This window comes from Nostoc sp. (assembly GCF_036917135.1).
Lineage (GTDB): Bacteria > Cyanobacteriota > Cyanobacteriia > Cyanobacteriales > Nostocaceae > Nostoc.
Map to the genome: position 1 here is coordinate 1 of NZ_JBALEA010000067.1, position 57,671 is coordinate 57,671.

47 protein-coding genes and 1 pseudogene (1 of these 48 running past the window's edge) are annotated in these 57,671 nt (G+C 43.0%); 22 read left to right on the forward strand and 26 right to left on the reverse strand.

The window, feature by feature from the left end:
- Positions 1-142 precede the first annotated feature (142 nt).
- From V7K50_RS19890 to V7K50_RS19900, 3 genes are all read right to left on the reverse strand, one after another.
- Positions 143-1,048, reverse strand: a complete 906-nt coding sequence (locus V7K50_RS19890; protein ID WP_334962979.1) for a peptidoglycan-binding domain-containing protein — start codon at positions 1,046-1,048, stop codon at positions 143-145.
- A 356-nt stretch (positions 1,049-1,404) separates the two neighbouring features.
- Complete coding sequence (gene speB, locus V7K50_RS19895; RefSeq protein ID WP_334962981.1) at positions 1,405-2,439, reverse strand: agmatinase SpeB; 1,035 nt, start codon at positions 2,437-2,439, stop codon at positions 1,405-1,407.
- A 128-nt stretch (positions 2,440-2,567) separates the two neighbouring features.
- Positions 2,568-2,750 carry a hypothetical protein gene (locus V7K50_RS19900; protein WP_334962983.1) on the reverse strand — a complete coding sequence of 61 codons (183 nt, stop codon included), beginning with the start codon at positions 2,748-2,750 and terminating at the stop codon, positions 2,568-2,570.
- A gap of 275 nt (positions 2,751-3,025) precedes the next feature.
- On the opposite strand from V7K50_RS19900, the gene fni reads away from it, so the two are divergent.
- The gene (fni, locus tag V7K50_RS19905) at positions 3,026-4,081 is read left to right on the forward strand and encodes a type 2 isopentenyl-diphosphate Delta-isomerase (RefSeq protein ID WP_334962985.1); all 1,056 of its coding nucleotides are present in this window, start codon (positions 3,026-3,028) and stop codon (positions 4,079-4,081) included.
- Positions 4,082-4,155: 74 nt separating this feature from the next.
- On the forward strand, positions 4,156-5,388 hold the full coding sequence (locus V7K50_RS19910) for a family 10 glycosylhydrolase (protein WP_334963109.1): 1,233 nt from the start codon (positions 4,156-4,158) through the stop codon (positions 5,386-5,388).
- 267 nt (positions 5,389-5,655) lie between these two features.
- On the opposite strand, the gene V7K50_RS19915 is transcribed toward V7K50_RS19910, so the two are convergent.
- The gene (locus V7K50_RS19915; protein WP_334962987.1) at positions 5,656-5,958 is read right to left on the reverse strand and encodes an acylphosphatase; all 303 of its coding nucleotides are present in this window, start codon (positions 5,956-5,958) and stop codon (positions 5,656-5,658) included.
- 268 nt (positions 5,959-6,226) lie between these two features.
- Between V7K50_RS19915 and V7K50_RS19920 the strand changes: the two genes are divergently transcribed.
- The gene (locus V7K50_RS19920; RefSeq protein ID WP_334962989.1) at positions 6,227-11,137 is read left to right on the forward strand and encodes a beta strand repeat-containing protein; all 4,911 of its coding nucleotides are present in this window, start codon (positions 6,227-6,229) and stop codon (positions 11,135-11,137) included.
- Positions 11,138-11,167: 30 nt separating this feature from the next.
- On the opposite strand, the gene V7K50_RS19925 is transcribed toward V7K50_RS19920, so the two are convergent.
- The 3 genes from V7K50_RS19925 to hemW all read right to left on the reverse strand — a co-directional run bounded on the left by V7K50_RS19925 (position 11,168) and on the right by hemW (position 14,670).
- The gene (locus tag V7K50_RS19925; protein WP_334962991.1) at positions 11,168-12,289 is read right to left on the reverse strand and encodes a THUMP domain-containing class I SAM-dependent RNA methyltransferase; all 1,122 of its coding nucleotides are present in this window, start codon (positions 12,287-12,289) and stop codon (positions 11,168-11,170) included.
- A gap of 301 nt (positions 12,290-12,590) precedes the next feature.
- A complete protein-coding gene (locus tag V7K50_RS19930; protein ID WP_334962993.1) occupies positions 12,591-13,478 on the reverse strand; it encodes a UTP--glucose-1-phosphate uridylyltransferase in 888 nt (295 codons plus the stop codon).
- 10 nt (positions 13,479-13,488) lie between these two features.
- A complete protein-coding gene (gene hemW, locus V7K50_RS19935; protein WP_334962995.1) occupies positions 13,489-14,670 on the reverse strand; it encodes a radical SAM family heme chaperone HemW in 1,182 nt (393 codons plus the stop codon).
- A 250-nt stretch (positions 14,671-14,920) separates the two neighbouring features.
- Here hemW and V7K50_RS19940 point away from each other — a divergent pair, with 250 nt between their 5' ends.
- A complete protein-coding gene (locus V7K50_RS19940; protein ID WP_334962997.1) occupies positions 14,921-15,997 on the forward strand; it encodes a PIN/TRAM domain-containing protein in 1,077 nt (358 codons plus the stop codon).
- 106 nt (positions 15,998-16,103) lie between these two features.
- On the opposite strand, the gene V7K50_RS19945 is transcribed toward V7K50_RS19940, so the two are convergent.
- Positions 16,104-16,727, reverse strand: a complete 624-nt coding sequence (locus V7K50_RS19945) for a 4Fe-4S single cluster domain-containing protein (RefSeq protein ID WP_334962999.1) — start codon at positions 16,725-16,727, stop codon at positions 16,104-16,106.
- A 159-nt stretch (positions 16,728-16,886) separates the two neighbouring features.
- Between V7K50_RS19945 and V7K50_RS19950 the strand changes: the two genes are divergently transcribed.
- The 4 genes from V7K50_RS19950 (at position 16,887) to V7K50_RS19965 (ending at position 19,479) form a co-directional block, all read left to right on the forward strand.
- Positions 16,887-18,080 (forward strand): NAD(P)/FAD-dependent oxidoreductase, encoded by a 1,194-nt coding sequence (locus V7K50_RS19950; protein WP_334963001.1) that lies wholly within the window; start codon positions 16,887-16,889, stop codon positions 18,078-18,080.
- A gap of 153 nt (positions 18,081-18,233) precedes the next feature.
- Positions 18,234-18,881, forward strand: a complete 648-nt coding sequence (locus V7K50_RS19955) for an HAD-IA family hydrolase (RefSeq protein ID WP_334963003.1) — start codon at positions 18,234-18,236, stop codon at positions 18,879-18,881.
- A gap of 28 nt (positions 18,882-18,909) precedes the next feature.
- Positions 18,910-19,182 carry a hypothetical protein gene (locus V7K50_RS19960; RefSeq protein ID WP_334963005.1) on the forward strand — a complete coding sequence of 91 codons (273 nt, stop codon included), beginning with the start codon at positions 18,910-18,912 and terminating at the stop codon, positions 19,180-19,182.
- A 129-nt stretch (positions 19,183-19,311) separates the two neighbouring features.
- Positions 19,312-19,479, forward strand: a complete 168-nt coding sequence (locus V7K50_RS19965) for a hypothetical protein (RefSeq protein WP_334963007.1) — start codon at positions 19,312-19,314, stop codon at positions 19,477-19,479.
- On the opposite strand, the gene V7K50_RS19970 is transcribed toward V7K50_RS19965, so the two are convergent.
- On the reverse strand, positions 19,461-19,610 hold the full coding sequence (locus V7K50_RS19970; protein WP_334963009.1) for a hypothetical protein: 150 nt from the start codon (positions 19,608-19,610) through the stop codon (positions 19,461-19,463). The two genes, V7K50_RS19965 and V7K50_RS19970, sit on opposite strands and share 19 nt — an antisense overlap.
- 38 nt (positions 19,611-19,648) lie before the next feature.
- Between V7K50_RS19970 and V7K50_RS19975 the strand changes: the two genes are divergently transcribed.
- Both V7K50_RS19975 and V7K50_RS19980 read left to right on the forward strand, forming a co-directional pair.
- A complete protein-coding gene (locus V7K50_RS19975) occupies positions 19,649-20,509 on the forward strand; it encodes a Tab2/Atab2 family RNA-binding protein (protein ID WP_334963011.1) in 861 nt (286 codons plus the stop codon).
- 266 nt (positions 20,510-20,775) lie between these two features.
- Complete coding sequence (locus V7K50_RS19980; RefSeq protein ID WP_334963013.1) at positions 20,776-22,089, forward strand: TldD/PmbA family protein; 1,314 nt, start codon at positions 20,776-20,778, stop codon at positions 22,087-22,089.
- 251 nt (positions 22,090-22,340) lie between these two features.
- Here V7K50_RS19980 and V7K50_RS19985 read toward each other — a convergent pair whose 3' ends face one another.
- The 7 genes from V7K50_RS19985 to V7K50_RS20015 form a co-directional block, all read right to left on the reverse strand.
- Positions 22,341-22,919 (reverse strand): Uma2 family endonuclease, encoded by a 579-nt coding sequence (locus V7K50_RS19985; RefSeq protein ID WP_334963014.1) that lies wholly within the window; start codon positions 22,917-22,919, stop codon positions 22,341-22,343.
- 28 nt (positions 22,920-22,947) lie between these two features.
- Positions 22,948-25,005: a serine/threonine-protein kinase gene (locus V7K50_RS19990; RefSeq protein WP_334963016.1), complete on the reverse strand. Its 2,058-nt coding sequence runs from the start codon at positions 25,003-25,005 to the stop codon at positions 22,948-22,950.
- 438 nt (positions 25,006-25,443) lie between these two features.
- Positions 25,444-26,535 carry a serine/threonine-protein kinase gene (locus tag V7K50_RS19995; RefSeq protein WP_334963018.1) on the reverse strand — a complete coding sequence of 364 codons (1,092 nt, stop codon included), beginning with the start codon at positions 26,533-26,535 and terminating at the stop codon, positions 25,444-25,446.
- Positions 26,536-26,845: 310 nt separating this feature from the next.
- Positions 26,846-27,406 carry a hypothetical protein gene (locus V7K50_RS20000; RefSeq protein ID WP_334963111.1) on the reverse strand — a complete coding sequence of 187 codons (561 nt, stop codon included), beginning with the start codon at positions 27,404-27,406 and terminating at the stop codon, positions 26,846-26,848.
- Between the two features lie 344 nt (positions 27,407-27,750).
- Positions 27,751-28,974 carry a type II secretion system F family protein gene (locus tag V7K50_RS20005; protein ID WP_334963020.1) on the reverse strand — a complete coding sequence of 408 codons (1,224 nt, stop codon included), beginning with the start codon at positions 28,972-28,974 and terminating at the stop codon, positions 27,751-27,753.
- Between the two features lie 125 nt (positions 28,975-29,099).
- Positions 29,100-30,227, reverse strand: a complete 1,128-nt coding sequence (locus V7K50_RS20010; RefSeq protein WP_265273875.1) for a type IV pilus twitching motility protein PilT — start codon at positions 30,225-30,227, stop codon at positions 29,100-29,102.
- 174 nt (positions 30,228-30,401) lie between these two features.
- On the reverse strand, positions 30,402-32,405 hold the full coding sequence (locus V7K50_RS20015) for a GspE/PulE family protein (protein WP_334963022.1): 2,004 nt from the start codon (positions 32,403-32,405) through the stop codon (positions 30,402-30,404).
- A gap of 577 nt (positions 32,406-32,982) precedes the next feature.
- Here V7K50_RS20015 and grpE point away from each other — a divergent pair.
- From grpE to V7K50_RS20050, 7 genes are all read left to right on the forward strand, one after another.
- The gene (gene grpE, locus V7K50_RS20020; RefSeq protein WP_334963024.1) at positions 32,983-33,732 is read left to right on the forward strand and encodes a nucleotide exchange factor GrpE; all 750 of its coding nucleotides are present in this window, start codon (positions 32,983-32,985) and stop codon (positions 33,730-33,732) included.
- Between the two features lie 221 nt (positions 33,733-33,953).
- On the forward strand, positions 33,954-35,912 hold the full coding sequence (gene dnaK, locus V7K50_RS20025; RefSeq protein ID WP_334963026.1) for a molecular chaperone DnaK: 1,959 nt from the start codon (positions 33,954-33,956) through the stop codon (positions 35,910-35,912).
- A gap of 629 nt (positions 35,913-36,541) precedes the next feature.
- On the forward strand, positions 36,542-37,672 hold the full coding sequence (dnaJ, locus tag V7K50_RS20030) for a molecular chaperone DnaJ (protein WP_334963028.1): 1,131 nt from the start codon (positions 36,542-36,544) through the stop codon (positions 37,670-37,672).
- Positions 37,672-37,929, forward strand: a complete 258-nt coding sequence (locus V7K50_RS20035) for a sulfurtransferase TusA family protein (protein ID WP_334963113.1) — start codon at positions 37,672-37,674, stop codon at positions 37,927-37,929. The genes dnaJ and V7K50_RS20035 overlap by 1 nt, the downstream gene beginning before the upstream one ends.
- The gene (gene rsgA / locus V7K50_RS20040) at positions 37,926-39,017 is read left to right on the forward strand and encodes a small ribosomal subunit biogenesis GTPase RsgA (protein WP_334963030.1); all 1,092 of its coding nucleotides are present in this window, start codon (positions 37,926-37,928) and stop codon (positions 39,015-39,017) included. The genes V7K50_RS20035 and rsgA overlap by 4 nt, the downstream gene beginning before the upstream one ends.
- A 92-nt stretch (positions 39,018-39,109) precedes the next feature.
- On the forward strand, positions 39,110-39,850 hold the full coding sequence (locus tag V7K50_RS20045; RefSeq protein ID WP_334963032.1) for a Uma2 family endonuclease: 741 nt from the start codon (positions 39,110-39,112) through the stop codon (positions 39,848-39,850).
- Between the two features lie 43 nt (positions 39,851-39,893).
- Complete coding sequence (locus V7K50_RS20050) at positions 39,894-40,463, forward strand: Uma2 family endonuclease (protein WP_334963034.1); 570 nt, start codon at positions 39,894-39,896, stop codon at positions 40,461-40,463.
- 175 nt (positions 40,464-40,638) lie between these two features.
- Here V7K50_RS20050 and arsS read toward each other — a convergent pair whose 3' ends face one another.
- The 4 genes and pseudogenes from arsS to V7K50_RS20070 form a co-directional block, all read right to left on the reverse strand.
- Positions 40,639-41,646 carry an arsenosugar biosynthesis radical SAM (seleno)protein ArsS gene (gene arsS, locus V7K50_RS20055; RefSeq protein ID WP_334963036.1) on the reverse strand — a complete coding sequence of 336 codons (1,008 nt, stop codon included), beginning with the start codon at positions 41,644-41,646 and terminating at the stop codon, positions 40,639-40,641.
- Positions 41,647-41,694: 48 nt separating this feature from the next.
- A complete protein-coding gene (locus tag V7K50_RS20060; RefSeq protein WP_334963038.1) occupies positions 41,695-42,723 on the reverse strand; it encodes an inorganic phosphate transporter in 1,029 nt (342 codons plus the stop codon).
- A 42-nt stretch (positions 42,724-42,765) separates the two neighbouring features.
- On the reverse strand, positions 42,766-43,734 hold the full coding sequence (gene arsM, locus V7K50_RS20065; protein WP_334963040.1) for an arsenosugar biosynthesis arsenite methyltransferase ArsM: 969 nt from the start codon (positions 43,732-43,734) through the stop codon (positions 42,766-42,768).
- A gap of 155 nt (positions 43,735-43,889) precedes the next feature.
- A pseudogene (locus V7K50_RS20070) lies at positions 43,890-44,318 on the reverse strand (response regulator transcription factor); the annotation flags it as partial.
- A 395-nt stretch (positions 44,319-44,713) separates the two neighbouring features.
- On the opposite strand from V7K50_RS20070, the gene V7K50_RS20075 reads away from it, so the two are divergent.
- Positions 44,714-45,331, forward strand: coding sequence for a class I SAM-dependent methyltransferase (locus V7K50_RS20075; RefSeq protein WP_334963042.1), 618 nt, complete (start codon positions 44,714-44,716; stop codon positions 45,329-45,331).
- Positions 45,332-45,399: 68 nt separating this feature from the next.
- Here the strand turns inward: V7K50_RS20075 and V7K50_RS20080 are convergent, their stop codons facing one another.
- The gene (locus tag V7K50_RS20080; protein WP_334963044.1) at positions 45,400-45,897 is read right to left on the reverse strand and encodes a GNAT family N-acetyltransferase; all 498 of its coding nucleotides are present in this window, start codon (positions 45,895-45,897) and stop codon (positions 45,400-45,402) included.
- Positions 45,898-46,317: 420 nt separating this feature from the next.
- Here V7K50_RS20080 and V7K50_RS20085 point away from each other — a divergent pair, with 420 nt between their 5' ends.
- The 4 genes from V7K50_RS20085 (at position 46,318) to V7K50_RS20100 (ending at position 51,192) form a co-directional block, all read left to right on the forward strand.
- On the forward strand, positions 46,318-46,518 hold the full coding sequence (locus V7K50_RS20085) for a hypothetical protein (RefSeq protein ID WP_334963046.1): 201 nt from the start codon (positions 46,318-46,320) through the stop codon (positions 46,516-46,518).
- 470 nt (positions 46,519-46,988) lie between these two features.
- On the forward strand, positions 46,989-49,295 hold the full coding sequence (locus V7K50_RS20090; protein WP_334963048.1) for a sensor histidine kinase: 2,307 nt from the start codon (positions 46,989-46,991) through the stop codon (positions 49,293-49,295).
- Between the two features lie 53 nt (positions 49,296-49,348).
- The gene (locus V7K50_RS20095; RefSeq protein ID WP_334963049.1) at positions 49,349-49,795 is read left to right on the forward strand and encodes a response regulator; all 447 of its coding nucleotides are present in this window, start codon (positions 49,349-49,351) and stop codon (positions 49,793-49,795) included.
- A 218-nt stretch (positions 49,796-50,013) separates the two neighbouring features.
- Entirely contained in the window at positions 50,014-51,192 is a 1,179-nt protein-coding gene (locus tag V7K50_RS20100; RefSeq protein ID WP_334963051.1) for a hybrid sensor histidine kinase/response regulator, read from the forward strand.
- Between the two features lie 143 nt (positions 51,193-51,335).
- On the opposite strand, the gene V7K50_RS20105 is transcribed toward V7K50_RS20100, so the two are convergent.
- From V7K50_RS20105 to V7K50_RS20125, 5 genes are all read right to left on the reverse strand, one after another.
- Complete coding sequence (locus V7K50_RS20105) at positions 51,336-52,055, reverse strand: DUF4079 domain-containing protein (protein WP_334963053.1); 720 nt, start codon at positions 52,053-52,055, stop codon at positions 51,336-51,338.
- 183 nt (positions 52,056-52,238) lie between these two features.
- Entirely contained in the window at positions 52,239-53,873 is a 1,635-nt protein-coding gene (locus V7K50_RS20110) for a glycosyltransferase family 39 protein (protein ID WP_334963055.1), read from the reverse strand.
- Positions 53,874-54,152: 279 nt separating this feature from the next.
- Positions 54,153-55,808: a glycosyltransferase family 39 protein gene (locus tag V7K50_RS20115; RefSeq protein WP_334963057.1), complete on the reverse strand. Its 1,656-nt coding sequence runs from the start codon at positions 55,806-55,808 to the stop codon at positions 54,153-54,155.
- 102 nt (positions 55,809-55,910) lie between these two features.
- Entirely contained in the window at positions 55,911-56,705 is a 795-nt protein-coding gene (locus tag V7K50_RS20120) for a GNAT family N-acetyltransferase (RefSeq protein WP_334963059.1), read from the reverse strand.
- 721 nt (positions 56,706-57,426) lie between these two features.
- Positions 57,427-57,671, reverse strand: partial view of an NAD(+) kinase gene (locus V7K50_RS20125; RefSeq protein WP_334765203.1) — the 3' portion only. The gene runs 676 nt beyond the window's last position; the window shows 245 of its 921 coding nt (coding positions 677-921); its start codon lies beyond the right edge, outside the window; its stop codon occupies positions 57,427-57,429.

Below are 57,671 nucleotides of genomic sequence, written 5' to 3' on the forward strand. Positions count from 1 at the left end.
ACTCATTACTCATTACTCATTACTCATTACTCATTACTCATTACTCATTACTCATTACTCATTACTCATTACTCATTACTCATTACTCATTACTATCTCACAGTAGGTTAGCACAGTTAGCTGTGCTAACCTATTCATTACCTTAAGCTGGAAACGTCTTCACTAAATCATCTCCAGGAATGACTGTGGTATAAAAAACATAGTCATTATTAGCTACATAGCGACGGTCTTGTTTAATTATCGCCATGAACTCTCGATGTCCCTCGCGCCTACGTCCTACTAAACAACCTGCACTAGCATTCTTGATATCATTTGCAGGAGCATCATAACCCCAGTGTTGATTTACTAAGAAAAGACCTGTATCAAGTTTGTCACCAGTCCGTTGAAAATTTTTGTCGAAATCTCGGTAAACAGTGATGGGTGCAACTTGTACCAATGCTTCGTGACGTTCTGCATTACCGTGCATACCAACAGCCCAAGCTTTGTATTGCCCAAACTTAATTCTAGCCGCCCCTAGAGGATTCATGGGATTATAAGTATAATGACTACCTGGTTCTGTAGTAGCTTGCCAGTGATTCACAATTTTAGGAACACCCTCTACTACTTCAATGACAATGCGGCGATCGTTAAATTCATTGGGTGTATCACTGTTTAAACTCCAGTCTTCATTTATGCCTTCTACATAAACAATGTTGTATTCTTTAGTGCCACTGAATACCTGGTAATCTTTGGATAGCAAGTATTTTACAATTCTACTGGCAATGCTATTGCTTAGTTTTAAGGGGGATTTAGGTAGATCCTCTAGTTTGGTTTCAATCAGTTCTTTAGCTGTAACTGCTCCTAAAAAGTTACTCTCTCCAGTCTTCCTTAATTCTTGAAATTTTTTGATAGCTGCCACAGAAATAGGCCCTAACTTCCCATCGGCTGGGGATTCCAGCAAATCTAAACCGATTAGCAATACCTGAATCTGACGAGTCAAGTCTGTGTCATTAGCGATCGCCTCAAATCCCCATTTCTCATCTTTTCCCAGAAAATCTTGTAGTTTCATATTGCACCTGCTTTATTTACTTGTACGTAAGTATAAACATCATGACGACGACTGATGATGTTCCAAACTATACTCTCATCCCAAAATTTCTGCCAAAATTTTTATATTCCTTTATGATTTAACCCATCTTTCACACTTCACAATGTAGTATGTTAATACTACATTTTTTGGGCTAATGGTAGTTGAATAGCGATGTCTACGATGAGCTACGCTAAAAGCCTAGCAAGCATCAGTGTTAATACTTAATTAGATAAGTGGTTTTTTGTAGAATTTATTGAAGTGCGGAATGTGAGATATAACTCTTGTGGGGTGGGCAACATGAGCGCCCTCATTATGCAAGTTAAATGTGGAGCAACTTATTGAGATAAATCCATCAAATTTGCCAGCTTGTAAACTATCCGCGCTCCCACATTACCATCCCACTCAGCATCACCAACTTCGCAGATATCAAAGCCAATAATTTTTCTTCCACTATTGACTAATTCCCGGAACAGACAAAAAGTTTGCTCTAATTCCAATCCACCTGGAACAGGAGTACCTGTACTCGGACAGAGTTTTGGATCTAGACCATCAACATCAAAGCTAATGTAAACATCCTCAGGTAAATGACTGATAATTTCTCGACATAAATCGATCCAAGTGATTCCAGAGTAAAGCTTTTGTTTAATAGCTGGGTCGTAATAAGCAATAATGCGACTATCAGATTCGTCAATCATTTGCACTTCATCATGACTAATATCACGTAAACCCACTTGCACCAGCTTAGAAATTTGTGGTATTTTCATCGCATTAAACATAATCGATGCATGGGAAAACTCAAATCCCTCATAGCGATCGCGTAAATCTGCGTGGGCATCAATGTGCAAAATGCCATAGTCTGGGTAGTTAGCCGCTAATGCTTGAAAATAACCTAAAGGCGAACTGTGATCTCCACCAATGACTGCAACTCGCTTACCATTATTAATTGCTTGTTGACAATTTTCAAACAGCCATTGATTAACCTGTTCACCAGCCTGATTAATTTCTGTCAGGATAGGTGTTAAATCTGGTGTATCTGATAGTTCTTTACCTTCGGCTAATCGCTGAATAATTTTTGCTGCCAAGGTGCGATAATATGTATTCTTCTCTAAAATATCCTGGGAAATTTCCACCATAAAAATTCCCTGCTTCCAGCCATCAGGGTTATCGAAATCGAACAAATCCAGTTGAGTGGAAGCATCTAGAATTCGCTGTGGGCCCTTAGCAGTACCAGCACCATAGGAAACAGTGACTTCCCAGGGCACACCAAAGACAATCAGGTTTGCAGACTCGTAATCGCAGGGTAAACCTAAGAGGTTGCCATTTATTTCACCTACGCCGCTCGGATTGTAGTCTTGTAGTTTATTACTCATCAAGTCTCTTCAGGATTTAGGTAGATAGACAGCACGCCGCCTAGTGGACATCTGCATTTTGACACTCCCCGCGATAAATCGACGGGGATTCTTGGTTCAACGAAACCACTTAACCTAGAGTCCTTGCGTCATCTAGACCAGAGGTGGGATTCTCCCCAAGCGTTAACTTTCCGAGTGCCCCTCGGTAGTTGCATTGCTGAGGCAGTGCGTTGGGCGGCTATGCCGACTTGAAGCAACTGCCGTGCAAGTCCTGTTTTACTTGAAACAATTTGTTCCAAAATTCTGAGTCGTGTTTCGACTTCGCTCAACACAAGTCTAGCCCCTATGAATCTTTTACCTACTGCTAGGAGGAAACTAGAAAAATGCAGTAGAACCGCATAGATGAGGCAGTGCGGTCTTGGGGTTTCCCCAAGTAGAGCAACTGCCGTTCAATTATCAAGGTTCAGTGCTTTGTCTTTCGACAGCTAGGTTTTTTAAGTGGTTGATTACCTTTCCACTATCATTACTATAGTATAAATTTAGTGTCGCTCAACGAGTTGGTGTTCCTTGCTAAACTGCCAATAATCACTCGCCAAAGGAAGCAATTGTGACTACTACTGTACCATCAGTCAATGCTGTAACTGAAATTGAGACTCGAAAAGCCGATCACCTCCGCGTCTGTTTAGAGGAGGATGTGCAGTTTCAGCAAGTAACTAGTGGATTTGAGCGCTATCGCTTTACTCATAATTGTCTTCCTGAAATCAACCGCAGTAACATTAATTTGCAAACAACCTTTTTGGGCAAAAAACTTGGCGCTCCCCTGCTAATTTCTTCTATGACAGGAGGAACAGAATTGGCGCAGCTAGTTAATACTCGTTTAGCTACTGTTGCTCAACGCTACGGATTAGCAATGGGAGTTGGTTCCCAACGAATTGTGATTGAACAGCCTGATTTAGCCTCTACTTTTGCTGTGCGCTCCTTTGCTCCTGACATTCTGTTGTTAGCGAACTTGGGGGCTGTGCAACTAAATTATGGATGTGGGCTTGATGATTGCTTGCATCTGGTAAATTCCTTGTCAGCAGATGCGTTGATTTTGCATCTTAACCCCCTACAAGAGTGTGTACAATCACGGGGAGATACAAATTTTCGGGGGCTGTTGAGTAAAATTGCCCAACTTTGTCAGCAACTACCCATTCCTGTTGTTGTTAAAGAAGTCGGAAATGGCATTTCTGCACCAATGGCACAAAAGTTAATTGATGCAGGAGTGACAGCCATTGATATTGCTGGAGCCGGTGGAACTTCATGGGCAAAGGTGGAAAGCCAACGCGCTCAAGACGACAAGCAGCGACGTTTGGGACAAACTTTTGCTGATTGGGGTTTACCAACCGCAGAGTGTCTGAACTCCATCAGAGCGATCGCGCCGACAATTCCCTTGATTGCTTCTGGCGGGCTAATTAACGGATTGGATGTGGCGAAAGCGATCGCTTTAGGAGCCGATTTAGCAGGTTTAGCTCGACCTTTTTTAGAAGCCGCCGTCAAATCGTCAGCCGCCGTTGATGAGTTGGTGGAAGTTCTGATTGCTGAACTCGAAACAGCTTTATTTTGTACAGGCAATGCAACCTTAGCAGAACTGAGGAGTTCTGGGGCGTTGCAACGGATTTAAGGTGCTGAATTCTTACGGGATGGCATATTTTGATGAATATGTATAATAAATTACTATGCGATCATCATATTATTATGCCGTCCCAAAAGAAAAAGCCAATTGGATGTGGATGCTCAAATATTCCGATCTCTGTAATCATACTTGTCTTTGGCGGTGGTTATTGGTGGTTCAGCCAGAAAGGAAATCTAGATATCAGCAAGCTTTTACCTCAGAATCAACAAATAAATATTCCGATTTTGAATTCCACCCCAACTGCTTCTTCAATTCCCACTCCCCCTCTCATTCTAACTCCAACTGCTTCATCAATTCCCACTCCCTCTTTATCAATTACTCCAAATTCCCCTGACACTAATAGCCAAGCTTCGCTGAAAACAATACCAGATCAAAAAACACCATTATCTCAAACTCCTTGGGAAAAGAAAGTAATTAGAGGAATTTATTTAACTCGCTACCAAATTACTAATAATGCTGATGAGCAAACAATTCGTGAAAGAGTTCGTTATTATCGCTCTCAAGGAATTAATACAATTATTCATGGTGTTTGGGGTAATGGTTGTACGATGTACAATAGCGACGTTATGCAGCAAACTCTAGGGTATAAAAGTTGTCCAAACCAGTTTCAAGAACAATGGTTAAATTGGTTGATTGATGAAGCCCATAAACAAGGAATGCAAGTTCACGCTTACTTTGAGAAGGGGATTAAAATAGATCAGAATAGTCCCATTTTTGATTTAGCGATCGCTAGAAAATGGATTGTCCCAGGAATCGATAAAACCTACCCTGGAATCGATCATTATGTACTTGATGTCGAGATTCCTGAAGTGACTAACTTCTTTACCAATATCTTAGTAGAGTTTGTCAAAAAATATCCAAATATTGATGCAGTTCAATGGGATGATTATCTAGGTTATTATGCCGAATTACCTGGGAAAGTTGACCACACTGCAAAATTAACCAGTTTTGTGCAACAAATGATCACCTCGATGAAAAAGGCTAATCCCTCGGTAAGCTTTGATATTTGCCATCATAACCCCTATTGGGCTAAAAAATATTTTGCGGCTGACTGGGAAAAATGGGGTGTGGATCGGGTATTTATTCAAGCTTATAACGATAGTAATTTTCTTGAGGAATTAAATTATGCTCAAAAATATGCTGGAATTGCAATTACAGATCGGCAACTAGGTCATTTGAAAGAATTAGTTGATAACCAAAAAATCAAGAGTGTCTTAGTTTTTCCGTTTTCGGGAAACCCAGAAAAAACAGCTTCTGACATAAAAAACTCAATGTCAGTAGAGCAGCGTCAATAATTCAAGGTTTGTAGTCAGGACTTTAGTCCTAATTTGAGGGATCGAGCCGCTCTCTCAGAGACGCTTTGCGTAGCAAGATCCCCGAAGGGGTACACTACTAAATCATCTCAATACTTTTTACATTACTTAATCTACTTTGATTTATTCTCACCTACTAGACATCTCCGAAAAAGTAGAGACGTAGCACTGCTACGTCTCTACAAGGGTTCTGGGTAACGCATATTTAATTTCTGGAGATGTCTAATTACTTAATGCCAGAGCAATTAATTATTTACCTCGCTTAACTTCAAATCTCTGCAACCCTTCTGGTACTTCATACTCAACCACAACATCTTTAACCACAGCAGCAGGTGGCCCAGAGTGACACCAGCGAACCATGTCATCTACAACCTCTCGCGCCCCTTCAAAAACTGCCTCTACTCGATGATCAGGGAGATTCCGCACCCAACCAGTTAATCCCAACTGGCTAGCTGTATCCACAGTGGAATAGCGATAGCCCACACCTTGGACTCGGCCAGAAATGAATACATGAGCGCGGATGATCTTTGGCAGTGCTGTGGAATTCTGCATAGACTGGTCTAATCTTTACTTTTCCAGTCTACCTAGTTTAGGTATGAGGCAAGAGGAAAAGAGAAGATAATTGCCCTAAAAGCTTGCAGCATAAAGTTTTAAAACTCTTGCAACTCGCCGAACTTCTCTCGGCTCAATACGATGTTCATTCCCAACAGGAAGCGGGAACTATATTTATAATCGCCCTTCTAGTTAAATCGCCATTTTAGTAGTAGTTGGGAACCTCTCACCCAATTGTCCCTTTTGTTATTGCAAACTCCAACCTAAAATGCAAAATTCAGTTTCTCGGCTGTGCCAGTTTAGTAGTGTCCTACTTACCTGTTTAATTTCCACTCCCGGACTCGCTCAAATTGTTCCCGATTCTACGCTTCCAGTCAATTCCCAGGTAACACCTAGCTGCACAAATTGCACCATTGATGGGGGCACAATCCGAGGCGCGAATTTGTTTCATAGTTTCCGGGAGTTTTCGGTTCCCACGGGCGGCGAGGCGTTTTTCAATAATTCGGCATCGATTCAAAATATCTTCACACGGGTAACTGGAACCAATTTTTCCAATATTAATGGGCTGATTCGTGTCAACGGCATTGCCAATCTGTTTTTACTCAATCCCAACGGGATTATTTTTGGCCCCAATGCTCAGTTAAACATTGGCGGTTCCTTTGTTGCCAGCACCACCAGCAGTTTCAAGTTTCTCGATGGCAGTGAGTTCAGCGCCACCAATCCCCAAGCACCACCGTTACTAACCATCAACGTGCCATTAGGATTGCAAAGGGGCAGTATTCCACCAGATTCGACGATCGCTAATCGGGGTAATCTCACTACCGGAAAAGACCTGACTCTGGAAGCAAACCACCTCGATTTGCAAGGGCAACTGATAGCAGGTAGAGATGTCACGCTGAAGGCTCAAGGGACGGTACAAATTCGGGATAGCGTCACCACTCCATTTATAGCCAGTGCAGGCAGAGACTTAACGATTCAAGGGAATCAGGGCGTTGATATTTTTACCCTGAACCATCCCCAATCGCAGTTTCAGAGTCTCGGCAAATTGAGTCTGGTTAGCGATCGCACGATTTCAGGTGATGCCCATTTTTTCAGTGGTGGTGAGTTCCAAATCCGCAGTCAATCAGGACAACCCGCCACTTTTGTTAGCTTGTATGATCCCATTATTAGTAGTATCGGGGATGTGGATATTGCAGGTAGCTACACAGGAGCGTCCCTGCTAATTGAGTCATTGGGCAGTGTGCAGATTCAGGGTGACATTAATATTACCGCCCCCGATACAGTCTCCACGTTTATGGGCAGCGATGGGATTTTGAGTACCCGTTCTGGGTTAATCATCCGGTCTGGGCAGACGAATCTGATTTATGGCGGCAGCAATCAAAACAATCCGCCTACTTACACAACTAGCACAGTTCCAAGTGGAATTACGCTGATGGGTAATGTGCTGGTGCAACCTTTTAATAACGTTGGGGGAGTCGTTAGCCTAATTGCGGGCACTGGAGATATTAACGTTGCCAGTATCGATGTGTCCAATCAAAGCGGGGGAGATGGCGGGGCGATCGCTCTCTCTACCAACAATGGCAACCTCAATGTCAATGGCACGTTGTACTCAGTCTCAACCTCAGATAGTGGCAACAGTGGCAATGGCGGGGCGATCGCTCTCTCTACCAACAATGGCAACCTCAATGTCAATGGCACGTTGTACTCAGCCTCAATCTCAAATGGTGGCAACAGTGGCAATGGCGGCGTGATCGCTCTCTCTACCAACAATGGCAACCTCACCAATAATGGCTTGTTGTATTCACTCTCAAGCTCAAATGGTGGCAACAGTGGCAATGGCGGGGCGATTACCCTTTCTGCTACCAATGGTACTATCACCAATGATGGTTATTTGTACTCAGCATCAGGCTCAACAACTGGCAACAGTGGCAATGGCGGGGCGATCGCTCTTTCTGCTACCAATGGCACTCTCACCAATAATGGCTTGTTGTACTCATTTTCAACCTCAGATAGTGGCAACAGTGGCAATGGCGGAGCGATCGCCCTTTCTGCTACCAATGGCGACCTTACTACCAATGGTTATTTGTACTCAGCCTCAAGTGGCAATAGTGGCAATGGTGGAGCGATCGCCCTCTCGACGACCAAGGGCAACCTCACTAATAATGCCGTGTTGGACTCAAGCACAACTTCAAATAGTGGCAATAGTGGCAATGGTGGTGCGATCGCCCTCTCGACAACCGATGGCAATCTCACCAACAATGGTTACTTGTCCTCATACTCGATCTCACCAACTGGCAGTGGGAATGGCGGGGCGATCGCTTTTAGCAGCACCAACGGCAACCTCACCAACAATAACTTGTTGTACTCATTCTCGTACTCAATAAATGGCAATAGTGGCAATGGTGGGGCAATCGCCTTTACCAGCACCAACGGCAACCTCACCAACAATAATTATGGTTACTTGTCCTCATTTTCGCTCTCAGGCACCGGCAATAGTGGCAATGGCGGGGCGATCGCTCTAACCAGCACCAACGGCAACCTTCTTACCAATAGCGATTTTTCCTCATTCTCGTATTCAACAACTGGCAATAGTAGCAATGGCGGCGCGATCGCCCTCACCGCAGAGAATGGGAATATTACTGGAGCGGGAAATACCCTGAATACCTTTTCGGTTGCGCCCCAAGGAACCGCAAACGTTGGCGGAAATGTCACGTTAGACGCAAAAAACCAGGTGTCTGGACTACAAATGCTGACGGCATCTTCTTCAGCACAGGCGGGGGCAGTTGCGGTGAATGGGCAGGGAGATTTGGCGATCGCTGATACCGTAATTTTGACCGGAAAACAGGTGACAGTAAACACCCCATTTACAGGGGCAATCACAATTCCGGTTACTGGAACGGGGCGATCGGGCGATGTCAGCATTACCAGCGCAGGTAATCTCACTCTCACCAATACCCAGATTGAAAGCAACACCAAAGGCAGCGACCCCGCCGGAAATATTACCTTTACCAGTCCTGGTCTAGCAACGTTCAACCAGAGTAAAATTCTCAGCAGCACCAGCAATAGCGGCAATGCCGGGAATATCACCATCACCACTGGACAGGGTATCAGCTTCACCAACGGTAGTAGTCTTTCTGCAACCACCAGTAGTACTGGCAAAGCGGGCGACATTACCCTCAATAGCCCCACAGTTCTCGTTGCTGGAGACGCACAGATTAGCGCCGCCACTCAGGGCAGTGGGCAAGGTGGCACCATCACCGTGAACGCTCCTACAACCGTCAATATCGCAAAGGTGGAAGGCGCTGCCCCCGTCCTTTCGGTAGCAGCCACTGATGCAGGCAAGGCTGGGGATATTATAATCAATACCCCCAGTCTCAATTTGTCCGATAATGCCCGCATCGTTGCCACAGCTAGCGCCACGGCAACCAACGCCGAAGGTGGTGGTAGCATTACCCTTAATGCTTCCCAAATGAATCTGGCGGGGATCGTTGGCGTGTTTGCTGATACCCAAGGACAAGCCCCTGCTGGCACGCTGCGGCTTAATCCCTACGCCAATGATCCGACTTTAGATGTGTTCCTCGCGCCCCAATCCCAAATCTCTGCATCCACTAATGGCAGTGGTAAGGGCGGCGACCTAATTCTCACTGCTCCAGACACGATCACCCTAACAGGGGCAGGCAAGTTAACTGCCGAAACCAGTAGCAGTGGCAATGCTGGAAATATTAGCGTGACAACTCGGCAATTTAATATTAATGGGGGGGTGGAACTATCTGCTTCCACCTCTGGCAGTGGTAACGCCGGCAACCTGACGATTGCTGCCGATCGCGTCAACTTGAGCCAGGGAGCGCGAGTATCTTCTAATACTTCTAGCAGTGGAGCCGCAGGGGATATTAGATTTCAGACTGACCAACTAACTCTTAATGGGGCTGGTACTGGACTTTTTGCCACTACAACTGCGGGTTCTACGGGCAAAGGCGGTAACATTACGGTGGCAGCAAAAACGGCTTTGTTCCAGGATGAGGCTGCGATCGCAGTCGGTAGTTTGGGTAGTGGTGCAGGTGGCAATATCAACCTCACCACTGGGCAATTAACCCTTAACAATGGAGTGGAACTATCTGCTTCCACTTCTGGCAGTGGTAACGCCGGCAACCTCACGATTGCTGCCGATCGCGTCAACTTGAGCCAGGGAGCGCGAGTATCTTCTAATACTTCTAGCAGTGGAGCCGCAGGGGATATTAGATTTCAGACTGACCAACTAACTCTTAATGGGGCTGGTACTGGACTTTTTGCCACTACAACTGCGGGTTCTACGGGCAAAGGCGGTAACATTACGGTGGCAGCAAAAACGGCTTTGTTCCAGGATGAGGCTGCGATCGCAGTGGGTAGTTTGGGTAGTGGTGCAGGCGGCAATATCTCGGTTACGGCTAATCAACTTAAACTTGATACCCGTGCATCCCTCACTGCCGAAACTGCTAGCACTCAAGGGGGCAATATTACCCTGGATCTTGGCGATTTGTTGTTGCTACGGCGCAATAGTTTGATTTCGACTACCGCAGGCACTGCTCAATCGGGGGGCAATGGCGGCAATATTACGATTAATACTCCTAACGGGTTCATCGTTGGCGTGTTGTCGGAAAATAGCGATATTCGCGCCAATGCGTTTACTGGGAACGGCGGTAAGATTGGGATTACTTCTCAGGGCATCTTTGGACTCCAGTTTCAACCCCGAAACACGCCCAATAGTGATATTACCGCCAGTTCGCAATTTGGTGTGAGCGGGACGGTACAGATTAATAATCTGGGTGTCGATCCAAGTACTGGAGTGGTGCAACTGCCTGTGAATTTCGCAGATTCTAGCCAACAAATTGCCACAGGGTGCAATGCTCAAGGCAGTAGTTTTGTGGTGACGGGACGAGGGGGTTTGCCGCCTAATCCAAATGAATCGGTAGGGAGCGATATCTACGACGGGTTACGCCTACGCACCTGGAATGATATTCGTGATCTCTCTGAATTTAAACGCCAAGTTCAACCCATCGCCCAAACCCCCTATACCCCGATTATCGAAGCAACCGGATTCATTCGCACCGCAACGGGAGAAGTTAAACTGATCGCCCAGTCTGTATCTGGGAATGCTGGAGTTGGCAATGCCTCTGTTACCTGTGCGATCGCTAAACCGTAATACAAATCGCAAAATCTGATCAATTCTTTCTTAGTACAGTTCATATTTCATTAACTGACAAGGCAACGCTCCGTTATACACGGCAATCCTCTGGGATGATTTTAGTCCAATGGATTGAGACAGTTCCTTGTTACCACTCAGCACAAATGCAGTCCAGCCTTTGAAGCGTTGTTTCAGCACATCGCCCAAAAGTTTATAGAACGCCCCTAAATCGCTATCTCGCCCTAGTCGTTCGCCATAGGGTGGATTGCAGAATAAAACCCCACTGTCTGCGGGGGCGACAACATCAGCAAGTTCCATTTGAGAAAACCATACATGATGATCAACGCCGCAGTTTTGAGCATTGTTAATCGCTTGCTCGATGATATTTTCATCGCGATCGCTTCCCCAAATCGGCGCGGGTAGGGTATCCAGTTGGCTCTCTTTCGCTTCTTGGAGCAGCTTTTCTAAAAGGGGCAGGTCAAAATCGAGCCAATTTTCAAATCCAAAGGACTCACGAAACAGCCCTGGTGCTATATTAAGTGCCTTTAAGCTAGCTTCTAGGGGTAAAGTGCCAGAGCCACAGAGCGGATCGTAGAACATTTGGTTTGGCTGCCAACCTGAAAGCTGAATGAGCGCAGCAGCCAGAGATTCCTTTAAAGGGGCTACTCCAACTGCAGGGCGATAGCCTCGACGATGCAAACTATTTCCAGAACTGTCGAGTTTAACGGTACAACTATCGCGTTCAATATGAACATTGATCCGCACATCTGGTTCATGAAGCTCGACATTTGAACGTTCGCCCAGATTTTCTTGCTGCTGATCAACGATCGCATTTTTGATCTGGAGTGATGTGAAGTGGGTGTGATTGAGTTGATCGTTTTTGCCAGTGGTATTTACCGCCAGCGTCATATCTGGCGTTAAATAGTTTTGCCAATCGATAGTCTGGATGCCGCGATAGAGATCCTTGGCATCAAGGCATGGAAACTCATGGATACTCACCAAGATTCGGAATGGCAGCCTCGCCCAGAGGTTGACGCGATAAAGTAGAGTGCGATCGCCCTCAAAGGCTACACCGCAAAACCCAGGCTCGACAGAATGGGCACCCAGTTGCTCTAACTCTTGAGCCGCGAGGGTTTCTAATCCGCGAGCAACCGTTGCAAAATAATTCATAATTCGTAATTCGTAATTCGTAATTAAAGGCTACTGAGACGCTCAGATCACTGACTTCTTGAAGAAGTTGGGGATCTTTTTGTTCGTATAGTTGCGAATTCTATTCGCCTCATAAGGAACTTCCAAATAAAAAAATGTCCCAAAACTGATCCAAAAACCCTCTCTATTTCTCCTTTCTCTGTGTTCTCCCGAAGTTTGCTCAACGCGGGGAACCCGCGCACGCAACTTCTCTCTGTGTCTCTGTGCTTCGTTTATTTGGATAATTTATTTCTTGTCAGTCCCTAACTTTTTTAAGATTCATCTAGAAATTTCTATAATCAATCATTGTTTGGCGATAAGCATCTGGCAAACCTGTATCAAAACACTTCCCTTTAACAACATATCCTATCATTCCCTCTTCCTGACGTAATCTTTCCAGACAGGATGTTAACTGAAATTCACCTCGTTCTCGGAAATTTTGGCTGATATGTTCTGCTAGAAAGTCAAAAATTTTCGGCGTAAGTAAATACAAGCCAAATATCCCTAAAAACTCATTTTCTGACATTCCCTCTAAACGCAAATATTTTTTTGCATACTCAATAGTAGGCTTTTCATAGAGTTGCGTAACTGACAAAATCGAGTTTAACTCTTGCCAAACTCCGGTTACACATCCAGCTTTATAAATAATCTCTGCTGGCATTGTAGTTAAACCGACAATGCTTTGATTAACTTGTTCGTAAACATCTAAAACTTGACTAGCGCAAGATTTTTCAATATCAGATGCATAAATGTGATCGCCCAACATTAGCAAAAACGGCTCATTTTGTACCCAATTTTTGGCACAAAATACCGCATGGCCATAGCCTAATTGCTCCTCTTGCAATAAGATGGTAACTCTGCTACCTATATCTTCGAGATATCGGCTGTATTCTTGATTTTGTGGTGAAAGTTTTTGTAAAAGTTCTTTTTTGGGTGGATTTTTCAATAAATCTTCAAATGTTTCTTGATCATCCGGTTGCACCACGATCGCTATTTCTGTAATTCCAGCACTAATTGCCTCTTCAATAATTGCGAGAATCACAGGTTTTGCCCTACCATCTCGATCAATAATCGGGAAAAGTTCTTTTTTCACAATTTTGGTAGCAGGAAACAACCGAGTACCAAAACCAGCTACCGGAATCACAGCTTTTCTAACTTGATTTTTCTGCATAAGCAGTTCATCACCCCAACTTTTCAAACAACTCCGCCAACACCACATTAGAAAATAAAAACCCTTGGGGATCAATCAAACGCAACCTTCCGTCTGCAACTTCTACCCAACCCTGATCAAAATACCCTTGCAAACACCTGCAAATTTCCTCTACTTTCTCTTCCCCAAACGCCTCCGCCAACGCCGCCAAACTCACACCCTCCGCCAAACGCAACCCCAACATTAACGTTTCTAACAATACTTCCTTTGAGGGAGTCAGATCACAATCAATTACACCGCCAGCTTTTACCCACTGGTAATACTCCTTAGTTTTACGTGGACGAGTAAAGCGTTTACCCTCAACATAACTCGCCGCACCCATGCCAAAGCCGTAATAAGGGAGGTTTTCCCAATACACTCGATTATGCCGACACTGATGATCGGGTTGGGCATAATTGGAAATTTCATAATGCTCATAACCGGCACTAGTTAAAACTTGCTGCCCCATCTGGTACATTTTGACTGTGGCTTCATCCGTAGGCAAAGGAGTATCACCAGGTTTGTAGTAACGACCAAAGGCTGTACCTGGTTCGATGGTAAGATCATAAATAGAAATGTGAGTGGGTAAAAGTGCGATCGCTTTGAAGAGAGAATCTTGCCATTGATCCAAAGACTGATGCGGCAACCCAGAAATTAAGTCTAAGCTAAATTCGGGAATCTCGACTTGGTGGATTAGTTCCACAGCTGCGAAAATATCTTCAACTGAGTGCGATCGCCCCGCAAGTTGCAATAATTCTGCTTGAAAGGCTTGTACACCCAAACTCACCCGGTTCACCCCTGCACTGCTATAGCCTGCTATATGTGGTAAATCAAAGGTGGCTGGGTCAATTTCCATAGAAACTTCTGCCCCAGGCTCAATCCCAAAATGCCGCTCTAGCTCTCTGAGTATACGTTCTAGCTGCTCCGTTGATAGCAACGAAGGAGTACCACCACCGAAAAAAATTGTTTTTAGGGGTTGACCAAATGCTGGAGTCATGGCAATTTCTTGACATAGCACCTCAACATATTGGGAGATCGTACCAGATGTTTCGCCCCGCAAGCGATCGCCCACAACAGACACCGGGAAATCACAATAAAAACACCGCCGTCTGCAAAAGGGAATATGCACATACGCAGAACTGGCAATTTCATAAATACTAAATTTTTGACTCATTTTGAGAAAAGATTAAGTTAAGCCAACTGCGAATTAGAGACAATAAAAATAAGTCGTTTATTTAGAAGTTTTTGTCGTTTTACAACGAAACAATGAAAAATATTAAGAAAAAAACCATTAGTTATAATAATTGCAGATATTGCGCTACTAAACCCTTAGTGTAAGTCAATATTGATGAGTTTATCTTACCGATGAAATAAAAAATACTTAACTTTATCGGTGAACACAGTTGCAGGAAAACAAGACAACCATGCTTGACGCCATTATCATTTTTTCATTTATCCTGGCAGCGTCGGGAATCGGGTTCTACAGCATTGAACTGCTACCCAATGGGGCGCTAGATCAGGTAACGAATCTAGAAGCTTTACGCTTAGTTGTTGCCGTCTTTGGCGCTATTATAGGTGGTGCGATCGGGCTGAGTTTCCAGACGACATATCGTCGCTTGGAGGCACAAGTCAAAGAAATGCCTCTAGAAGTGATCTTAACTCGTGCGATCGGCTTAGTGATTGGGCTATTACTAGCTAACCTGATGCTAGCCCCACTATTTTTGCTACCTATCCCGGCGGATTTTGGATTTATTAAGCCACTAGTGGCAGTTGTCGGCAGTATTATCCTCTCCGTCACGGGGATGAATTTGGCGGATACCCACGGGCGAGGCTTATTGCGCTTTATTAATCCTAACACCGTCGAATCGATGGTTGTGGAAGGAACGCTAAAACCCGCCAATACCAAAGTTTTAGACACCAGTTGCATTATCGATGGTCGCATTGAAGCCTTACTAGAAACAGGGTTTTTAGAAGGGCAAATTCTCGTCCCACAGTTTGTCTTGCAAGAACTCCAACAAGTAGCTGATGCTAGCAAAGACCAAAAACGAGTGCGGGGAAGGCGAGGGTTAGAAATTCTTAACCGCATTAGGGAAGATTATCCCGATCGCATCCTAATTAATGGAGTTGATTACGACGATATTCCCACAGTAGATGCCAAGTTAGTGCGTTTTGCCCAAGAAATTAGCGGCACACTGCTAACCAACGACTACAACTTGTCTAAAGTCGCTAGTGTTCAGAAAGTACCTGTTTTAAATGTGAATGATTTAGTGAATGCCGTCCGTCCCAGCTATTTACCTGGTGACAACCTGGATTTGAAAATTCTCAAGGAAGGCAAAGAACCCAGTCAAGGTATTGGCTACCTAGATGACGGCACAATGGTTGTTGTTGAAGAAGGCCGCAATTATGTGGGTGGTGAACTGCGAGTAGTAGTCACCAGTGCTTTACAAACTACAGCCGGAAGAATGATTTTTGCCAAACCCCAAGCTTCAGCATTGGCCTGAAACAATGGGATGTTTAATTCGAGTGACATTTAGTAATCGGTGCAGTCAACCTGCACCGATTATTTATTGATTTGACTCCTACTCATTTGCTACTTAAGAACTACTTCTACGTCAACTCCAGCCCACCTTGATAACCAGTAACAATGCGGCCACCATCTTTGAGAATGTGAACCTCAATCTGATCGCTAGCCCAAGTAATTTGGTCTTGGAAAGCCGGGTTTAATACCCGAACCCGTTGATTACTAGAAGAAACTGGAGAGTTGGGAGAGTTAATTGCCAAAGATTCTACAAAAGGCCCGTCAATCAGGATATCGAGTTGTTCTAACAATTCTTGGGAACCTGGCGGCGCCGATTGAGACTGTAGCTGCTTAAGAGTGAATCCACTAAAAGACATTACATTTAACCCAGCAGCTTTTACCTTCCGAGCTAAAGACGCCAGTGCAGTTGCTTGCCAAAAGGGTTCTCCACCAGAGAATGTTACACCCATATTGCGGGGATTGCTGAGAATATTCTCGGCAAGGGTATCAATAGCAATCAATTGGTTAGCCTCAAATGACCACGAGTTAGTATTAAAGCAGCCAGGACACTCCCGAAGACAACCTTGTACCCAGACGACTGCACGACAACCAGGGCCATTAACTTCTGACTGATCAACGTAACCCATAATGTTGAGATAGCCAGGTGGAATTTCCATGAGTGCTAGCGATGGGTCAGTTGGCTTAATTTCCATCTCTTTAACTCCTTTTAGCCTTGCCTGTTAACCGTTAACTATAGCGAATCTCCAATTATATAACCGTGATAAACTTTGGGGGGTTTGGAAAAGTCTGCTTTAACTCACTAGACTAAAGTTAGTTGCCCAACTAGTATTGACTCTCCATAGATAGAATAGATGACTCAACAAACTTCTAGAATTTGTATCCTTGGCGGAGGCTTTGGTGGTCTCTACACAGCCCTGCGGTTAAGCCAATTACCTTGGGAATCGACGCAAAAACCCGAAATTGTTCTAGTAGATCAAAGCGATCGCTTCCTATTCTCCCCTTTACTTTACGAATTACTCACTGGCGAACTCCAAACCTGGGAAATTGCCCCACCCTTTGAAGAACTTTTACAAGGCACTGGGGTACGTTTTTATCAAGGGGTTGTGTCGGGAATTGACATCGACCAGCAACGGGTAAATATACATGAAGGTCCCGAAATCCCTTATGACCGATTAGTGCTGGCGCTAGGAGGGGAGACACCACTAGATTTAGTCCCTGGTGCAACAGCCTACGCTTACTCATTCCGCACCATCTCTGATGCCTATCGGCTGGAAGAACGGCTGCGATTTTTAGAAGAATCGGATGCTGATAAAATTCGGGTAGCGATCGTTGGCGCCGGCTACAGTGGTGTGGAGTTAGCCTGTAAGTTAGCCGACAGACTAGGAGAAAGAGGACGCTTTCGCATCGTTGAAATTGCTGACCAAATTTTGCGAACTTCCCCAGAGTTTAACCGCGAAGCAGCAAAGAAAGCTTTAGATAAGCGTGGCGTGTTTGTTGATTTAGAAACCAAAGTGGAATCAATAGAGCAAAATTCCATTTCCCTAGAGTACAAAAGCCAGTTAGACACGATTCCCGTAGATTTGGTAATTTGGACTGTGGGAACTAGGGTTGCGCCCGTAGTGAAATCTCTTACTCTCAAGCAAAATCAGCGTGGTCAAATCAGTATTACATCTAATCTACAAGTCATCGATCATCCAGAAATCTTTGCCTTGGGAGATTTAGCAGATTGTCATGATGCTGAAGGGCAGCAAATTCCCGCTACAGCACAAGCGGCTTTCCAACAAGCTGATTATACTGCTTGGAATATCTGGGCAACTCTGACTAATCGCCCCCTCCTTCCCTTCCGCTACCAACAGTTAGGAGAAATGATGGCACTAGGAATAGACAACGCCACTCTCACTGGTTTGGGAATTAAACTAGATGGGCCTTTGGCATCCGTCGCCCGTCGTATTGCCTATTTATATAGGCTGCCAACTTTAGACCATCAACTCAAAGTTGGTTTTAATTGGCTAGTCCGTCCAATCATAGAAACACTTTCTCGGTAACTTAATGAGCATTGGGCATTGGTAAAAAATTAAGACATCTACCATAATTTGCTTTATTTATGGCAAGCTACTTAGCAGATGGTAGACTCTACCCACACGAACTCTCTTACAAGCCAAAATCTAAAATTCAACATTCAAAATTTTCAAAATTTGATGGAACAACCGAAAGTTATTTTTTTAGATGCTGTGGGTACACTCTTCGATGTCAAAGGTAGTGTGGGTGAAGTTTATAGTCAGATAGCCCAAGAATTTGGCGTTACGGTTTCAGCCGAAACATTGAATACAGCTTTCATTAAAAGCTTTAAAGCCGCGCCACCGCCGATATTTCCAGATGCAGAACTGCAAGATATTCCTCAGCGCGAGTTTGATTGGTGGCGGATAATTGCTCTGAACACTTTTGAAAGTGCAGGTGTTCTCAGGGAATTTTCTGACTTTTCGGCTTTTTTTAGCGAACTTTATATCCACTTTGGCACTGGTGAACCGTGGTTTGTCTATCCCGATGTTTTACCAGCTTTAATCAACTGGCGGCGATTGGGAGTTACTTTGGGGGTGCTGTCCAATTTCGATTCCCGGATTTACTCAGTATTGCAAAGTTTGGGATTGAGAGACTTTTTTACCTCCGTCACCATTTCTACCCAGGTACGTGCAGCTAAACCCGATCCTCAAATTTTTGCGATCGCCTTAGATAAACATCAATGTTCCCCAGAGGCAGCATGGCATATTGGCGATAGCATTGTAGAAGATTATCAGGGAGCTAAAGCAGCTGGAATCAGAGGCGTTTGGATCAACCGGGGAAAATGAGGGAGATACTTTGACATCCCTATTTTTTATGTCAGCACGCCAAACGCCTCAAAAAATTATTTTTGGACTTTGTTTACTTAGTTTTAGCTTCGGTGCGATCGCTTGTTTGTCAAAGTCTCAAGTAGTCACAAAGACGGAATCCACCACACAAGCGATCGCAAATGAAAATCCAGCAGTAGCACCTTCCGTCTCAACAAAAGAAGATAAAGCAACCCCGAAATACGAACACATTTTTGTCATTATTGAAGAAAACAAATCCTCCGAGCAGATTATTGGCAACCCCAATGCACCAATAATCTAATCAACTGGCAAAAACTTACGGGTTTGCTAGCAACTTTTACGCTGAAGTTCATCCCAGCGAGGCTAACTATGTCGCTATTTTAGGTGGTAAGCTAATGTACTTTTAATTTGCATAAGCAGGGCGGGCAAGATGCCCACCCCACAAGAGTTTTACTTCCAGGTAATATGCAAGTTAAATGTCCAACAACTTAGCACTTTTGGTATCGATGACGATGACTGCTCAATGCCCAATGCCCAATTCCCAATTCCCAATAGACATCTCCAGAAATTAAATATGCGTTACCCAGAACCATTGTAGAGACGTAGCACTGCTACGTCTCTACATTCTTTTTCGGAGATGTCTAATTCCCAATTCCCAATTCCCAATTCCCAATCCCCAATCCCCAATTCCCAATCCCCAATGCGCCCCAACACTCGTATGATCAACATATCAAGAAAACATAACAGCCAGATTTTTACCGCAAAACATGGGCAGTATTTGGGAAATCGATTTTTACTCCCGTCCGATTTTGGACGATAATCAGAAAAAAATTTGGGAAGTCTTAGTCTGTGAAAGCCCTTTGGATATCGGCACAAAAGCAGATTCTTTGTTTCGTTATGCTCAATATTGTCCCAGTACCCAGGTAAATTCGGGCTGGTTGCGGACAGCGTTGCAGGAGGCTATTAACCAAGCTGGAAAAGCACCAATTAAAATCCGCTTTTTCCGCCGGCAAATGAACAATATGATTACTAAAGCCTGCCAAGACTTGAGTATTCCCGCCCAGCCTAGCCGCCGCACTTTGGTTCTTAACCAATGGTTAGCACAGCGTATGGAAGAAGTGTATCCTCAAGAATCAGGGTATCAAGGGGGGACTAATCCTTCAGTCCGGTTGGAGAAACCTTTGCCGCAACGTTTACCAGATGCTTTGGAAGGACAGCAGTGGGTATTTGTTACCTTAGATGCTGCGGATTTAGCAGAAATGCCAGACTGGGAAATTGACTTTGGTGAAGCTTTCCCCCTAGAGTTGGCGCAGGTGTCACCCGAAGCCCGTATTCCTGGGATTTTAATTTTCTCACCTAGAGCGTTGCCTTTAGCAGGCTGGATGTCTGGTTTGGAGTTGGCTTTCTTGAGATTTGACACCAGCGAAGAGGCGAGATTGCTTTTAGAAACTGGTGTAACTGAAAGCTGGATTGTGGCAAATATCAAAAAGCCTCAAATTTTAGCAGAAGCCAAAGGTTTTGAAGAAGCCAAGCAAAAAGCTAATGGAGTGCATTTTATCGGTGTACAGTCTGATCCCAAAGCAGAATCTTTTGCTGGTTTTTGGCTGTTGCAAGAGGTGAATCTTTGAAAATTGGGCATGGGGCATGGGACATGGGGCATAGGTGGAGAATAACCAATGACTAATGACTAGATCCGTTGAGATATGGCGATGATTTGGGATAATTAACTGCGTCCATCAGCGTTGATCTGCGGTTTCAAATCGTAACTGTCGAAACACGCTGATGATTTTTGGATAGTTATCTGCGTCCATCACAGGAAAGTCTGATCGCTAGGGATCAGATTTTCAAAAGACAGCGTTGATATGCGGTTCAAAATCCACAATCACTAAGAGTCATGGGTTCTGAAAATTTGTCACAAGATACACTAGCAGAACAGCTGCTGGAACTAGCTATAAAATCTGGAGCAGAAGCTGCTGAGGTGTATCAGTCGCGATCGCTTTCTCGTCCAGTGTTTTTTGAGGCCAACCGACTCAAACAGCTAGAAACCAGTCAATCTGAAGGCACAGCACTAAGGCTTTGGCGAAATGGGCAACCAGGACTCACGGTGGCTTACGGTTCTGTCACAGCTGAAGTAATGGTGGAAAAAGCTCTAGCATTGAGTCAACTTAATCAACCGGAAACAGTCGAATTAGCCTCTAACTTTCAGCCTTCTTTCCCAGATTTAGGGGAAAGTGTGCCCATAGAGGTTTTGGTAGATTGGGGCAAAGAAGCGATCGCACTTATCCGTGATGCCTATCCAGATGTTGTATGCAATGGTGACTGGGAATGTGATATTGAAACCACTAGACTAGTCAATACCAAAGGTTTAGATTGTCACTACACTGACACTACCCTCAATTGCTACATATCAGCAGAATGGGTGCGCGGCGATGATTTTTTGAATGTTTCCGATGGACAAACTAAGCGGGGCGAACTCCACCCGGAGAGATTAGCTAATCAAATTTTACAGAGGTTAATTTGGGCGAGAGAAAATGTCTCACCCCCGACTGGACGTATCCCGGTTTTGTTCACTTCTAAAGCTGCCGATATGCTTTGGGGTACTGTGCAAGCAGCATTGAATGGCAAGCGAGTCTTAGAAGTAGCTTCCCCTTGGGCAGAACGCTTGGGTAAGGCAGTAATTTCACCCAACCTGACTCTCTACCAAGATCCCGAAGCCGGCCCTTACAGTTGTCCTTTTGATGATGAAGGGACTCCGACTCAATTTTTAGTATTTATCCAAAACGGGATTCTACAACATTTTTATGGCGATCGCACCACCGGACGCGAACTCGGTACTAACACCACTGGAAATGGTTTTCGCCCTGGTTTAGGCAGCTATCCAACTCCTGGTTTATTTAATTTTCTCATTCAGCCCGGTTCGGCATCGCTACCAGATTTAATTCAACAATTAGATAATGGCTTGATTGTGGATCAAATGCTGGGTGGTGGCGGCAGTATTTCTGGAGATTTTTCCATCAACGTTGATTTAGGCTACCGCGTCCAAAATGGTCAGGTAATTGGCCGCGTTAAGGATACGATGGTTGCTGGTAATGTCTACACAGCCCTCAAGCAATTGGTTACACTCGGCAACGATGGTGATTGGAATGGTTCTTGTTATACTCCATCTCTGATCGTAGAAGGACTATCCACCACAGGGAGAAGTAATTGAAGAAAAATTCAGGAGTCAGAATTCAGAAGTCAGAATTCAGAATCAAGATGCTTTCTACGAAGCGATGCACGTAGCAAGATCCCCGTGGGGGTACGCGGACTCTCTAAGCGTTGGCGCAGCCTCTCTAAGCGTTGCCATACCGTTCGCGCAGCGTCTCGTAGAGAAGGCTTTACGCTGCGCTATTCGCCATTCTTAATTCATTCTGAATTCTGACTCCTGACTCCTGACTCCTGAATTCTATTTGGATAATATTATCCAAATATTGGGTCTAAATCTAATAAAAATCCCGGCAGTACATCTTCACCTGATAGATTTCGGGGAGATTGTAAAACTTCCACTGCTTGGTTACAGCGATAAATTTCGACTTGCCTATTTTTAGGATTAATCAACCAACCTAGACGCAAACCGTTCTTGATATATTCGCGCATTTTTGCTTGAGTATCTTCTAAATCATCAGTTTCAGAAACCAATTCCACTACAAAATCAGGACATAAAGGTGGGAATTTCTTTCTTTGCTGTGGCGTCAGAGCTTCCCATCTGGCAATTTTTACCCAAGATGCATCAGGGGAACGAGTTGCACCATTTGGCAACTTAAAACCTGTAGAAGAATTAAAGGCTTTTCCGAGCTTATTTTGACGGTTCCAGAACCATAATTGACCTTCTATATCCAAGTTACGCTCTCCAGTTTCTCCCCCGGTGGGTGACATAATCACTAATTCTCCCTGAGCAGTTAATTCCAGTCGCAACTCTTGATTAACAGCAATCAGCTGTTCAAACTCTTCGTCTGTCAATTTCAGCGCCGGAGGGAACTGTAAAGTTAAAGCACTCATGGCAATTTGGGATTTTAGATTTTGGATTTCACTGAGACAACTGCCAAATCTTAATAGTATTATCTTCACTACCACTGACAAGGGTTTTGTCATCAGGACTGAAGGTGACGGATGTCACGGTGTTGGTGTGTGCCGCCAATGTCAGAATTTCTTCACCTGTGGCTGTATTCCACAGTTTGATGGTGCGATCGCGGCTACCACTAGCAATCATTTTACCATCGGCACTAAAGGCTACTGATGTCACAGTGTTCCCATGTCCCGTCAGTGTGCGAATTTCCCTGCCAGTATGTAGATCCCAAAGTTTGATGGTGCCGCGGCTACGCCCGTCGGAGACATCCCGGCTAGCACTGGCTAAAGTTTTACCATCTGGGCTAATAGCGACAGCTGTCACTGTTTGAGAATTTCCCTCTAGTGTGCGGATTGAGTAGCCTTTTGTCAGATTCCAGATTTTGATCGTCTTGTCAAAACTCCCACTAGCAAGAATCACCCCATCGGGGCTAATAGCCACAGATCGCACCCAAAATGTATGCCCTACCAGTGTCCGAATTAGCTCTCCTGTTGCCAAATCCCAGATTTTGATTGTGTTGTCATCACTAGCACTAACCAGAGTCTCGCTATCAGCGCTGATGGCCAGGGCATGAACTGAATCAAAATGCCCTGTAAGAGTGCGAATTTTTTTTCGCATTCCCAGATTCCAGATTTTAATCGTGTTGTCATCACTGGCACTAACCAGAAGTTTTCCATCTGGGCTGATGGCTACGACATTCACCTGCTGAGAATGCCCGTTGAGTGAAGAGATTGGTTTTCCAGTTCCGAGATTCCAAAGTTGGATTGTGCCATTGTCGCCACTGCTGGCTATGGTTTTACCATCGGGGCTGATGGCGACAGATAAAACTGAGTTTTCCTGTCCTTGAAGGGTATTAGCTAAGGAAACCTTACCCAAAGTAATCTTTAGTGGTTGACCTAAAAGCGCCTCATTTTTGCCCGAATTATTATGCTGACTCAGCCTAGAGACTAAACTGGTTTGAATCCGGCGAAAATGCTTATACCAAGATTCTTGGAATCCGAACAACAGAATCAAAGCACTTACCAAGACTAAAATTCTCAGCAAGGGATAACTTTTTGGTAAATATGGCGCTTTAGTTGGTGGTATTTTCCCAGATGACTTACCGGCTGGTGGTAATGCGAGGAGTTGTTTTGGAGTCAAGTCTCTGAGAACTTCATCAGCTGACTGGTAACGTTCATGGATATCTTTTTTCAAAAGCTTGTCGATGACAAAATCCAACTCAGGATTTAATGGACTCCGCAAATATGCCCGCCAATTATTCACCCAGGCATACCCAGATTCCATCCACAACTGAAAGGGCGAATTTCCCGTTAGCAGATGAAAGCAGGTAGCCCCCAAACCGAACAAGTCACTGGCGGGGAAAGCTTTACCATCTCTAATCTGTTCTAGGGGCGAATAACCATGTGAACCAATAGATGTGCCAGATTTCTGCTGAACTTTGGCGGTGAATTGCTTGGAAGAGCCAAAATCAATTAAGCTTAATCGCCCATCACCTTTATTGCGGATAATATTTTCTGGCTTGATATCTCGATGAATGACTTTGCGATCGTGGATAAATTTCAAAATTGGCAGTAAATCTAGCAAAATAGATTGAATTTCCCTAGGGTTATAAGCCTTGCGCTGTTGCAACTCCTTTAACAAATTTTCCCCATTAATAAACTGCTGCACCAAATATAGGCAGCCGTCTTGCTCAAAGTAAGCGATCAAAGTCGGAATTTGGGTATGTTCCCCAAGGTCTTGTAGTCGTTGCGCTTCTTCAGCAAACAACTCCATCGCTTTTTTTTGCGACCAAGTTCCTTGGAATTTTGGAGCTAATTGCTTGATAACGCAACGCTCATTGAGTTTATCGACATCTTCTGATAGATAGGTTCTGCCAAATCCCCCCTCATCTGAAAGGACTCGGATGACACGAAAGCGATTTCTTAAAAGTGACACCAGTGGGGTGCTACAACTTTGACAAAACTTCTTTCCATTGGGATTCAGGGGATTTGAGCAATCGGGATTTAAGCAGCAGATCATGATCTGACAGGCGCGACTGCATGACAACTTAGGCTAAGTTTGCCCCGAACTTTCCCTTAAGAAAATTGACTCTCGCTTACTGGTGGTAGAAAACCCTGCTCTGGGGATTGGGGAATTACTTATATAGTTAGCGTTTGTAAATAGTGGTCAGTCTTCCTCATCTGTGGAAAACTACGAGAGCCATAAGATTAATTATTCTATCGATTATATAATAATCTGAATAGAAATATTTTTCGGAAGTGTTAAACCTAGTAATTTTGCTTGTATCTTGGCAAGCGATAACTGACTAAGTATTGAAGAAAAACCCTGATTAATTAATCATCACTGACTATCAAATATAGTTAAAATTCGTACTAAATTTGTTTTAGCTATTTTAAATCGTCCCTGATTAATTATTCATTTGATACTTTAGGTAAAAAAGGCTTCAATTTCACTTTACTACCTAGTTTCCTTGAGCCTTTCCCTCCATTTACGAATGGCACTAGCAGTTCTGGCTATAGGTGGCATATACACATCAGGAGTTTCGGGAGAATTTTCGTATTTTGTAATTTCGTGTTGTGTAATTTCGTGTTGTGTAATACTTTTATTATTTAATTTTTGGGTAGTTAGACAGTTAGCCAAAGTGGGCGAATAGCTTTGATAACTTAAAGCTTTCATCACTTCATCAGCAGTCTTAAACCGTTCCTCTAAAGTAATTTTCACCATTTTTCCTAAAATCTGGGCAAAATTGTTGGTGATATTTACCTCTTTTCGCCAACATATTTCACCAGTATTCGCCTCGTACTCAAATTCTAAAGGACTTCTAGCAGTCAACATATAAATACAAGTTACACCCAGTGCATAAATATCACTGGCATAAACTGGACGTAGAGAAAACTGTTCTGGTGGTGCAAATCCCCTAGTCCCGATAAAGTTGGTATTTACAGCTTGATTGATTGACTTTTCACAAACCTTAACTAATTGCTCTTTCACCGCACCAAAATCAATCAACACTACCCGCCCGTCATACTCACACCGCAATAAATTTTGGGGCTTAATATCTCGATGAATCACATTATGTTTATGAAGATACTGTAATACAGGTAATAATTCCTGCAAAAACTGTTTAACTGAGGCTTCACTTTTGGGGCCAGTTTGCCGCACTTCTCGTGCCAAAGTCAAACCCGGCACGTATTCTTGAATTAAAAAAAACTCTCCATTGGCCTGAAAGTAGTCTAATAGCATGGGAATTTGCGAATGACTACCGAGTTGTCCCAAAATTCTTGCTTCTTTTTCAAAGCGCATACACGCCCTTTGCCAACTTTGAGGATTAGTCACTTTCGGAGAAAGTTGTTTAATGACACAGAGGGGATTCCCAGGTAATACGGCATTTTTGGCTAAAAACGTGATACCAAAACCACCTCGTCCCAAAACTTGCAGTATTTCATAGCGATCGCGAAATAGCCGTTTAGAACCACACATCTGACCAAGTTGAGTTTGCTGTGAAATGCTCTCTTGAGAATTCGTTATTTTCTGACAAAAGCGATCCATTAGTATAAAATATCTACTCGGAAATGTCTCTAATTCTACGACAATTATTTATTGTCAACAGTAAAACTACTGGGTCTTTACCAAATCATCATTACTCTTCTGTTAAAAATTCAAAAAGCAAAAATAAATTTTTGTATAACTAAGTAAGTGGGGAACAATAAATCAAACTATGTTAAGTAATATAAAAACCTGAAAATATCCTTGTAGTGTAAGCAAGCTACGCGTGTCCTCACCCGTCCAATATTCAGGGTGGGCATCTTGCCCACCCCACAAGATGGATTATTTATTTTTTGTCAGTCCCTTAATTTTTCTAAGCTGGTGGAACTTGTGGAGAGAAAATATCTGTGAAATTTTCCTCAAGCAGCGAATCTGGTGTTTGCATAATAAATGGGAGTTCGGCTCCCACAAGTCCTCTTGGGATGCGTTCTAAAGTCTCACTAAAAACGACAAACAGAGGATATATAGTATTGGCTCCCTCACTCAAAATATGACTGTGACGGAGAGGCATCAACCACTCATAATCATTGTCTAGATAAACTTGGGTTTGTCGCCAACGTCCTAACAAATCAGAAAAGTCTTCGTGAGCGCGATGAATGAAAACTAAAATTTCGGCTCCAGTTTTGATTTTCCACTCTGGATCGCACATCAAAATTGCCACATCACAGGGTAAGCAAATCGTTTGTGGGGCTGTAGTCGCAGTGTTGCGAAGACGGACAATTGGCAAAGGTATAGTAATGACACTTTCATCTGGACGGCGCAGACTGGGAATCATCTCTAAGTATGGGCGGTGTTGTTTTAGTAAGGCGATCGCAGCTAGATGATTGCTGTACTCTGCCAAACTCGCTTCGTAGTGAGATTTTTGCACATTCATCATTTCATTAAATAGTTAGAAGTTAGGAGTGAGGAGTTAAGAACAAAACTAATCATTTAGGAGTGAAGAGTTAAGAGGGTGTTTTAAAAGTCCTCTTGTTAGTAGCAAAACATTATAGATCCCCCTAAATCCCCCTTATAAAGGGGGACTTTGATTCTGGCTCCCCCCTTTTTAAGAGAGACTTTGATTCTTCCCCCTTAAAAAGGGGGGTTAGGGGGGATCTAAAAGTGCCTAAAATTACAGCCAACCACTTTTCAAACAACCTGTAAGAATAAAATTAATTATTTAGGAGTTAAAACTTATAATTTAGAATTTTTAACTCCTAACTCCTAACTATTAATCTTTTATCCCAACTTTTCAAATACCGCAAACATCGGCAGATACATTGCTAACAAAATGGTTCCAACCATTCCCCCTAGAACTACAATCATCACTGGTTCTAAAATACTGGTCATTGCTTTTACTGCTTGCTCAACTTCATCTTCATAGAAATCAGCAACTTTCATCAACATTCCATCTAATTCTCCAGTTTCTTCTCCGATACTAATCATCTGAATTGCCATAGCTGGAAAAACGGCATCTTTTTGTAAAGCAATGCTGATCATGCCCCCTTGTTGAATCTCCATGCGGGCTGCATCTATGGCATTGGCAATTACTTGGTTTCCTGATGTATCTCGGACAATTTCTAAACAAGTTAAAATTGGTACACCTGAACGAGTCAAAGAACCAAAGGTTCGGCTAAAGCGAGCAACTGAAGATTTTTGAATTAAGTCACCAAACAATGGCATCTTGAGGGAAAGACGATCAATTGTGATGCGACCAACAGGAGTTTTACTGTATTGTGTAAAAGCAAATTTCAGTGCTATAAGAGCAGCAAGAAGGACGAAAGCACCCGGACTTCTCAAAAATTTACTAGCATCCATCAAGAATTGCGTTAGAGGTGGTAATGAGATTCCAATTTGCACAAAAATCGTGGCAAAAATCGGAATCAGAAAAATAGTCATACCGAGAAAGATCGAAACTGCGATAAAACCCACAACCGTTGGATAAGACATTGCTGATTTAATTTGGTTTTGTAACCGGGCAACATCTTCTAACAACTTAGCTAAACGATTCAATACTTCATCTAGAACACCACCAACTTCGCCAGCTTGAATCATACTCACATATAATCCATCAAAACAGTCAGGATGCTTCCGCATTGCTTCTGAAAGATTCATTCCGCTTTGAACATCGATGCTAATCTCCACAAGGGCTTGTTTCAGTTTAGTATTACTACACTGTTCAGAAAGTACCCCCAGACTTCTAACGATCGCAACTCCCGCATTCATCAAAACGGCAAATTGACGCGAAAAAACGGCTTTGTCTTTCACCGAAACCTTAACTAAGGAATTCTGGAAATTTTTTAAGGCAACATCTGGCTGAAATCCTTGAGATTGCTTGAGTTCTTGGATTACAAGACCTTGTTCTCTGAGATTAGTCCGAGCTTGTGACAAGGATTCAGCAACAATTTTTTCTGTTCGGGATTTTCCTTGCGAATCCCGAACACGGGCAACATAGTTTGGCATAAATAAATTCAAAATAGTTGTTATTTATTGGGCATGGGGCATTGAAAAGAGGCAGAGGGGCGGGGTGCGGGGGGCAGAGGGGAAAACTCTTCTCCCTGCTCCCTGCTCCCTGCTCCCCACTTCCTTTAATGGGCTTTAGCCGCCGCACCAGGTTTCGCACCTGCTGCTTGGGGTGGTACAGAAGTACCGATGAGACGTTGGATTTCATCTGGCTTAGAAGTCTTAGACATCGCCGCTTCAAAGGAAATCGTTCCGGCTTTATAAAAATCGGCTAAAACCTTTTCTAGAGTTTGCATTCCCAATTTGCCGCCAGTTTGAATCGCTGAGTAAATTTGGGCTGTTTTACCTTCTCGAATCAAGTTGGAAATAGCGGGAGTAACGATCAGAATTTCTTGAGCCATCACCCGACCATATTCACCAGGTTTAGGGCTTTTCTTGGACACCAAGGTTTGGCTAAATACCGCCACTAAAGAGTTAGACAACTGCACCCGCACTTGGGTTTGTCTTTCATGGGGGAAAACGTCAATAATCCGGTCAACCGTCTGTGCGGCGGAACTGGTGTGTAGCGTCCCAAATACCAAGTGTCCTGTTTCGGCGGCAGAAATTGCCAAAGAAATCGTTTCCAAATCGCGCATTTCCCCTACCAGAACGATATCTGGATCTTCCCGCAAAGCTGCTTTCAAGGCATTAGCAAAACTCTTAGTATCTTCACCCAGTTGTCGTTGGTGAACCAAGCTTTTAATTGGTTCATAGACAAATTCAATTGGGTCTTCCACCGTCAAAATATGCTCTGCCTTGGTGCGGTTAATCAAGTCAATCATTGCCGCTAGGGTAGTAGTCTTGCCAGAACCTGTAGGACCTGTGACCAGAATTAGCCCTCTGGGTTTATCTGTCATTTCCCGGACGATATCTGGCAAACCTAATTTTTCAAAGTTAGGAATCTTAGAACTTAATGCCCGTAAGCAAGCAGCATAAGAACCACGTTCTTTATAAACATTGACTCGGAAGCGAGCCAAACCTTTAACTCCATAAGAACAATCCAACTCCCAGTTCTGCTCTAAGGTTTTACGCTGGGTGTTGTTGAGCATACTAAAAATCAGCCTTTGACATTGATCGGCTGTCAAAATATGCTCACCTATGGGGGTGAGCTTGCCACTGATGCGGAAGTAGGGAGGCAAACCTGCGGATAAATGCATATCCGAGCCACCTAATTCAATTAACTGCTCCATCAAGTCTTCAATCATCATTTCCATAGTTCTGCTTCCTTTTAATATTTGTTGTTTGTCATTTGTTGTTTGTCATTTGTCATTTGTTTTAAGTTAGTAAGCATCAACTAATGACTAATACTTCTCTACGAGAGGCTACGCCAACGACTCCGCGGTAGTTGAGCGTAGTCGAAACTCAGTACAAGTGATCAATGACTAGTCTTAAAACCGAGGCGTCATACAGTAAGGACAATCCAGCCATTCTTGTTTCAATGTGGCCTCGCAACTCCGGCAGGTAAGACCTGTCTTGCGTTTGGCTTTTAACTCGGCTTCTAAACCCGTATCAGTAAACGTCACTCGTTCTACTTCTTCTAGGGTGGTGGAACCTTCGCGCACTAAATCCAAGCTGTAAGCCAGCAAGGTTTTCATGCCCTCTTCTATTGCCACTTCCTTAATACGTTCGGTGGGTGCATCTTCGTTGATGAGAGTTTGCAGGTTTTCGGTGACTCGCATGACTTCATAAACACCACAACGCCCTTTGTAGCCACCGCCATTACATTTTGGGCAAAGCTGATTTTTGGTTTTAGCTTCGGCGATCGCATCCAATGTCAAGGTGTTAGCTTTATAAAAGGTGACTGCGACATCAGAGGAAGCTGATAGACCATAACGAGCCAGTTCTTCGGTTGTGGGAGTGTAAGGAATGCGACATTCAGAACAGACACGCCGCACCAAACGTTGAGCTAATACGCCAATTAAAGAACTAGAAACCATGAAAGGCTCAATCCCCATTTCTCCCAAACGAGCGATCGCACCTGGGGCATCATTGGTATGTAAGGTAGTTAATACCAAGTGACCGGTCAAGGCAGCCTCAATTGCGGTTTTTGCCGTTTCCCTATCCCGCGTTTCACCCACCAGCAGCACATCTGGATCTTGCCGCAAGAAAGCCCGCAGAGCGGTAGCAAAATCCAGCCCTTTTTCCCGAATCACCTGTACTTGAGTAATCCCTGGAAGGCTGTACTCAATTGGGTCTTCTACAGTACTGATATTAATACCGGGATCATTCTTTTCTGAGAGTGCAGAATACAACGAGGTTGTTTTCCCAGAACCAGTTGGCCCAGTTACCAAAATTAGACCGAAAGGACGGCTAACCATATCCTGGACAATATGTAAAGTCTCTGGATCGGTAATTAACTTATTTAATCCCAGTTGGGTTGAGGAGTTATCCAAAATCCGCAGCACCACCTTTTCCCCGTAGCGACTGGGTAAGGTATTCACCCGGAAATCTACTTTGCGTCCCTCAAACATCCGCCGGATACGTCCATCTTGGGGCATACGGCGTTCTGCAATGTCTAGATTGGAGATGATTTTAAATCGGGCTGTCACCGCCGGGATAATTTTTTTCGGTAGGGGATCGAAAGCTTCCTTCAGTACGCCATCTTTGCGAAAGCGAATGCGTAAGTTTTCTTCTTGCGGTTCGATATGAATGTCAGAAACGCCCTCATGCAAGGCTTTAGCCAGGATTCTATTAACTAGGTTGATGACTGGGGCATCCTCTGCACCCTTCATCGCAGCCCCTAGATCAGCCTCCATTTCTTCAGGAGCATCGGAAAGATCGAGATTTCCGAGGTTTTCTAAATCCTGATTAATATCTGTAAACTTTTCTTGATCTAGGTGCTTCTGCTTAACAGCCATTTCATCCAAATATTGGTTGATTAGCTGTTGGTAGTCTTCCTGGGTAATCACCATGCGCTGCAACGCCAACCCTTGGGGGCGCAAGATGCGGTTCAGGTCATCGGAAGCCTCTAGATTATCTGGAGCCACCATCGCCACTAAAACTGAGGGCGGGGTTTGGTCTTCGTGTTTTGACAGTGGTACTAAACGATGGCGACGGCAAATATCCACTGGGATGAGGGTTTCAATCAGGTTCCCCATCATCGTGTTGCCAACGGAGTTGACTTCGGGATCGAGAAATTCAACTCCGTATAGGATTTTCAGTTCAAATAGCTGCTGTTTTTTGTATTGTCTGAGCAACTCAGGCGATAGTTGTTGCCCAGTGATTGACTCTAGTACTTCCGTTAAGGGTCGGCCAGATTTGCGGCTTTCAATTAGTGCCTGCCTCATCTGTTCGGTATTGACATAGCCAGATTGCACTAGCTTGTTGCCAAAGGGCGAAAACTCTGTTCTGGTAGTTAGAGCGGTACTGCGCCGTTGTGGTGACGAGTTCATAAATGAGCAATTGATTTGGGGAAACCTCTAATTAAAGTATTCCCAGGCGGGAAGACAGAATTCTCATTTTCCAAAAAAGTCCTGAGTCACCGAAACAGTTCTGAGTTAACTTAAGCCCCAGCGAAGGTCATTCGCGGCTACACAAACTCTCGTCCGCGCAGACGGACTAAAGAAAAGTTGAGTGTTTTAAACCCACGGAGATGGGTTTTGCCTGGTAGACAAGCCAGTGCATTGGGCGGGCAATGCCCCACTTGTTCGCGTAGCTTCTCCCCCTGGGAGAAGCTACTGGCGCGCGGTTTCTAACCGCCCTTTTACTAAACCCCTACAGCACGGATCTATTTACCAGTCCCCAGTCGCCAATCGCCAATCCCCAGTCCCCCCACTTGCTACTCGTTCGGGTTCCCGCCTTAGTCGCGTCTGGGCTAACGTGTTCACCATTTGTCACAATAAGAGGACGGTTATATGACTTCCAGGAACTTGTCGGCAAAAAAATCAGCCCTAGTTGCAAGTCGTGGATGACGACGGTTGCAAGCTGTGGAGATACACTGCCATAAATAGAATCTGGAATGAATGGACAATGATCGATGAAAATAAACAGATAAACAATACAAGCCAGCAATTGGGTGAACCAACAGAGGTAAAGCAAGCAATGAAGAGTGACTTCTCAGCCCAAATTAATTTCAATGAATCTGGTAGTGAGGTGACAGAGCAAGTGACAGCCCAAACAAATGCATCAGGAGATCCGGGTACTCTCAATCTAGAAAATAGCGTCGCTGCAACCGAGAAAACTGAACTGGAAAGGGCAGCTTTGGCAGAACTGACTCAACAAATCGAGTCGCTGAAAACGCAACTAGAAGAGCGTAGTACTCAATATATGCGGATTGCCGCCGATTTTGAGAATTACCGGAAACGCACTAGCAAGGAAAAAGAAGACCTAGAGGTGCAGATGAAGCGGAACACGATTCTGGAGTTGCTGCCAGTGGTGGATAATTTTGAGCGGGCGCGATCGCACCTCAAACCACAATCTGATGGCGAAATGACCATGCACAAAAGCTACCAAGGCGTTTACAAACAATTAGTAGATAGCCTGAAGCGCTTGGGTGTATCACCAATGCGTCCTGAAGGTGAAGAATTCGATCCTAATCTACACGAAGCAGTAATGCGGGAACCTACGGATGAACATCCTGAAGGAAGAGTGTTAGAAGAGTTAGTGCGCGGATATTACTTGGGCGATCGCGTGTTACGCCATGCAATGGTCAAAGTAGCTGCTCCCAAGGAAGATAGCCCTGCTGCACCAGAAGATCAGTCGAGTCAAGCCTTCAGTTAAGCTGTAATTGCTCGCCTCGCTGACCTCAAGTGCCTGGGTTTTAGCAAGGACGAGCATCGCGTACCTCAAACAAGGCTTTGGATAACTCTCTGTGTTTCAACTTCTCTCTTGCTACCAGCAACAGAGGTTGCACAGACGTTATCCGCTAGCCTTTGTTTTTAGCAAAAAAGTTAGTCCGCGACATATTACAGTAGAAAAATTCGGTAAAAATACTGATATTTATGGGAAAAGTTATTGGGATCGACTTAGGCACTACTAACAGTTGCGTCGCCGTTTTGGAGGGTGGTCAACCACTTGTGATCTCCAATTCTGAAGGTGGACGAACTACTCCAAGTATTGTGGGATTTGGGAAGACTGGCGATCGCTTGGTTGGTCAATTGGCAAAGCGCCAAGCCGTAACCAATGCTGAAAACACAATTTACAGTATAAAACGATTTATCGGGCGGCGTTGGGAAGAGACTGAAATAGAACGCGATCGCGTCCCCTACAACTGTGTCAAAGGTCGAGACGAAACCGTTGATGTCCAAATTCGCTCAAAAAACTACACGCCACAAGAACTATCGGCCATGATCTTGCAAAAGCTGAAGCAGGATGCCGAAAACTTCTTGGGTGAAGAAGTCACTCAGGCAGTGATCACAGTACCCGCATATTTTACAGACGCCCAAAGGCAAGCAACTAAAGATGCTGGTACCATTGCTGGATTAGAAGTACTGCGAATCATCAATGAACCAACAGCTGCGGCTTTAGCTTTCGGATTAGACAAGCAAGACCAAGAGCAGCTAATTTTAGTATTTGATTTAGGAGGCGGTACTTTCGACGTATCGATCCTACAATTGGGGGATGGCGTTTTTGAAGTTAAGGCCACTTGTGGTAACAACCATTTAGGTGGAGACGACTTTGATAATGCGATCGTGCTTTGGATGATGGAACGCTTCCAGCAAGAGGAAAAAATCAACCTTTCCCAAGATAAGATGGCACTGCAACGCCTGCGGGAAGCGGCAGAAAAGGCAAAAATTGAACTCTCCAGTATGATGAATACCTCCATCAACTTGCCTTTCATCACAGCTGATGACAGCGGCCCAAAGCATCTGGAGATGGAACTAAGCCGCTCTAAATTTGAAGAACTCGCACTTAATTTAATTGAAGCGACCATCGAACCGATGATCCAAGCGCTCAAAGATGCGGATCTCAAACCAGCAGCCATAGATCGGATTATTTTGGTAGGTGGTTCTACCCGTGTTCCCGCAGTCCAAAACGCGCTGATTAAGTTTTTCAACGGCAAAGCTCCCGATCGCTCCATCAACCCTGACGAAGCCGTAGCATTGGGAGCAGCGATCCAAGCAGGTGTGTTGGGTGGCGAAGTCGATAATCTCTTACTATTGGATGTCACTCCTCTATCCTTGGGAATTGAAACCTTGGGTGAAGTGTTCACCAAAATTATTGAACGTAACACCACAATTCCTACGAGTAGGTCACAAGTTTTTTCCACAGCAGTTGATGGACAAACCTCAGTAGAAATTCACATCCTCCAAGGTGAACGGGCAATGTCACGAGATAACAAGAGTCTCGGCAAGTTTCTACTAGCAGGAATCCCCCCCTCGCCCCGTGGTGTACCGCAAATTGAAGTATCCTTTGAAATCGATGTCAACGGCATCCTGAAGGTTTCTGCTCAAGATAAAGGTACAGGTAGAGAACAAAGTATTCGGATTACCAATACAGGTGGTTTGAGTATCAACGAAGTCGAACGGATGCGCCAAGAGGCGGAACTATTTGGCGAAGAAGATAGAAGACGTAAAGAATTGGTTGAACTCCGAAACCAAGCAGATAATCTGTTGTTCAGCTATGAATCCACCATCAAAGATAATAGCAACTTTATCGGCGACCAGATGAAAACCTTGGCCAGTGAAAAAGTTTCACAACTCCAAGCTGCAATGATTGACTCTAGTATTTCCACAGTGGAATTTAAGCAGCGCCTAGACGACTTCCAACAAACCCTGTTTGCGATCGGTGCTGATGTCTACAACCGAGCTAACAGCCAAAGTGATGAGATTGAAGAGGCTTCAGGTAATCACTTTACCCCAGAAATAGACTCACCAATGAATGGCACACTAATACCACAATTCAACTTTGATTTTGATGAAGAAAGTACTGCCCAGGCTGATTATGAGGCGATAGATTAGGGATGGGGCATTGGGCAGAGGAGAAGAATTTTCCCCCTGCTCCCCTGATTCTTCCCCACTCCCTACGCCCAAAGTTGCAAATTTTTATGAAGGTATTTTAATATATCTAAATATTTAGATTTAGCGAAGTTTCACAAGCCCCCAGTCGTTTGCTAGATTGTAGAAGCAAGTTACTTTGGACTAGGCAGTGTGTCAGTTCAGATGCACTTCCATTGCATAAGGGTGGTTTTCCACACCTAATGGTGCGGCTAGCCCCTCTGGTTGATGGGCGGGGTTTTCCTCTGCTACGTAGCACAATTGTAAAAGAGACAGCCGACTCAGCAGTGAGAAGTCTGAGCAGAGGCTTCCCCTACTCTTAAATTCTATAGCTTTTGTCGTCTCCCACGAGGAAAGCACCTGTTGCTCTAGATTTGTCGGTGATTTTTGTAAAAGCTAAAGGGTAAAATCAATTTATTAACAAAAATTAATTTTATCTTCTGCCTGTCCTCCGGCAAGCCACCCTCTGAAGGATACTGTGTTGCTCTTGCATATCTGTAGGCAAAACACAAACACTTATCCGTAGGGGTAGCAAGTGACCGTGACCTTCTACTGACTTCTGCTTTCTTCCTTCTAACTTTTACCTTTGCTATATGGCCCGCGACTATTATGAAATCCTGGGTGTCTCTCGTGACACCGACAAAGAAGAAATCAAACAAGCCTATCGCCGTTTAGCCCGGAAGTTTCACCCAGATGTGAACAAAGAACCGGGGGCGGAGGATCGCTTTAAAGAAATTAACCGCGCTTATGAGGTGCTGTCGGAACCCGAAACCCGCGCTCGTTACGATCGCTTTGGGCCAGATGGTGTATCTGGTGCTGCTGGTGCGGGCTTTCAAGATGTCGGCGATATGGGTGGTTTTGCCGATATATTTGAAAGCATTTTTAGTGGCTTTGCTGGCGGTATGGGTAGTCCCACGCAACAAAGACGGCGCAGTGGTCCGGCGAGGGGCGATGACTTACGGCTAGACCTAAAGTTAGACTTCCGAGAAGCAGTATTTGGTGGCGAAAAAGAAATTCGCATTTCCCATCTAGAAAATTGTGAAGTTTGTAGCGGTTCTGGTGCTAAACCTGGAACCCGCCCTCGGACTTGTTCAACTTGTGCCGGCTCGGGTCAAGTCCGCCGTGTCACTAGAACACCCTTTGGCAGTTTCACCCAAGTTTCGACTTGTCCCACCTGTAATGGCACAGGGATGGTAATTGAAGATAAATGTGATGCCTGTGATGGTAAGGGCGCAAATCAAGTCACCAAGAAACTCAAAATTACCATTCCGGCTGGGGTGGATAATGGCACTCGCTTACGGATTTCTAGTGAAGGAGATTCTGGTCAACGTAGTGGTCCTCCGGGAGATTTGTACGTTTACTTGTTCGTGAATGAGGACGAGGAATTCCAACGGGATGGGATTAATATTCTCTCGGAAATCAAAGTTAGCTACCTGCAAGCAATTTTAGGTTGTCGGTTAGAGGTAGATACGGTAGATGGTCCGGTAGAACTAATTATTCCCGCCGGAACTCAGCCAAATACGGTGATGAAGTTGGAAAATCGCGGCGTACCCCGTTTGGGTAATCCCGTCAGTCGTGGGGATCACATGCTCAACGTATTAATTGATATTCCCAATAAAGTCACCCCAGAGGAGAGGGAACTGTTGGAGAAACTGGCTAAAATTAAGGGCGATCGCACTGGTAAAGGCGGTTTAGAAGGATTCTTGGGAAATTTATTTAAGTGATGAAGCCCTCTTCTGTTTTAACTCCCGATGCTCAACTTGATTTACGCGGCACACCTTGCCCGATTAATTTCGTGCGGACAAAATTACGTCTGGAGAAAATGCCCTTGGGAGGTTTGTTAGAAGTCTGGCTAGACCCCGGTGAGCCGATTGAGCAGGTTCCTGATAGTCTGACAATGGCAGGTTTTCAGGTGGAACAAATTACAGACTGCACTAGTTATTTTTCTCTGTTAGTGCGCCGTCCAGTTGCTGGCCAATGACAGGGGAAAATTTTGCCGCAGGTGGACAGTTATTGGGTACGGTGGTGGCTGTACAGGCTAATTTTTACCGAGTACAGCTGGATGGGGAGATCGGGGAGCAAGATCCTTCTAGTCTTTCTTATCCCCCTCTGCTGCTTTGTACTCGCCGAACACGTCTGAAAAAAATCGGACAACAGGTGATGGTAGGCGATCGCGTTGTGGTAGAAGAGCCAGATTGGGCTGGGGGACGAGGTGCGATCGCTGAGGTTTTACCCCGCCAAAGTGAGTTAGATCGTCCAGCGATCGCCAATGTCAACCAAATTTTATTGGTATTTGCTGTTGCCGATCCACCTTTGGAACCTTATCAGCTAAGTAGATTTCTAATTAAGGCTGAGTCTACTGACTTAGATGTGCTTTTATGCTTGAATAAAAGTGATTTAATTTCACCGCAGGAACAGCAACAAGTTAGCGATCGCCTCCTTGGTTGGGGCTATGAACCCATATTTATCAGTGTTAAAGATGGTATAAATACCGATCAAGCAGCGAGATATTTAAGTAATAAAATTACTGTAATTGCTGGGCCTTCCGGCGTGGGTAAATCTAGCCTGATTAATACGCTAATTGACTCTGCCAAGTTGAGAGTCGGAGAAGTTTCTGGGAAACTAGCTCGTGGCCGTCATACCACTCGCCATATAGAATTATTTGAGTTACCTGAAGGTGGTTTGCTGGCAGACACACCCGGCTTTAATCAGCCTGACATGAATTGTAACCCAGAAGAATTAATCCGTTATTTCCCAGAAGCCAGAAAGCGGTTAGCAGTTGCTAGCTGTCGGTTTAGTGATTGTCTGCATCGAGACGAGCCTGAGTGTGTGGTGCGGGGAAACTGGGAACGATATGAACATTATTTAGAATTTTTGGACGCTGCGATCGCTCATGAAACTCAGCTTCATCAACAAGCTGATCCAGAATCCACTATGAAGTTAAAAAGCAAAAGCAAAGGCAAGGGGCAGAGTCAATACGAACCCAAGTTAGAAAGTAAGAAATATCGTCGGATTTCGCGGAAAACTCAGTTACAGGATTTGCAGGAATTATATCGCGATGAGGAATAAGGATTGCGATGTCTACGATGGGCTGCGCCTACGAACTCATAATGCAAAGGTTGGTCACGATAGCATAGATACAAACAGAAAAAGTATCTTGTATGTCTCAGCCCCTTGTCACTACCCCTAGTTTAGAAGCTGTCACTGAGAGTATAATTTTCCCACCAGGCGACATTTATAGTGACGAACCCCCCTTGGAATCTGATCTGCACCGAGAACAAATTGATTTACTGATCCGTTTGATTAAATGGTGGTGGCGCGATCGTCAGGATTTTTATGCTACCGGCAACCTGACTATCTATTTCAGTCCGAACCAGAAGAAATCAGAAGAATTTCGAGGCCCCGATTTCTTTGTGGTTTTAGATACAGAAAAAAAAGACCGCAAAAGCTGGGTTGTGTGGCAAGAAGATGGCAAATATCCCAATGTAATTATTGAGATGTTATCTAATTCTACTGCCTCGGTTGATAAAGGTTTGAAAAAACAAATTTACCAGAATACATTTCGGACTCCTGATTACTTTTGGTTTGACCCAAATAACCTAGAATTACAGGGATTTCACATAGTTGATGGGCAATACCAAGAACTTGTACCCACTGAGTCGGGTTGGTTGTGGAGTCAGCAGTTAGATTTGTATTTAGGAGTTGAGTCTGGTAAATTACGCTTTTTTACCCCTGATGGGCAACTCTTGATGTTACCAGAAGAAGAAGCAAACCAACAGTTAGAGCAAGCAAACCAACAGTTAGAGCAAGCAAATCAAGAGCTAGAGCAGGAACGTGAACGGGCTGCAATATTGGCAGAACGCTTACGAGCCGCAGGTATTGATCCTGAGCAAATATTCTGAAAATAGAATTTTATCTCTAAATTAGGTATGGGAAAATAGTGCTATGAACCAAATAATATCTGATCAAGTCCGTTGGACAACCTCAGACTTAGAATTACTCACAACTGACGAATGGAAGCGCTATGAAATTGTTGACGGAGAACTATTTGTGACTAGAGCGCCTCACTGGAAACATCAGCGAACTGCTGGTAATATTCATTTAGAATTGGAAATTTGGTCTCGTTCCAGTAAACTAGGTGAACCTATTACAACTCCCGGCATTATTTTTACAGATGCCGATAATGTCATACCCGATGTAGTTTGGATCGGTAATGAGCGTTTAGCACAATTACTAGATGACGAAGGGCATTTGAGAGGAGCGCCAGAATTGATTGTAGAAGTGCTTTCTCCTGGAACAACTAACGAGCGTCGAGATCGAGAAGCCAAGCTGAAACTATACTCATCCACAGGAGTCCAAGAATATTGGATTGCAAATTGGCAATTACAGCAGCTAGAAGTTTATCGCCGAGAAGCTGCCCAATTAAAACTGATTGCAACTTTGTTGGCTGATGACGAAATCACATCACCACTGTTACCAGGTTTTGGCGTTCGAGTTCAGCGTTTTTTTGGATAATTCTGGCGACACCGAATAGCCCAACCTAGGCATCACTCTTCAAACTCAGCTGCACCAACAACTGGTGGCGGTGGCTCCAGTTCCATCCCCTGCCAAAAAACATTTCGCTAGGGCTTTTTACAAAAGTGAGATGCTCCCTGAAGTTTTAGCTAAAAATGCCTGTAAATGCAGACGTTTAGAGCAAAGCGCCACCACAACTAGAACCACACCCAGCAGTACAACCATAGCAATAAGCAGCAGTTTGTACCTCACTAATTAGGTCTAAACTGCCAGCTTCTAACAATTTGCTAACTGTCAAGATTTCACCATTGAAAGTTTTTGCAGGCAAATTCATCATTTGGTTAAAGTCACAATCATATACATTGCCCAGATAGTCAATTGAAAGTTCATCACGGCACATTAAATGTTCAACTGTGCTGGGATTAAAATGCAACTCTAAAAACTGCAAATAGCTGGTGTACAGTTTTGTCCGTTCTAAATGCATTTTAGTTCTACCAACTGGTAGGTTGGTAATGGTGAAGAGGTTGTTAAATACAATATCAAAATGTTCTTGCAAGAACATTTTGTAATCTTGTTCTAGGTTGCTCTGTTCGGGAGCTAAGGAAAATTTTTCACCCGTGGGTAACTGGGGATTAAATACCAAGTCTAAAATTAGATTTTGGTCTTTACCATAGCCGAGTTGGTTAAGCCACTGCAAAGCTTTGACTGAACTCTCAAAAACACCAGCACCACGCATTTTATCAACATTATCTGCCAGGTAACAGGGTAGAGAAGCCACAACTCTTACTTGGTGTTTAGCAAAGTATTCTGGTAAATCACCAAAACCATCTTCAAAATAAATGGTCAAATTAGACCGGACAATCACTTGTTTACCAGTTATTCTTGCTGCTTCTACCAATGACTTAAATCCGTAATTCATTTCTGGTGCGCCACCAGTCAAATCCAGAATTTTAATTTCGGGAAATTTATGGATTAGTGAAATCAATTGTTCGCAAATTTCAGGAGAAAGTTCTTCTGTACGTTTTGGACTAGCTTCGACATGACAGTGTGTACACGTAAGGTTACAACGCTTACCTAGATTAATTTGTAAAACAGTGATTCCTTTTTTTGTCAAAGGTGAATTGAGTTTCTGGTTAAATGGTGTGAGTGATGTATCTAGTGTAATTATTGATTGAGTTGGCATTATTTACTATTCCTTAAAAATCGCACAAATATATTCAATTCAATTTTTCTAGCCTTGCAATAATCTGTAGGTTATTCCACTAATAATTGCAGCAGTAGGTAAAGTTAAAATCCACGATAATAATATCTGATAAAAAACACGTATATTGGCTTTTTTGTTGATCAATCCCACACCAAAAATAGAACCAACTGAAACATAAGTGGTGGAAACTGGAAGCCCAAACCGACTAGCTACAATGACCAAAACTCCAGTGACTATATTTGCTGATAGTCCTTGAGTATGATTCATTGAGGTAATATTTTCACTCATGGTAACAGCAACTTTTTGAGAGTTCAGTAAACCGCCAAGTGCCATTGCGATCGCAATCGTGATCATTCCTCCCTGAATCGAAAAATAGTCAATAATTAGAATGAGTGAGAAAATCTTAGGAGTATCATTTAATCCTCTAGCAAAACTGACAATCGCCGCGCTGAGAAAATGGCAACTATCAATCATTTTCTGGTTGACTGGTAGATGGCATTTTGAATTTATATAGCCAGATAAGCTGTAAATTCCTGCTCCCAAGGGAATAGCAATCATTGAACTTAGTAATAAAGGCAAAATAAAGGAAGTTCCCAAAGCGGTAAAATTAACTTGAAGTCCGATCGCAACTAATCCAGCCCCAACTAGCGCACCTGTTAAACTGTGAGTTGTGGAAATGGGAAATCCCATGAGGGTGGCAAAGAGTACAGTCAAACCAGTTGCGATCGCAACTGCTATATGAAACTCTGGGGCGTTAGCGATCGCATCAGGTAATAGTCCTTTTCCAGAAAAGTTTTTAATTAGTCTACTTGCCCAAAAAGTCGCAGTTATTGCACCAGCAAAAGTTGTAAAAGTTGCCCATAAAATTGCTGTTTGATAGCTACTTGTTCGGCTACCAAATAGTGTTGCTACACCTTTAAAATTATCATTTGCACCATTTGAATATGCTAAAAAAAGCGTAGCTAAAAACAGACTAATTAACAACATTTTGGGGTTTATAAAGAAGAAGTCAGAATCCAGAATCAAATTAGCAAAATATTCCAGTTGTGCATTCATTCTCCAGTCGCACAGAATTATTCTGAATTCTTTCTTCAGAAATTAACAGCAGCCACCACCGCTATAGTGCCAGGTTGAATTGGTAACAATTATTTCTGCTGGCTTTATAGCCGCAAGTTTAGCGGCGGTTTTATCACACACTGCTGCGGGAATACCTAACTGAAGTAAATGACCTGCTGAATCGTCAAAGAATGGCTCAGAACCAGCATAAATTGCTGTTTTACCAGTGAAAATGCAAGCACCATCTTCTGGAATTGCAACTTTAAAAGAAACAGAATCAAGACTTTCTAAAAGTAGATTTTCTTCTAAATTATAAGTCCGGGAATCTAGTAGACGGTAAGGACGACGAGCGCGAATTTCAACTTGACCAAAGCCAGCATTTGTAATCCGTTCAGTATACTCTTGATATGTGAGTGCGCCTGATAAACATATAGCTCTGAGTCGCTCATCTTGTTGAAGATGTGCTGGAATTGGACGAGTAGCAATTGGATCGCTCATCTGCAAGCGTCCACCTGGTTTTAATACCCGATATGCTTCTTTTAAAGCACGAGTTAAATCTTCTGGTTCAAAGATGTTGAAAAGGCAATTCTGGGCGACGATATCGACGCTAGCATCAGCAACGGGTAAGTTAAAAGCATCACCTTTGCGGATTTCGACAAAGCTGGTGTCGAACCAGGGGTTTTCTTGAGTGGCAATTTGCAAATTACGTGCGGCTGCTTCCCCCATAGCCTCAACCGGTTCAACAGCAATTACACCACTTGCATAGCGGGAAAAATAAGCAAATTGCAACGCTTCTAAGCCACCACCAACGCCGACATATAGCACAGTCGGTTGGTTTCCTAGTTCAGTGGGGTGAACAGTGGTGCCACAACCATAGTTCATTTCCTGCATCAGCAAAGGAATTTTCAATCCTGGTAGTTGCAGGGGCGTACTTTGCACACAGCAAAGTCCAACTTGCGGGGTTTGGGCAACTTCGCGGTAGAATTGCGCTGCTGTTTCTAGATAGGTCATGCAATTTTGGATTTTAGATTTCAGATGATCACAGCTTTGTGCATCCTAGTATAATTAACTCTGAGTTGGATAAGTTTTTGCGGAAATTGTCAAAAACCCCAAATCTTCCTATAATTATGGGTTTTGGGGACTGAGGAAATAAGCAAAAATTATTGAATATGATTCCGTCTACGATTTAAACTCAAATCTTCAAATTCTAAAACAGATGCCGCAGATATTTGGTGGCTTCTTTGCAGGTGAGTGCCAACTCTGGCTAATAATTCATCAACGCTGAAGGGTTTAATAAGGTAATCATTAGCACCAGTGTCTAAGCCGGCAATGCGATCGCTCACTTCATCTTTGACGGTTAATAAGATTATCGGTACTTTATCAACGATACTTCGCAAGCTGCGGCAAATTTCCAATCCAGATAAACCAGGCAATATCAAGTCTAAAATTACTAAATCTAGATGTAACTCACGCGCTGCGGTGAGTGCAGTTAATCCATCATAGGCAACACTGACTTGATAGCCTTGATAATTCAATTCCAATTCGATAAATCTTGCCAATTTGACTTCATCTTCAACCAATAAGATGTGCGTCATGATGATGTTAATGATTTGAGCAGGGTACGGTAAGCAACAATCCGGTCTGGAAACACTTTAGCCAGATGCCAGCTACTCAATAGCCAAACATCTAATTAAGTGTAGGTTAGCTTAGTATAAATCTGAGCAAGTAACAACCGTAAGTCTGCAATTAAACCTTTAACTTTGGTTCTCTACCAAGATAAGGGACTGACAAATAAAAAAACATCCCAAATTTAGGGCGCTCATGTTGCCCACCCCACAAGATGGATAATTTATTTCTTGTCAGTCCCTAACCCTACAAAAAGTCGGTATTACAACCAATTCAGTTAACTTTTGTTGTTAACCAACTTTTTGGAGGCGTAGCTAAACTTACCCTAAAAAAGTATCAAGTTTTAAGGAAGCTGCGAAAACTAATGACTAATGACTTTTTCAGTAATAAAAAGCTACTTTTTGACCGATGGGCACCAAGTTATGACTGGCTCTTTCCTTCAGTATTTTATCGAGCTGTTCACAAACGGTTGTTGGAGTACGTCGATTTACCAGAGCCAGCAAATATACTTGATATCGGCTGTGGTACTGGACGCTTACTTGAGCGCCTTGCCACTCAGTTTCCCGACCTGCGAGCCACCGGATTGGATTTCTCTGCTAATATGTTGCGGGTAGCAAGACAGAGCAACCGCTACCGTCCACGCTTAATTTATATCGAGGGGAAAGCTGAGTCTCTTCCCTTTGCTGATGGTCAATTTGATGCTGTTTTTAGCACTATCAGCTTCTTGCACTATTTAGAACCTAAACAAGTGGTTAGCGAGATAGCACGAGTACTTTCTCCCGGTGGACGGTTTTATTTGGTTGACATTACTTCTGAAAAAGAGGCAGAACCTCAATTATTGCCAATCTCTCCCCGAGGAATTAGACTCTACAGCCCTAATCAACGTCAACTTCTTGGCTCCTCTGCTGGGCTATTGTGTTTGAATCACCACTATTTACTAGGGCCTGTCTTACTAACGATTTTTGCGAAACCTTCGATTTGAAAATGGGGAATGGGGAAGAGTGAAAGCTTGGAAACATTTTGTATCAAGCCTTGTTCTGCATATCTTAATTACGAATTAGTCTGACCTTGATGTTTCATAAACACCACAGGAACCCTAAGCAGCCTTTTAGCTAACTGCGAGAATCTAAACTTACCATTGAGTGTAGACAAGCCTCTTGTCCTGGAAAATTGTGGTAAATCTTCAAAAGATATTGGCACAAAGTCAAAGCGACTGTAAAACTGCGCCAGTCGTTCACCTAAACATTCTAGATAAAGTGGTTGCGTTGCTATATTAATCAAATGCTGCGTTAGCAAAGTACCTAAACCGCAACCTCTCCAAGCTGATGCAACGACCAAACTACCAAGTTCTTGTGCCTCTGAAAAGTTACGTAGCTGTCCGCAAGCTATCAGATTCTCATCGGATTCAATTACCCAAAATTGCTGCCAATTTAATTGAGTTGGGTCGAGTTTCGCTGATAACACCAGCAATCTAATCGACCACTGATCCGCAGAGGTTGCCTTCCGAAGGACACATCCAAATGGTAACGATAGATTTCTTTGGTTCATTAATTACACGGGGAGCATCCCAATGAGAGCTTAAATCTTTTCCCTCACCCTCAGCCCCTCTCCCATCTTTGGGAGAGGGGAGACATAATTCTAGTTCCCCGAATCCCATCTTTGGGAGAAGGGCTTAGGGGATGAGCGCTATCAAGGTTTTTGCACATTTGGCATGCTCCCATTACACGTTGATAGTTTGGATCACAATCATCACATTATATTATTCAATCAGATCATTATTTCCTTAACTATAGCAAGGGTTTTCAGGTTAACAATTCTATATTTGGGGATTTTGTCAGCATATATGAGTAGTACTAAACAATACTTACGATAGAGGAACGAATCAGCCATAATTAGATTCTGGATAGATGCACTCACACCCCTAATTTTTTAAGATAATCTCAACAATAAATCATTAGGAATGTAGTCATGGCTGAACAAGAAAAACAAAAATCTAATAATCAAGAAACTACGCCTACCGCTTCTGGTGGCTACCAAACCCCCATCGACGAAAGTATCCGCAAAACTGGCGATGCTGAAAAGAGTGATGCTAAACCAACTGCTACTCCAGAAGCAGCAGGAGAGGATTCTGTCGCAGGTAGCCCCAATCAGGGAACTGAGTCTCGTTAATTGGTTTGAAGTTTCTCAAATTTTAATCATCTCGCGGAATCTTTTGTTGTAAGTCTAATACAGTAAATATAGAGTGGATATGTGGTGTAACAGCTATAATTATCCACTCATTTTTTTGGATCAAAAACTGCATCCATCATCTCTAGAACACCAATTCAGTAATCCTGAAAGAACCTCTCCCCCAACCCCTCTCCGAAACGGAAAGGGGAGTTTGACTCCCCCAACGCTAGGAGCGTTGGGGGCTGGGGGGTTTTTGATTACTGCATCATTTTTAGGTAGGTGCGTTAGCGTAGCTTACCGCAGGTATCGCAATCTAAAACCCCAATGCATCCAGCAGCATAAATGTAGCCTTCAAGATATATAATTATACCTACGTAATAACACTGTATTGTTGAATTCAAGGGTCGCCAGCAACTTGCGATGAGAGCTAAAACGGATGTGATTATTAGCTACACTTTTGCGAGTATTCTATGAACAAACTGTTAGAAAGGTTGGTTGCAGGCGGTTTTAGCTTGGCATTACTGCTTTTATGCGGCGTCGGAACAGTTTCTTACTTAAGTATCCAAAGGTTGACCGAAGAAAAGCGCTGGGTATTTCATACTCATCAAGTTATAGAAGCCCTAGATCATCTGCGTATCGGTCTCAGTAATGCCGAAGGCGCACGAAGTAGTTACATTCTCACGAAAAACACAGTTTACCGAGAAATTTATCAAGATGAGAAGCAGAACGTCTATCAGCTGCTTAAAGTTATCCGACGGCTAAGTAGTGATAACCCTAGCCAACAAGAGCGGCTTGATACACTTGAACCCCTGATTGCACAGAAATTTTCTTTGCTTGAGCAATCCATCGATTTGGTTGGGCAAGAAAGTTTAAATAAGTCAACTCAAATAGCGATCGCTAATCGGAGTATAGAGATCAGCGAACAACTCCAGGCAATGGATAATGAAGAAAAAACTTTATTGCAACAGCGAATAGCAATTACAGATCGTCTTTTTGGCCAAGTCTTGATTGTAGTGGGTTTGGGGTATACTTTAAGTTTACTTTTGCTAATTGTGGTTTACTTACTGCTGCAAAAGCAAATTCGCCTTAACAAGGCTTTATCACAAGAAGGCATTCGTCTGGAACAGCAAGCCGCAAAAGCAAAACTAGCAGATATTTTAGAGACGATTACCGATGCCTTTGTTGCCCTCGATCGCAACTCATGCTACACCTACGTCAATCAGAGAGCGGCACAAATATTCAACCGCCAGTCCGCAGACTTAATTGGCAAAAATATTTGGGAAGTATTTCCCGAAGCTGTTGAACATCAGTTTTATCATTCCTATTTTCACGCTCTGGGAGAACAGCGAGTCATTCAGATGCAAGAATATTATCCACCGTTCGATGGCTGGTTTGAATATTCGATGTACCCCTCACCGGAAGGAATATCAATTTTCTTTCAAGATATCACTCGCCAAAAATTGGCAGAAATTGCCCTAGAGAAAAACGAACGGCGCTATCGCTCATTGGTGGTTGCCACTTCTCAAGCGATTTGGATAACTAATGCTAATGGCGAGGTAGTAGAAGACATTCCATCTTGGCGAACTTTGACAGGGCAAAGTGAAGAAGAAGTCAAGGGGTGGGGCTGGCTTGATGCAATTCATCCTGAAGACCGAGAACGAACATCACAAGTTTGGATACAGGCACTTGAGAGCAAAGGTATTTATCAAGTTGAGCATCGTCTACAGGTTGCAGATGGTAGCTATCGATTTTTTGCCGTGCGTGCAGTTCCCGTCTTGGATGCCAACGACCAAATTCAAGAGTGGGTGGGCGCTGACACCGATATTACAGAACAACAAGTTGCATTGCGCGATCGCAACCTTGCACAATTAGCACTACAACAGGCTAATCAGGAACTAGAAATCAAAGTACAGGCGCGGACGGCGGAATTACAAAAACTGAATGAGGAGCTAAAACGCTCTAACCAAGAGTTAGAGCAATTTGCCTATGTAGCTTCCCATGATTTACAAGAACCATTGCGAGCCGTGGCGGGCTATACCCAATTATTAGAAAATGAATATCAAGACCGTCTAGATGAGTCTGCACAGGAATACTTTGCTTATATTATCGATGGGGCAAAGCGAATGCAGGAGTTGATTCAAGACTTGCTAGTTTATTCTCGTGTGGGAACTCGCGGCCAGGAATTTGCCCTAGTTGACTGTAATGTTGCACTCAGTCTAGCTCTTAGTAATTTACATCTAGCGATCGCTCAAAGCAAAGCCATCATCACCCATGACCCTTTGCCAAAGGTACTCGCAGACAAAACCCAAATGGTACAGTTATTTCAAAATCTGATCAGCAATGCCATCAAGTTTTGCCGACAAGAGCCACCCCAGATTCACATTGGCGCACTTCTCAGAACAGCAGGCGAAGCAGAAGAAAAACTCCTCACTCATAACTCCTCACTCCTCACTCCTCACTCCCCACTCCTAACTCATAACTCTTCACTACTTCGGCTTACCTCGGCTCCGCTCGGCACAAGTCGCTCAGTACAAGTCCTCACTCAGCACTCAGAGTGGCTCATCTGGATACAGGATAATGGCATCGGTATTAAGTCTCAATATCTTGAGCGGATTTTTGAGGTTTTCCGCCGTCTTCATACTCGTCGAGAATTTCCTGGTACAGGCATTGGTTTAGCTATCTGTAAAAAAATCGTCGGGCGGCATGGTGGTAACATCTGGGCTGAGTCAGAACTGGGCGTAGGAACAACATTTTATCTTACCCTCAACGCAAATTAAGGTATCTTTAGTATATATACTGAACACCCGCTTAATAGCACACTAATAACCGCATGATTGATCATCAGGCATTGCGACCCATTGAAGTTTTGCTAGTTGAAGACTCTCCAAGTGATGCGAACCTAACCATCAAAGGCTTTTTAAATGCTCAAATCGCCAACAACTTGCACTGGGTTGAAGATGGTGAAAGTGCTATGAACTACTTACGAGAACAAGAAGAGTTTACTAATGTTCCTCGTCCAGATTTAATCTTACTCGACCTAAATCTTCCAGGAATGGATGGGCGCGAAGTGTTAACAGAAATCAAATCAGACCCAAATCTCAAGTCCATTCCTGTTGTCATCATTACTACTTCAACTGATGAGCAGGATATCCTACGCTCCTATAATCTCAGTGCTAATTGCTATGTCACAAAACCCATTGATATATACCAGTTTATTCAGGTTGTGCAGCTGATCAAAGATTTCTGGCTGATAGCAGTAAAATTACCACAAAAGTAATTGGGTTGGAAATTTCAATTGTTGCCTATAGCACAATACAGTTCAGTTAAGCATTTCTTCCCTCTCTTCCCTCTCTTCTCTCTGTGTCCTCTGCGGTTCGTAAAAAAAGAGTTTTAGCCTTAAGTGAACCGTATTGGCCCATAGCACTATAAAATTAAGCCCTATTTGACAAATAGGAAATCAGGCGATTATCTAACAAATTGATATAACCCTGTACTATGGAAAAGCTCACAATTCACATTCTATTAGTAGAAGATAGTGCCAGTGATGCCCATCTGCTACGCCAGATATTTTTACATGCAGATCAAGAACAATGGCAGATGTTACATGTTGAACGGCTATCTGAGGCCATAGATGCAAGTAGGGAAAAGTTCACGTCCGCCCTTGATAATTCTCAGATAGTGAGTCAAAGGCAACGTAGATTCGACTTAGTTTTGTTAGACCTCAGCCTCCCAGACTCTATTGGACTGGACACGTTGAAAGAATTTCAGGCAGCAGTACCTGATATCCCAGTTGTGGTATTAACAGGACTTGATGATGAAGATTTAGCACTGCAAGCATTAGCAGAAGGCGCACAAGACTATCTAGTTAAAGATCAAATTACTATACAACGGTTAGTGCGTGCCATTCGCTATGCCATTGAAAGAAGCGAAATTCTCAACCAACTACGGGAGAGCGAAGAACGCACCCGTCAAGCCCTGGCAAAAGAACAAGAACTCAACGAGTTAAAGTCCAACTTTGTCGCAATGGTTTCCCACGAGTTCCGCACCCCGATGACTACGATTCGGACAGCTGTAGATATCCTTGAATACAACAGCGATAAACTAACTGACGACCGGAGAATTAAATATTTTGATCGAATACAAAATGCTATCAACCAGATGCTTCATCTCTTAGATGAGATATTGTTTTTGAGCAAAACGGAAGCAGCCAAACTCGAATACAACCCTACACTTGTAAATTTAGAAAATTTCTGTAGCGAACTCACGGATATTCTTCAACTCAATGCAGGTAATCAGCACAGCATTATCTTTACTTTTCAAGGGGAACCGACCCAAGCCAAAATAGATGAAGACCTCCTAAATTGTATCTTAACTAATTTGATTTCCAATGCCATCAAATATTCTCCTCAAAATAGTACTATTTGGTTTGATTTGATTTGTCAAGATCGCCTCGCAACTTTTCAGGTAAGAGATCGGGGAATCGGCATTCCTCTTAAAGACCAAACCCATCTGTTTCAAACCTTCTATCGCGCCAGTAATGTGGGTATAATTCAAGGAACAGGACTAGGACTTACTATAGTTAAAAAATGTTTGGAACTACATGGTGGTCATATTCAATTAGAAAGTGAGCAGGGTGTTGGCACAACAGTAATTGTAACTATGCCACTGCAATGATTGGGGATTGGGCATGGGGCACTTGTACTGAGTTTCGACACTTCGGCTACGCTCAACTACCGCGCAGTCGTTGGCGCAGCCTCTCGTAGACAAGTATGGGGGCATTCATTGGGCATAGTTATTCCCCTTGTCTACTGTCCTACCTATTTTCCTACTTGAGGATCTGGCATTGGACAAGTTCTCTTAGCAAAATCGCACTGATAAATGTAGGGTTCTTGCCAACTCAGGGGAATTTGTAATAGATCTCGTGTCCCTGTCATGCCTTGCCCGATAAATAGCAACAAAGCAATGCAGTTTAAAATCACATGGACAGTACGCCAGTGATTGGACTTATCTTGATAAATATCTTGAACAATTGCTAATGAAAAAATCATCAGCAGTGCTGCGGTAATGCCAATATAATAATGTGACCAATACCACTCACTGCTAGCGCGATATACTCCATCCTGACAGCCTAAAATTACTAAACCTGCACCACTTAAAGTTGCAAAAACTCCCCGCCATAAACGCTGCCTTGCCTGATAAAGAAATACTAAAGAGGCGATAGTTGCAGCAAATATTAAGAGGATAAAAACAACTTGAAAAGGTGCTTTATTCCATAAGCTATTTTTGATAATATTTTTGCCAATAGGGTAGCTTAATCCGATTAAAGTTAATCCGACAACTGCACTTGTTAGCCATTCACCTAACTGCTTATGTTCTGTACCCACCACTGGAGGAATTTTGCTCTTATTTCCGGCTAAAATTTGCAATCTGCGTTGGCGTGTTTGCCAAGCAAAATTAACCACTGTCCCGATGAGTGGAAACACGAATATAACTGCGATCGCTGGATGTAAAAGACTAAGAAAATCTGTTAGTTCCATATAACACTTTTTAATGAATCATTAAATTTATCTCAAAAAACAATTTAAAGCATCGCACCATCACTTAAATTAATTTCAGATGAGAATCTGTTTAACATTTACTTTTGTGATTTTTAGCTGATTTTAATCAAGTAAATATTTAAGTATGTTATGTACATATAAACTATTATTATAAATAGTTTGTTACATTTTTTTTAAAAATCCGTCACCGTGTGGATTTTCGACTTTCCAGAGCAAGTAATTATTGTCACTATATACAACAAATGTTTTATACTTATAATTCGTTTCTATTTCCTTGCGCCAGATATCTGAAGGATCTAATAAAAAAATATCAGTGAACTCATCAGGAATATTGGGAATAGAATGGTCTTTTACTAATTGAAACTGTACTTTTGGCTGTAAAAGATAGCTGAGAGAAAAGACATTCCCATAATTAATACCAGAATCATCACTAATCAAAAGTGGATGAGCAGCCTGATTGATAATTTTTGCAACTTGTGGATTACCATAGCTAACAACCTTACTCCACCAAGTTTCTGCCTGAGAATTCACTCCATAAGAGACTAACCCACAAATAATCACTAGTCCCATGATTGTTTGCCAAATTCTCCGGCTAACAAGACTCTTATTATGTAGTTGAGTAGCTAGGAGGTAAGTAACAGCTAGTTGAATGCCCAAATAAGAAGCTAATAAATAACGTTCGGAAAGTGAGCGTATACCCCCAAAAATTAAATCTGGTAGCACTAGAGGTAGTGCAGGAATCACAATCAACGTTACGATAAACAACCAGACTTTGTAGTTGGTTGTTCGACAAAGAAAATAAATAGAATATCCAATAAAAATTAAAAAAATTGGCGTAATTAGATAGCTAAAGGGATTTTCAAAGCCAAAGTTTAAATCAAGAAAAATCCGGCTCAACTGTAAAAGCCAAGATTTAATTAAAATCTCTAGAGGAAACTGTGTTTTTGTCCAGGTTGTTGAACTGTCAAATTGCAAAAAGTTATCTATCATAACCAACACCCAAGGTGTGAAGGCTAAAAACCCTGCTAGAGATGCTAATAGATAAGCTTTCACTGTCCGATTAAATCTAAATTTGGCAGTAGCAATTACATAAATCCCATGAGCAATTGCGACAAATCCACTTAACAAAGATGTATAGAGACTGAGGATCAAAGTTACTGCATAGATTCCCCAAGTTAATATGCGTAATACTTTATGTTTTGATTCTAGCCGTAATGCTCGTAGCAATGAGGCGCTACATAGTAATATAGTCACTATCCAAAGAATATATTCTCGTGCTTCTTGGGCGTATACTAGGTGAATTGGGGAGATTGCCATGATTGCGATGGCTACGCCCGCCGCAGGCATCGCAATCTCCGATACCCATACCGATTCTTTAAATAATTCTCGACATAGCCAATAAATACTAGGAAAAATCAACAAGCTGATAAAGGCAGATAAACTTCTAATTACCGTCACTGAATTGCCAAAAATTTCTACCCAAAACCGAGCGATGACATAATATAGTGGTGCATGGTGTGGATCTTCTGTTTCCAAAGACATAATTGTGTTAATTAAGCCTTTCTCCATATTGGGACTTTGGAATTTTGCAAAACTTTCTTTAGTAATTATGCGGCCATTAAATATTTGCTGCCTTACTTCATTTTCCGTGTAACCAGAAATCCGTAATGAAGTGAAAGTCTCATCGTGCCAGTAAACTTTGCCGTCAAGGTTAAAAAATCGAAAAAACACACCAAGCATTAACAGAACGACAATGAGAAATCGCAACTTATTTGGAGCAAGTTTGAGATGCCGCATAACTAAATTTCACAATAACTTGTACACAATTATGTACTCTAACTAAACAACTGTGTGAGATTTACTTACTGCTGATAAAATGTATAATTTTATACTTTTATCACCCATCTGTGTGAGGCATCTAATATGTCATACCTTACACACTACCAACTTACAGATAATTTATTAATAAGTAAGTGGGCACAACAAAACCACACTGTGTAAAGAAAAGTAAACAAGGCTCAAACTCTTTTTCCCCCTGCTCCCTGCTTTATCCCAACGATAATTATTTACGCCTACCTACTTAGCTGGGATGTTACGTCGGCGGAAATTACGATTTTTAGCCAACTTCCAGACTGAATAATAGTTATCGCTATAAACAATATTTGTCTTTAATTTATACTGTTTTTCTATTATTTCGCGCCAGGTGTCTGAAGGATTAAGTAAAAAAACATCAGTAAACCCATCAGGAATTTTAGGAATTTTTTGGTTATTCACCAACAGAAATCGCACTTGTGGTTCTAAAAAATAGCTCAGAGAAAATACATTTCCATAATTATTTCCCAAAGCATCACTAATTAAAAGTGGGCGAGTCGTCTGATTGATGATTTGGGCAACTTGTGGATTGCCATAGTTAATACCTTTATTCCACCAAGTTTCTGCTTGGGAACTCACTTTATAAGAAATCAGACCACAAATAATCACTAATGCCATGATTATGTGCCAAAAGCCCCGGTGTGACACACTCCTATTATATAATTGCGTAGCTAGTAGATAAGCAACAGCTACTTGGATTCCTAAATAAGATGGGATAAAATATGGTTCGGTAGATGATCGTATACCGCCAGCAATTAAATCTGGCAGTATTAGGGGTAGTGCTGGCACTACAATCAATGTGATGATAAAAAACCAAACTTTATAGTTAGTTGTTAGACAAATAAAATAAATTGAATATCCTACCAAAATTAAAAAAATTGGTGTAATTAAATAGCCTAGAGAATTGTCTGAACTAATATCTATATCAAAAAAAATCCGGCTTAACTGCATCAATAAAAATGGAAATATAGGTATCAAAGATGACTGCGTTGTTGTTTTATCTGCTGAAATCAAAAATTGAAAAAAGTCACCGATTACAATTATTATCCAAGGCATGAAGGCTAGAAAACCTACCAGTGATGCCATGAGATAAGTTCTGACGGTTTCAGTCAACTGAAATTTGGCAGCGATCGTTACATAAATTCCGTGAGCAACTGCTACAAATGCACTCCAAAGAAATGTATACAGACTGATGGCTAAAGTTACTGCGTAAATGCTCCAGATAGCGAATAAATCTGGTCTTTGTCGTTCTTTTGCTAGCTCATCTTCCAGCCGCATGGCTCGCAGCAGAGACGCACTGGATAGTAAGATGGTAACTAACCAGAGAATATATTCTTGTGCTTCTTGGGCGTATACTAGGTGAATTGGAGAAATTGCCATGAGTGCGATGGCTACGCCCGCCGCAGGCATCGCAACACCAGGAACCAATAACGGCACATCAAATAATTCTCGGCATAGCCAATAAACACAAGGAAAAACCAGCAAACTGATGCAGGCAGATAAACTCCTAATCGCCGTCACCGAATTACCAAAGATTTCCATCCACAATCTAGCTATTATGTAATACAACGGTGGATGGTAAGCATCTTGTTTTGCCAAAGACATAATTGTGTCATTTAAGCTTTTTTCGGAATTTGCACCTTGAAACTGGGTAAAACTTTCTCCGCCAATGACACGATTATTAAAAAGTTGCTGTTTTGCTTCATTAACTGTATAACCAGAAATTCGCAATGATGCATAAGTTTCATCTTGCCAGTAAACTTTGCTATCAAGATTAAAAAAGCGAAACAATATACCCATCACCAATAAGAAAATAATTAAAAATCGCAACCAACTCGGAGTAGATTTGAGGTGGCGCATAAGTAGTTTTCCCAATAATTTATCTACAATAATCTAGGCGGACTGAATGAGGTGCTTCTGATCATCCTTATGACTTCCAATCTTTAACGCAAAATCAAATTTTTACAAAACTTGGTAACGCCATCTAGCAAAGTCTTTGCTATTAGACATAGTTAAAAAATCAATAGTCTTAAACTGCAAATCAATAGCTGGGACACTGCATATTTTAGCCCCAATATTCAAATATGCCTGCAAAATTTTCGGAATTTCAACATTATATGAATCGGGACAATTTTGAGGTAGTTCTAAACAAGATTGTGAATTGGGATAAACCAAAATACTCGGATGCATCAAGCCATTCTGCCGAAAATAATCATAAGCGCAAGTAGCTTGCCAAGGACATTGTGTTAGTAATGATGCACAGCCAAAGAAATATTGATTTTTACTCCAGATGAGATAATTTGCTAGCCCTTCCCAGAGTAGTAAAAGTGTCTGACTATTGCGATATTCTTTAGCTATACATGCACGCCCAACTTCTACTGATGCCTGAAGCACAGAATTGGGAATCGCATTAAGATTAAATATATCGGCAGCATCAAAGCCTAGTCTTTGAGAAGCCATTGTATAGGTTTGCATCCGATAAGTTCCAATCGTTTTACCTGTTTGTTTAGAGATCAGGATTAAATGATGGCATACTGCATCAAACTTATCTATATCCATCTGGGTAAAGTTAGAAGTAGAGAATCCCAAATTTAGTTCAAGATTAAAAACTTCAAAACGTAACCGAAAAATTGATTCTAATTCTTCTTCAGTTGAAGCTAGGTGTAGGGTATATTTTTCAGTTTGAAGGACTGGAAAATCTTCAAGAGGGGGAAGAGGATTCAGTGGGTAATTGATGTTGCGTCCAGAAACTTCCATCTATCTTCCTACTTAGATTTGCGAGAATATCCTACTAGGATTTAGGGATTATACAAATAGCTCACATTATGCATTAATGTGTCGAAGCATGATTGAGAGGGTTTTCGATTAAAGATCCTTTAGAGGTTGTTTGAAAAGTATTTAGCTGTGATTTTAGGCACTTCTAGATCCCCCCTAGCCTTAAAAAGGGGGAAGAATCAAAGTCCCCCAATTTATCGGGTAGCCACTGCGCCCTTGCGGTTCCCCGACTTGTTCGCGCAGCGTCTCCCCTTGGGAGAAGCACGTGGCGTGGATTTAGGGGGATCTAGAACGTTTTGCTACCAAGAAGAGGACTTTTCAAACAACCTCTTAGAGCATCTATTCAGTAATCAAAAACCTAACCCCCCAGTTCCCTTCCCTTGTAGGAAAGGGGCTTGCCTAACGGCAGGCTGGTGCTAAGGTCGAGGGGTTGGGGGAGAGGTTCTTTCAGGATTACTGAACTGGTGTTCTAGAGAGCTTTTGTACTCTCTTGGATTAGGAGTAGAGTGCTTTTATTATGGACATTAATTCCTCAAAAATCTGGCAATAATATACAAAATTTTCCTTTGATATAAGCTATAAATGCAAATCAAAGAAGAGGACAAAATCTGGCAGAAAGCCCCCGGATGAATCCAGGGGCTTGGATGATTTTGGTTGCGATGCCCGATCGCAATCTGCGGTAAATGCACTCTAAAATACTTAGTTAATTACGGTGATTATTGCTGTAGTGAACCCTTGTACCTGCCCACAGCAACTTCTCCCGCAGCGTTTGATAGTAGGAATTGTTCTCGCGCAAAATAATAAATTTAGCCCGACACTCTGCCATCCGCACATCAACACGGTGTCCCGGCCAAATTGAAGTCCCCAAAACCCCATCTGTCCACAGCTTGGTACTCAAATCGTAATCACCCAAAGGCCAAATACTCACCACAGAACCAGGGGGTAAAA

Coding starts and splice junctions, on each gene's coding strand:
- V7K50_RS20060 (WP_334963038.1), bottom strand. CDS start 42,723: ATGAATGCACAACTGGAATATTTTGCTAATTTGATTCTGGATTCTGAC.
- V7K50_RS20005 (WP_334963020.1), bottom strand. CDS start 28,974: ATGCCAAACTATGTTGCCCGTGTTCGGGATTCGCAAGGAAAATCCCGA.
- dnaJ (WP_334963028.1), top strand. CDS start 36,542: ATGGCCCGCGACTATTATGAAATCCTGGGTGTCTCTCGTGACACCGAC.
- V7K50_RS20000 (WP_334963111.1), bottom strand. CDS start 27,406: ATGAATGTGCAAAAATCTCACTACGAAGCGAGTTTGGCAGAGTACAGC.
- V7K50_RS20115 (WP_334963057.1), bottom strand. CDS start 55,808: ATGCGCCACCTCAAATCTACTCCGAGTTGGTTGCGATTTTTAATTATT.
- V7K50_RS19940 (WP_334962997.1), top strand. CDS start 14,921: ATGCTTGACGCCATTATCATTTTTTCATTTATCCTGGCAGCGTCGGGA.
- V7K50_RS20035 (WP_334963113.1), top strand. CDS start 37,672: ATGAAGCCCTCTTCTGTTTTAACTCCCGATGCTCAACTTGATTTACGC.
- V7K50_RS19960 (WP_334963005.1), top strand. CDS start 18,910: ATGTCAGCACGCCAAACGCCTCAAAAAATTATTTTTGGACTTTGTTTA.
- V7K50_RS19955 (WP_334963003.1), top strand. CDS start 18,234: ATGGAACAACCGAAAGTTATTTTTTTAGATGCTGTGGGTACACTCTTC.
- V7K50_RS19985 (WP_334963014.1), bottom strand. CDS start 22,919: ATGAGTGCTTTAACTTTACAGTTCCCTCCGGCGCTGAAATTGACAGAC.
- V7K50_RS20090 (WP_334963048.1), top strand. CDS start 46,989: ATGAACAAACTGTTAGAAAGGTTGGTTGCAGGCGGTTTTAGCTTGGCA.
- V7K50_RS19945 (WP_334962999.1), bottom strand. CDS start 16,727: ATGGAAATTAAGCCAACTGACCCATCGCTAGCACTCATGGAAATTCCA.
- V7K50_RS19975 (WP_334963011.1), top strand. CDS start 19,649: ATGGGCAGTATTTGGGAAATCGATTTTTACTCCCGTCCGATTTTGGAC.
- V7K50_RS19990 (WP_334963016.1), bottom strand. CDS start 25,005: ATGATCTGCTGCTTAAATCCCGATTGCTCAAATCCCCTGAATCCCAAT.
- V7K50_RS19995 (WP_334963018.1), bottom strand. CDS start 26,535: ATGGATCGCTTTTGTCAGAAAATAACGAATTCTCAAGAGAGCATTTCA.
- V7K50_RS19965 (WP_334963007.1), top strand. CDS start 19,312: ATGCCCACCCCACAAGAGTTTTACTTCCAGGTAATATGCAAGTTAAAT.
- V7K50_RS20050 (WP_334963034.1), top strand. CDS start 39,894: ATGAACCAAATAATATCTGATCAAGTCCGTTGGACAACCTCAGACTTA.
- V7K50_RS20110 (WP_334963055.1), bottom strand. CDS start 53,873: ATGCGGCATCTCAAACTTGCTCCAAATAAGTTGCGATTTCTCATTGTC.
- dnaK (WP_334963026.1), top strand. CDS start 33,954: ATGGGAAAAGTTATTGGGATCGACTTAGGCACTACTAACAGTTGCGTC.
- V7K50_RS19920 (WP_334962989.1), top strand. CDS start 6,227: ATGCAAAATTCAGTTTCTCGGCTGTGCCAGTTTAGTAGTGTCCTACTT.
- V7K50_RS19930 (WP_334962993.1), bottom strand. CDS start 13,478: ATGCAGAAAAATCAAGTTAGAAAAGCTGTGATTCCGGTAGCTGGTTTT.
- V7K50_RS19925 (WP_334962991.1), bottom strand. CDS start 12,289: ATGAATTATTTTGCAACGGTTGCTCGCGGATTAGAAACCCTCGCGGCT.
- grpE (WP_334963024.1), top strand. CDS start 32,983: ATGATCGATGAAAATAAACAGATAAACAATACAAGCCAGCAATTGGGT.
- V7K50_RS20075 (WP_334963042.1), top strand. CDS start 44,714: ATGACTAATGACTTTTTCAGTAATAAAAAGCTACTTTTTGACCGATGG.
- V7K50_RS19970 (WP_334963009.1), bottom strand. CDS start 19,610: ATGTTGATCATACGAGTGTTGGGGCGCATTGGGGATTGGGAATTGGGG.
- V7K50_RS19890 (WP_334962979.1), bottom strand. CDS start 1,048: ATGAAACTACAAGATTTTCTGGGAAAAGATGAGAAATGGGGATTTGAG.
- V7K50_RS20015 (WP_334963022.1), bottom strand. CDS start 32,405: ATGAACTCGTCACCACAACGGCGCAGTACCGCTCTAACTACCAGAACA.
- V7K50_RS19950 (WP_334963001.1), top strand. CDS start 16,887: ATGACTCAACAAACTTCTAGAATTTGTATCCTTGGCGGAGGCTTTGGT.
- V7K50_RS20120 (WP_334963059.1), bottom strand. CDS start 56,705: ATGGAAGTTTCTGGACGCAACATCAATTACCCACTGAATCCTCTTCCC.
- speB (WP_334962981.1), bottom strand. CDS start 2,439: ATGAGTAATAAACTACAAGACTACAATCCGAGCGGCGTAGGTGAAATA.
- V7K50_RS20105 (WP_334963053.1), bottom strand. CDS start 52,055: ATGGAACTAACAGATTTTCTTAGTCTTTTACATCCAGCGATCGCAGTT.
- hemW (WP_334962995.1), bottom strand. CDS start 14,670: ATGAGTCAAAAATTTAGTATTTATGAAATTGCCAGTTCTGCGTATGTG.
- V7K50_RS20010 (WP_265273875.1), bottom strand. CDS start 30,227: ATGGAAATGATGATTGAAGACTTGATGGAGCAGTTAATTGAATTAGGT.
- V7K50_RS19980 (WP_334963013.1), top strand. CDS start 20,776: ATGGGTTCTGAAAATTTGTCACAAGATACACTAGCAGAACAGCTGCTG.
- V7K50_RS20080 (WP_334963044.1), bottom strand. CDS start 45,897: ATGAACCAAAGAAATCTATCGTTACCATTTGGATGTGTCCTTCGGAAG.
- V7K50_RS19915 (WP_334962987.1), bottom strand. CDS start 5,958: ATGCAGAATTCCACAGCACTGCCAAAGATCATCCGCGCTCATGTATTC.
- V7K50_RS20045 (WP_334963032.1), top strand. CDS start 39,110: ATGTCTCAGCCCCTTGTCACTACCCCTAGTTTAGAAGCTGTCACTGAG.
- arsS (WP_334963036.1), bottom strand. CDS start 41,646: ATGCCAACTCAATCAATAATTACACTAGATACATCACTCACACCATTT.
- arsM (WP_334963040.1), bottom strand. CDS start 43,734: ATGACCTATCTAGAAACAGCAGCGCAATTCTACCGCGAAGTTGCCCAA.
- V7K50_RS20095 (WP_334963049.1), top strand. CDS start 49,349: ATGATTGATCATCAGGCATTGCGACCCATTGAAGTTTTGCTAGTTGAA.
- V7K50_RS20085 (WP_334963046.1), top strand. CDS start 46,318: ATGGCTGAACAAGAAAAACAAAAATCTAATAATCAAGAAACTACGCCT.
- V7K50_RS19910 (WP_334963109.1), top strand. CDS start 4,156: ATGCCGTCCCAAAAGAAAAAGCCAATTGGATGTGGATGCTCAAATATT.
- rsgA (WP_334963030.1), top strand. CDS start 37,926: ATGACAGGGGAAAATTTTGCCGCAGGTGGACAGTTATTGGGTACGGTG.
- V7K50_RS20100 (WP_334963051.1), top strand. CDS start 50,014: ATGGAAAAGCTCACAATTCACATTCTATTAGTAGAAGATAGTGCCAGT.